The 57,671-nt window shown below is 69.6% G+C and carries 49 protein-coding genes and 1 pseudogene (2 of these 50 only partly in view); 30 read left to right on the top strand and 20 right to left on the bottom strand.

Going from position 1 to position 57,671, the window contains the following annotated elements:
• From ald to N787_RS04205, 3 genes are all read left to right on the top strand, one after another.
• Positions 1-1,057 carry the 3' portion of an alanine dehydrogenase gene (ald, locus tag N787_RS04215; RefSeq protein WP_034210986.1) on the top strand. Its footprint begins 59 nt before the window's first position, so the window shows 1,057 of its 1,116 coding nt (coding positions 60-1,116); its start codon lies off the left edge, out of view; its stop codon occupies positions 1,055-1,057.
• Between the two features lie 99 nt (positions 1,058-1,156).
• Positions 1,157-2,653: a CoA-acylating methylmalonate-semialdehyde dehydrogenase gene (locus N787_RS04210; RefSeq protein WP_034210985.1), complete on the top strand. Its 1,497-nt coding sequence runs from the start codon at positions 1,157-1,159 to the stop codon at positions 2,651-2,653.
• 120 nt (positions 2,654-2,773) lie between these two features.
• Entirely contained in the window at positions 2,774-3,160 is a 387-nt protein-coding gene (locus N787_RS04205) for a hypothetical protein (RefSeq protein WP_034210984.1), read from the top strand.
• A gap of 1 nt (position 3,161) precedes the next feature.
• Here the strand turns inward: N787_RS04205 and msrA are convergent, their stop codons facing one another.
• From msrA to N787_RS04145, 12 genes are all read right to left on the bottom strand, one after another.
• A complete protein-coding gene (gene msrA / locus N787_RS04200; protein ID WP_034210983.1) occupies positions 3,162-3,788 on the bottom strand; it encodes a peptide-methionine (S)-S-oxide reductase MsrA in 627 nt (208 codons plus the stop codon).
• Between the two features lie 78 nt (positions 3,789-3,866).
• Positions 3,867-5,321 carry a WS/DGAT/MGAT family O-acyltransferase gene (locus N787_RS04195; protein ID WP_034210982.1) on the bottom strand — a complete coding sequence of 485 codons (1,455 nt, stop codon included), beginning with the start codon at positions 5,319-5,321 and terminating at the stop codon, positions 3,867-3,869.
• 66 nt (positions 5,322-5,387) lie between these two features.
• Positions 5,388-6,818, bottom strand: a complete 1,431-nt coding sequence (locus N787_RS04190) for a cryptochrome/photolyase family protein (protein WP_034210981.1) — start codon at positions 6,816-6,818, stop codon at positions 5,388-5,390.
• 9 nt (positions 6,819-6,827) lie between these two features.
• Positions 6,828-7,568 carry an SDR family NAD(P)-dependent oxidoreductase gene (locus N787_RS04185; protein ID WP_034210980.1) on the bottom strand — a complete coding sequence of 247 codons (741 nt, stop codon included), beginning with the start codon at positions 7,566-7,568 and terminating at the stop codon, positions 6,828-6,830.
• Between the two features lie 32 nt (positions 7,569-7,600).
• Entirely contained in the window at positions 7,601-9,172 is a 1,572-nt protein-coding gene (locus N787_RS04180; RefSeq protein WP_052575115.1) for a cryptochrome/photolyase family protein, read from the bottom strand.
• 104 nt (positions 9,173-9,276) lie between these two features.
• Positions 9,277-11,112: a S8 family serine peptidase gene (locus tag N787_RS04175; RefSeq protein WP_052575114.1), complete on the bottom strand. Its 1,836-nt coding sequence runs from the start codon at positions 11,110-11,112 to the stop codon at positions 9,277-9,279.
• A gap of 130 nt (positions 11,113-11,242) precedes the next feature.
• On the bottom strand, positions 11,243-12,379 hold the full coding sequence (alr, locus tag N787_RS04170; RefSeq protein WP_034210979.1) for an alanine racemase: 1,137 nt from the start codon (positions 12,377-12,379) through the stop codon (positions 11,243-11,245).
• Between the two features lie 97 nt (positions 12,380-12,476).
• Positions 12,477-15,350: a replicative DNA helicase gene (gene dnaB, locus N787_RS04165; protein WP_052575164.1), complete on the bottom strand. Its 2,874-nt coding sequence runs from the start codon at positions 15,348-15,350 to the stop codon at positions 12,477-12,479.
• 479 nt (positions 15,351-15,829) lie between these two features.
• On the bottom strand, positions 15,830-16,279 hold the full coding sequence (gene rplI / locus N787_RS04160; protein ID WP_034210978.1) for a 50S ribosomal protein L9: 450 nt from the start codon (positions 16,277-16,279) through the stop codon (positions 15,830-15,832).
• 94 nt (positions 16,280-16,373) lie between these two features.
• Entirely contained in the window at positions 16,374-16,604 is a 231-nt protein-coding gene (rpsR, locus tag N787_RS04155) for a 30S ribosomal protein S18 (protein WP_034210977.1), read from the bottom strand.
• 20 nt (positions 16,605-16,624) lie between these two features.
• Positions 16,625-17,020 (bottom strand): 30S ribosomal protein S6, encoded by a 396-nt coding sequence (gene rpsF, locus N787_RS04150; RefSeq protein ID WP_034210976.1) that lies wholly within the window; start codon positions 17,018-17,020, stop codon positions 16,625-16,627.
• 284 nt (positions 17,021-17,304) lie between these two features.
• On the bottom strand, positions 17,305-17,631 hold the full coding sequence (locus N787_RS04145; protein ID WP_034210975.1) for a HesB/IscA family protein: 327 nt from the start codon (positions 17,629-17,631) through the stop codon (positions 17,305-17,307).
• A gap of 123 nt (positions 17,632-17,754) precedes the next feature.
• On the opposite strand from N787_RS04145, the gene asnS reads away from it, so the two are divergent.
• The 18 genes from asnS (at position 17,755) to N787_RS04055 (ending at position 34,167) form a co-directional block, all read left to right on the top strand.
• Entirely contained in the window at positions 17,755-19,155 is a 1,401-nt protein-coding gene (asnS, locus tag N787_RS04140; protein ID WP_034210974.1) for an asparagine--tRNA ligase, read from the top strand.
• Between the two features lie 3 nt (positions 19,156-19,158).
• Positions 19,159-19,455, top strand: a complete 297-nt coding sequence (locus N787_RS04135; protein ID WP_034210973.1) for a hypothetical protein — start codon at positions 19,159-19,161, stop codon at positions 19,453-19,455.
• Positions 19,456-19,471: 16 nt separating this feature from the next.
• The gene (locus tag N787_RS04130) at positions 19,472-19,819 is read left to right on the top strand and encodes a hypothetical protein (protein WP_034210972.1); all 348 of its coding nucleotides are present in this window, start codon (positions 19,472-19,474) and stop codon (positions 19,817-19,819) included.
• The gene (locus N787_RS04125; protein WP_034210971.1) at positions 19,816-20,601 is read left to right on the top strand and encodes an SDR family oxidoreductase; all 786 of its coding nucleotides are present in this window, start codon (positions 19,816-19,818) and stop codon (positions 20,599-20,601) included. The genes N787_RS04130 and N787_RS04125 overlap by 4 nt, the downstream gene beginning before the upstream one ends.
• An 11-nt stretch (positions 20,602-20,612) precedes the next feature.
• Positions 20,613-20,903, top strand: coding sequence for a PilZ domain-containing protein (locus tag N787_RS14230; RefSeq protein ID WP_052575113.1), 291 nt, complete (start codon positions 20,613-20,615; stop codon positions 20,901-20,903).
• A 42-nt stretch (positions 20,904-20,945) separates the two neighbouring features.
• Positions 20,946-21,758, top strand: coding sequence for an endonuclease VIII (gene nei / locus N787_RS04115; protein ID WP_034210969.1), 813 nt, complete (start codon positions 20,946-20,948; stop codon positions 21,756-21,758).
• Positions 21,759-21,818: 60 nt separating this feature from the next.
• On the top strand, positions 21,819-23,264 hold the full coding sequence (locus tag N787_RS04110; RefSeq protein WP_034210968.1) for an aldehyde dehydrogenase: 1,446 nt from the start codon (positions 21,819-21,821) through the stop codon (positions 23,262-23,264).
• A 4-nt stretch (positions 23,265-23,268) separates the two neighbouring features.
• The gene (gene can, locus N787_RS04105; protein ID WP_034210967.1) at positions 23,269-23,931 is read left to right on the top strand and encodes a carbonate dehydratase; all 663 of its coding nucleotides are present in this window, start codon (positions 23,269-23,271) and stop codon (positions 23,929-23,931) included.
• On the top strand, positions 23,928-24,359 hold the full coding sequence (locus tag N787_RS04100) for a RidA family protein (protein WP_034210966.1): 432 nt from the start codon (positions 23,928-23,930) through the stop codon (positions 24,357-24,359). Before can ends, N787_RS04100 begins: the two co-directional genes overlap by 4 nt.
• A 1-nt stretch (position 24,360) precedes the next feature.
• Positions 24,361-24,888, top strand: a complete 528-nt coding sequence (locus N787_RS04095; RefSeq protein ID WP_034210965.1) for a 3-hydroxyanthranilate 3,4-dioxygenase — start codon at positions 24,361-24,363, stop codon at positions 24,886-24,888.
• A 3-nt stretch (positions 24,889-24,891) separates the two neighbouring features.
• Positions 24,892-25,851: a sodium-dependent bicarbonate transport family permease gene (locus N787_RS04090; protein ID WP_034210964.1), complete on the top strand. Its 960-nt coding sequence runs from the start codon at positions 24,892-24,894 to the stop codon at positions 25,849-25,851.
• Between the two features lie 24 nt (positions 25,852-25,875).
• On the top strand, positions 25,876-26,883 hold the full coding sequence (locus N787_RS04085) for an amidohydrolase family protein (protein WP_034210963.1): 1,008 nt from the start codon (positions 25,876-25,878) through the stop codon (positions 26,881-26,883).
• Positions 26,880-28,148, top strand: a complete 1,269-nt coding sequence (gene kynU / locus N787_RS04080; protein ID WP_034210962.1) for a kynureninase — start codon at positions 26,880-26,882, stop codon at positions 28,146-28,148. Before N787_RS04085 ends, kynU begins: the two co-directional genes overlap by 4 nt.
• A 2-nt stretch (positions 28,149-28,150) precedes the next feature.
• Positions 28,151-29,158, top strand: a complete 1,008-nt coding sequence (locus tag N787_RS14225) for a GGDEF domain-containing protein (protein ID WP_052575112.1) — start codon at positions 28,151-28,153, stop codon at positions 29,156-29,158.
• A 20-nt stretch (positions 29,159-29,178) separates the two neighbouring features.
• Positions 29,179-30,534, top strand: coding sequence for an FAD-dependent oxidoreductase (locus N787_RS04070; protein ID WP_034210961.1), 1,356 nt, complete (start codon positions 29,179-29,181; stop codon positions 30,532-30,534).
• A complete protein-coding gene (gene sbcB / locus N787_RS04065; RefSeq protein WP_034210960.1) occupies positions 30,534-31,970 on the top strand; it encodes an exodeoxyribonuclease I in 1,437 nt (478 codons plus the stop codon). The genes N787_RS04070 and sbcB overlap by 1 nt, the downstream gene beginning before the upstream one ends.
• The gene (locus N787_RS04060) at positions 31,967-32,650 is read left to right on the top strand and encodes a DUF2461 domain-containing protein (protein WP_034210959.1); all 684 of its coding nucleotides are present in this window, start codon (positions 31,967-31,969) and stop codon (positions 32,648-32,650) included. Before sbcB ends, N787_RS04060 begins: the two co-directional genes overlap by 4 nt.
• 155 nt (positions 32,651-32,805) lie before the next feature.
• Positions 32,806-34,167 (top strand): IS1182 family transposase, encoded by a 1,362-nt coding sequence (locus tag N787_RS04055; protein WP_034210958.1) that lies wholly within the window; start codon positions 32,806-32,808, stop codon positions 34,165-34,167.
• A gap of 196 nt (positions 34,168-34,363) precedes the next feature.
• Here the strand turns inward: N787_RS04055 and N787_RS14620 are convergent, their stop codons facing one another.
• On the bottom strand, positions 34,364-34,996 hold the full coding sequence (locus N787_RS14620; protein ID WP_084590613.1) for a DUF998 domain-containing protein: 633 nt from the start codon (positions 34,994-34,996) through the stop codon (positions 34,364-34,366).
• Between the two features lie 727 nt (positions 34,997-35,723).
• On the opposite strand from N787_RS14620, the gene N787_RS04045 reads away from it, so the two are divergent.
• From N787_RS04045 to N787_RS04035, 3 genes are all read left to right on the top strand, one after another.
• Positions 35,724-36,578: a hypothetical protein gene (locus tag N787_RS04045; protein WP_156968892.1), complete on the top strand. Its 855-nt coding sequence runs from the start codon at positions 35,724-35,726 to the stop codon at positions 36,576-36,578.
• Between the two features lie 3 nt (positions 36,579-36,581).
• Positions 36,582-37,841, top strand: coding sequence for a DUF4785 domain-containing protein (locus N787_RS04040; protein ID WP_052575111.1), 1,260 nt, complete (start codon positions 36,582-36,584; stop codon positions 37,839-37,841).
• Positions 37,842-37,920: 79 nt separating this feature from the next.
• Complete coding sequence (locus N787_RS04035) at positions 37,921-39,072, top strand: MFS transporter (protein ID WP_034210956.1); 1,152 nt, start codon at positions 37,921-37,923, stop codon at positions 39,070-39,072.
• Here the strand turns inward: N787_RS04035 and fosX are convergent.
• From fosX to N787_RS04010, 5 genes are all read right to left on the bottom strand, one after another.
• The gene (fosX, locus tag N787_RS04030; protein WP_034211390.1) at positions 39,045-39,458 is read right to left on the bottom strand and encodes a FosX/FosE/FosI family fosfomycin resistance hydrolase; all 414 of its coding nucleotides are present in this window, start codon (positions 39,456-39,458) and stop codon (positions 39,045-39,047) included. The two genes, N787_RS04035 and fosX, sit on opposite strands and share 28 nt — an antisense overlap.
• Positions 39,455-39,802 carry a hypothetical protein gene (locus N787_RS04025; RefSeq protein WP_169742280.1) on the bottom strand — a complete coding sequence of 116 codons (348 nt, stop codon included), beginning with the start codon at positions 39,800-39,802 and terminating at the stop codon, positions 39,455-39,457. Before N787_RS04025 ends, fosX begins: the two co-directional genes overlap by 4 nt.
• Positions 39,803-39,819: 17 nt before the next feature.
• The gene (locus N787_RS04020) at positions 39,820-40,746 is read right to left on the bottom strand and encodes a 5'-nucleotidase (RefSeq protein WP_052575110.1); all 927 of its coding nucleotides are present in this window, start codon (positions 40,744-40,746) and stop codon (positions 39,820-39,822) included.
• Positions 40,747-40,749: 3 nt separating this feature from the next.
• Positions 40,750-41,520, bottom strand: a complete 771-nt coding sequence (locus tag N787_RS04015; RefSeq protein ID WP_034211387.1) for an NAD kinase — start codon at positions 41,518-41,520, stop codon at positions 40,750-40,752.
• A gap of 129 nt (positions 41,521-41,649) precedes the next feature.
• On the bottom strand, positions 41,650-46,560 hold the full coding sequence (locus N787_RS04010; RefSeq protein ID WP_084590612.1) for an NAD-glutamate dehydrogenase: 4,911 nt from the start codon (positions 46,558-46,560) through the stop codon (positions 41,650-41,652).
• Between the two features lie 322 nt (positions 46,561-46,882).
• On the opposite strand from N787_RS04010, the gene N787_RS15115 reads away from it, so the two are divergent.
• From N787_RS15115 to N787_RS03995, 3 genes are all read left to right on the top strand, one after another.
• Positions 46,883-47,998 (top strand): hypothetical protein, encoded by a 1,116-nt coding sequence (locus tag N787_RS15115; RefSeq protein WP_169742279.1) that lies wholly within the window; start codon positions 46,883-46,885, stop codon positions 47,996-47,998.
• A gap of 5 nt (positions 47,999-48,003) precedes the next feature.
• A complete protein-coding gene (locus N787_RS04000; RefSeq protein ID WP_034210953.1) occupies positions 48,004-48,450 on the top strand; it encodes an SMI1/KNR4 family protein in 447 nt (148 codons plus the stop codon).
• Between the two features lie 103 nt (positions 48,451-48,553).
• Positions 48,554-49,258: a hypothetical protein gene (locus N787_RS03995; protein ID WP_034210952.1), complete on the top strand. Its 705-nt coding sequence runs from the start codon at positions 48,554-48,556 to the stop codon at positions 49,256-49,258.
• Between the two features lie 126 nt (positions 49,259-49,384).
• Here N787_RS03995 and N787_RS03990 read toward each other — a convergent pair whose 3' ends face one another.
• Positions 49,385-50,707 carry an acyl-CoA dehydrogenase family protein gene (locus N787_RS03990; protein WP_342668005.1) on the bottom strand — a complete coding sequence of 441 codons (1,323 nt, stop codon included), beginning with the start codon at positions 50,705-50,707 and terminating at the stop codon, positions 49,385-49,387.
• Between N787_RS03990 and N787_RS03985 the strand changes: the two are divergent.
• The 3 genes and pseudogenes from N787_RS03985 to N787_RS03975 form a co-directional block, all read left to right on the top strand.
• A pseudogene (locus N787_RS03985) lies at positions 50,706-51,632 on the top strand (ArsR/SmtB family transcription factor); the annotation flags it as partial. The gene N787_RS03990 and the pseudogene N787_RS03985 sit on opposite strands and share 2 nt — an antisense overlap.
• Positions 51,632-55,390, top strand: coding sequence for a methionine synthase (gene metH / locus N787_RS03980; RefSeq protein WP_211252123.1), 3,759 nt, complete (start codon positions 51,632-51,634; stop codon positions 55,388-55,390). The pseudogene N787_RS03985 and the gene metH, both read left to right, overlap by 1 nt.
• Positions 55,391-55,450: 60 nt before the next feature.
• Complete coding sequence (locus N787_RS03975; protein ID WP_034210950.1) at positions 55,451-57,100, top strand: c-type cytochrome; 1,650 nt, start codon at positions 55,451-55,453, stop codon at positions 57,098-57,100.
• On the opposite strand, the gene N787_RS03970 is transcribed toward N787_RS03975, so the two are convergent.
• Positions 57,087-57,671, bottom strand: partial view of a nitroreductase family protein gene (locus N787_RS03970; RefSeq protein WP_034210949.1) — the 3' portion only. It continues 435 nt past the right edge of the window; 585 of the gene's 1,020 nt are visible here — the last part of the coding sequence; its start codon lies off the right edge, out of view; it ends in the stop codon at positions 57,087-57,089. The genes N787_RS03975 and N787_RS03970 overlap by 14 nt on opposite strands.

Raw genomic sequence — 57,671 nt, 5'->3', positions numbered from 1 at the left:
GGCCGGCGCGCGCGAACTGACCAGCCAGGGCCACCAGGTCATCGTGCAGCGCGACGGCGGCAAGGCCATCGGCCTCACCAACGAGATGTACGAGAAGGCCGGCGCCCAGATCGTCGACAGCGCCGAGGAGATCTTCAAGCGCGCCGACATGATCATCAAGGTGAAGGAGCCGCAGCCGGTGGAGTGCGCGATGCTGCGCCCCGGCCAGCTGCTCTACACCTACCTGCACCTGGCGCCGGACCCGGAGCAGACCAAGGCCCTGGTGAAGTCGGGCGCCACCTGCATCGCCTATGAAACCGTCACCGACCGCAAGGGCGGCCTGCCGCTGCTGGCGCCGATGTCGGAAGTGGCCGGCCGCATGTCGATCCAGGCCGGCGCGCACGCGCTCGAGAAGGCCCAGGGCGGCTCCGGCGTGCTGCTGGGCGGCGTGCCGGGCGTCAAGCCGGCCGAAGTGCTGGTGATCGGCGGCGGCGTGGTCGGCATCAACGCCGCGCGCATGGCCATGGGCCTCAACGCCCGCGTCACCATCCTCGACCGCTCGCTCGACCGCCTGAAGTACCTCGACGAGCTCTACGGCGACAAGATCACCACGCTGTACTCCACCCTCGACGCGATCGAGGAGCTGCTGCCGCAGTCCGACCTCGTGATCGGCGCCGTGCTGATCCCGGGCGCCGCCGCGCCCAAGCTCGTCTCGCGCAAGCAGCTGGGCCTGATGAAGCCGGGCTCGGTGCTGGTGGACGTCGCCATCGACCAGGGCGGCTGCTTCGAGACCTCGAAGGCCACCACCCACCAGAACCCGACCTACGAAGTGGACGGCATCATCCACTACTGCGTCGCCAACATGCCGGGCGGCGTCGCCCGCACCTCCACCTTCGCGCTCACCAACGCCACCCTGCCCTACGCGGTGAAGCTGGCGAACAAGGGCCCGGCGGCGATGCTGGACGACGAGCACCTGCTCAACGGCCTGAACGTGCACGCCGGCAAGGTGACGTACGAGGCGGTGGCGAAGGACCTGGGCTACGACTTCGTGCCCGCCGCCAAGGCCCTGAAGGCCTGATTCACCGGTAGGAGGGACTTCAGTCCCGAAGCTTTTCGGCGAAAGGCTTCGGGACTGAAGTCCCTCCTACATTTCATTGTGAAGCTCCGGGGGGGGAACATGAAGCGCATCCATCACTTCATAAATGGCCAGCCCACCCCCGGCACCGGCGATCGCCTCGGCGACGTCTTCAACCCCGCCACCGGCCAGGTGCAGGCGCAGGTCGCGCTGGCGTCTGCCGCCGACGTGGAGGCCGCGGTATCCGCCGCCCAAGCCGCCTTCCCCGCCTGGGCCGCCACCACGCCGCTCAACCGCGCGCGGGTGCTGTTCAAGTTCAAGGAACTGCTCGAGGCCCACGCCGACGAGATCGCCGCCTGCATCACCTCCGAGCACGGCAAGGTGCTGGCCGATGCGCGCGGCGAGCTGACGCGCGGGCTGGAAGTGGTCGAGTTCGCCTGCGGTGCGCCGCACCTGCTCAAGGGCGAGCACTCGATGAACGTGGGCCGCGACGTGGATTCATACACGGAGTACGCGCCGCTGGGCGTGGTGGCCGGCATCACGCCGTTCAACTTCCCGTGCATGGTGCCGATGTGGATGTTCCCGGTGGCGCTGGCCTGCGGCAACACCTTCGTGCTCAAGCCCTCCGAGCGCGACCCCGGCACGCCGATGATCCTGGCGCGGCTGCTGAAGGAAGCCGGGCTGCCGGACGGCGTCTTCAACGTGGTGCACGGCGACAAGGTCGCGGTGGACGCGCTGCTCGACGACCCGCGCGTGCAGGCGGTGAGCTTCGTCGGCTCGACGCCCATCGCCGAATACCTCTATGCCCGCGGCTGCGCCAATGGAAAGCGCGTGCAGGCGCTGGGCGGCGCCAAGAACCACATGGTGGTGCTGCCCGACGCCGACCTCGACGGCGCGGCGAACGCGCTGCTGGGCGCCGGCTACGGCTCGGCCGGCGAACGCTGCATGGCGATCTCGGTGGCGGTCTGCGTCGGCGACGCCACCGCCGACGCGCTGGTGGCGAAGCTCAAGCCGATGGTCGGGGCGCTGCGCATCGGCCCGGGCGACCAGGGCGATCCCGACATGGGGCCGCTGGTCACCGGCGCGCACCGCGACAAGGTGCGCGGCTACGTCGACGACGGCGTGGCCGAGGGCGCGACGCTGGTGGTGGACGGCCGCGGCCTGCGCGTCGCGGGGGCCGACGCCGGGTTCTTCCTCGGCGGCTGCCTGTTCGACCACATCACACCGGCGATGCGCATCTACCGCGAGGAGATCTTCGGGCCGGTGCTGTGCGTGGTCCGCGTGCCGGACTTCGAGGCGGCGCTGGCCTTGGTCAACGCGCACGAGTACGGCAACGGCACCGCGGTGTTCACCCGCGACGGCGACGCGGCGCGGCAGTTCGCGCACCGCGTGCAGGCGGGCATGGTCGGCATCAACGTGCCGATCCCGGTGCCGATGGCCTTCCACAGTTTCGGCGGGTGGAAGCGTTCGCTGTTCGGGCCGCTGCATGTGCATGGGCCCGACGGCATCCGCTTCTACACGCGGCTCAAGACCGTGACCGCGCGCTGGCCCACCGGCGTGCGCGCGCAGGCCGAATTCACCATGCCGACGATGAAGTAAGCGCAGGCGGAACTCCTACCCGCCGCCGCGGCGATGCGCTGACTACAGCGCGGACCCGCCCGCCTAGCCTGAGTCCAGCCCGTGCAGCCTGCGCGGGCACCCACGGACCAGGAGACTGCCATGAAGTTCGGACTCGGACTGCTGCTCACCGGCCTGGTCGTGGCCGCCGCCGCGCTCGCCCCCGCCCCGGTGCGCGCCGACGACAGCCACGACTGCACCGAAGGCTGCTACATCATCACCTGCAACAAGGAGGTCTGCGCCACCTGGCGCTGCGACGACCAGGGCTGCCGGCTGCTCAACACCTTCTATCGCAACTTCGACGACATCACGCCCAACCGCGCCGGCAAGCGCAGCGCGCCGCTGGCCCCGGACGTGGCCCACGCCCGCGTCTGCCCGGCCGGCAAGCCCTGCGAGGTTTACGAACTGAGCGTCGAAGGCGCGCTGCACCTGGGCAGCTTCGACAACGTCGGCGATGTTGTGAAGGACCGCCGCGCGCAGCGCCGCTGACTCAGCGCAGCTTGTCGGGGAAGGCCTGCACCAGCTTGGCCACCTTGGGCAGCGACACGAACCGGATGTAGGGCTGCCCCGGGTTCTTCGCCGCGTAATCGTGGTGGTAGGCCTCGGCCACGAAGAAAGCCTCAAGCGGCTCGATCCGGGTGGCCAGGCGCGCGGCGAAGGCGCCGGAGGCGTCGAGCTGGGCCAGGTAGGCGCGCGCCACCTGCTCCTGCCCGGCGTCCAGCGGGAACAGCGCCGAGCGGTACTGCGGGCCGACGTCGTTGCCCTGGCGGTCCTTCTGGGTCGGGTCGTGCGCGACCGCGAAGAAAACCTTGAGCAGCTGGCCGTAGCTGAGCTGCATCGGGTCGTACAGGATTCGGATGGCCTCGGCGTGCGCGGTTTCGCCGCTGCACACGGCCTTGTAGTTGGCGGTGTCGGCGTCGCCGCCGGCGTAGCCAGGCACCACGTCGGTGACGCCGGCCAGCTGGCGGTACACCGCCTCGGTGCACCAGAAGCAGCCGCCGGCGAGGATGGCCTCGCCGCGGTCGGCGGCGGTGGGCACGTCGACGGCGGGATCGGGGACTTTCGCGGGCGGCACGCGCAGGCCGGTGCCAGGGAGGTCGCAGCTCGGATCGGCCATGTCGGGACTCCGTCGGGGCCTTCAGCTTGCCCCCGTGCGTGCGAACCGGACGCGAAGGCGGCCGGCGCGCGGGATCGGTCAGTCCAGCTCCACCATCAGCGCGTCGGCGGCCTCGGCGCAGAACTCGCCTTCCCACTTCGCCATCAGCGCCAGGTACAGCAGCTTCTCGAATTCGGGGCGGAACCGGCGGATCACCGAATCCGGATCCGGCATCAGCTTGGCGTCGGCGATCAGGCCGAAGTGCACCGCGCCGTTGTAGCTGAGGATGGAAATGCCCAAGCCGATCGAGCCGGTCTGCGGCACCCAGAACATCAGGTCGGTGATCTTGCTGCCGCCGAAGTACAGCGGCATCTGGGGCCCCGGCACGTTGGTGGCCACGGCCGAGGCCTTGCGGCTGAACATCTCCAGCGCGAAGGCCTGCACCGCCGGCGGCGCCATGCCCACCGCCGCCAGCGCGCCGAAGGTGGCCACGGCCTGGCGCGACTTGCGCAGCACGCGCATGCAGGCGGCGATGCGCTCGAGCCGGCGCATCGGGTTGGCCTCGCCCACCGGCAGTTCCAGGAACACGAGGCCGAAGTGGTTGCCCAGCTGCTTGGCGTGCTCCAGCGGCCGCAGGTTCACCGGCACGGTGGCGCGGATGGTGACGCCGTCGAGCTGCTCGCCGCGCTCGAGCATGTAGCTGCGCAGCGCGCCGGTGGCCGAGGCCAGCAGGATGTCGTTGACCGTGCAGCGCAGCGCCCGGCTCACCGACTTCACTTCGTCCAGCGGCAGCGGCTCGGCCCAGGCCACGCGCTTGCTGACGCCGAGCCGGCCCTTGAGCACGGTTTCCGGGTCATCCGACAGCGACAGCGCCAGCCCGACTTCCTTGGCGATGTCCACGCCCTCGGTGGCCAGCACGGCCGCCAGGGTCGGGTCGCGGTAGATGTCCATGCCCTTCTCGAGCATCTTGCCGCCCAGCTGCATGTAGCGGTCGATGGCGCCGACGCGCTGCGCCACCGGCGCGTGCTCTTCCTTCTTCAGCCAGCGCTTGGCCAGCGCGGCCTTGCGCTTGGAGTCGATGCCCATTTCGGTCAGCGACAGCAGCACCTGCACCAGGGCGATGCCGTCGGCATAGCAGTGGTGGATGCGCGAGATCAGCGCAGAGCCACCGCCGAACTTCTCGACCAAGTGGAATTGCCAGAGCGGCTTGGTCTTGTCGAGCGGCGTGGAGGCCATCTGGCTGGTGAGCCGCTCCAGCTCGCGCTTGCCGCCGCGGCCCGGCAGCGCGGTCAGGCGCACGTGCCAGTCGAGGTCGAAGTCGGCGTCATCCTGCCAGAAGGCGCCGGTGGGCGTGTCCACGGCCTTCTGGCGGAAGCGCGGGTAGGCCAGGAACTTGGTTTCGATGACCTTGCGCAGGGTGCGGATGTCGAGCGGCGTCTCGAACATCATCACGCCGGTGATCATCATCAGGTTGGTGGGCCGCTCCATGCGCAGCCAGGCGGTGTCCACCCGCGACATCGGCGACTTGCGGATCCTGGTGCGCGCCTCGGCCATGTCCCCTCCCCGGTGAAGGGTCAGGATGCCGCCTGCGGCGCGCGGGCGTCAACGCTCGGCGCTTGGTCAGGCCTTCGCGCCGGAGTAGGCCGCCAGCGCGGCCTCGCGGCTGGCCTTGAGGTCCACGATCGGCCGGCCCGGATACGCCGGGGCCAGCTGGCGCAGCAGCGCGGGCTGTTCCCAAGGCGCGGCCAGCGCCGAGTCGGGCAGCTTGGCCAGCTCCGGCACCCAGCGCCGGATGTACTTGCCGGCCGGGTCGAACTTCTCGGCCTGGGAAATCATGCTGAAGATGCGGAAGTAAGGCGCGGCGTCGGCGCCGGTGCCGGCGGTCCACTGCCAGCCCTGGGTGTTGTTGGCCAGGTCGGCGTCCACCAGCGTGTCCCAGAACCAGTCGGCGCCGTGCTTCCAGTGGTAGCGCAGGTTCTTGGTCAGGAAGCTGGCGACCACCATCCGCACGCGGTTGTGCATCCAGCCCGTGTGCCAGAGCTCGCGCATGCCGGCGTCGACGATCGGCACGCCGGTGCGGCCGCGCTGCCAGGCGCGCAGGTGGTCCGCGTCGGGTTTCGCCCAGCGGAACCGGTCGAACTTCGGGTTGAGGTTCTCGCTGGCGGTGTGCGGGAAGTGGAACAGCAGGTGGTGGCTGAATTCACGCCAGCCGAGCTCGCTGAGGAAGTGGTCGATGTCGGGCTGCACGGCCGCCGGCCAGCGCCGCGCCAGCACCGCGGCAACGATGCGCCGCGGCGAGATTTCGCCGAAATGCAGGTGCGGCGAGAGCTTCGAGGTGGCGATGCGATCCGGGTAGTTGCGCTGCTCCTTGTAGCCGCTGGCCGCGCCGTCGAGGAACACCTCGAGCATCTCGGCCGCGCCCGCCTCGCCCGGCTGCCAGTCGTCCCAGAAGCCGGTGTCCCAGCGCGGCTCGGGCTTGCGCGGCTCCAGCTGCAGATCAGCGACGTCGAGGCCCGCGAGCCGCGGCGGCGGCTCGGGCAGGCGCGCGGGTGCCGCGGGCGGCGCCTGCGGGTCCAGGCGCTGGCGCGCGTTCTTCCAGAACGGCGTGAACACGCGGTAGGGATCGCCGCTGCCGGTCTGCACGGTCCAGGGCTCGACCAGCAGGGCGGCGTTGTGGCTCTCCACCGTGAGGCCACGGGACTTCAGGCCCTGTTTGATGCGGGTGTCGCGGGCGATCGACGCCGGTTCGTAAAGCCGGTTCCAGTGGAGGGCCTCGGCCTGGGTTTCGGCGATCAGCTTTTCGAGTTCGGCCAGGCTGTCGCCGCGGCGGATCACCAGCCGCGAGCCGCGCGCGCGCAGGTCGGCGTCCAGCGCCAGCAGCGAGCGATGCAGCCAGGCCTGCGTGGCGGCGCCCGGCGCCCAGGGCGCCTCTTCCTCGGGCGCGTGGATGTACACGCACAACGGCGACTGCCCGGCGCGCAGCGCGGCCTGCAGGGCCGGGTTGTCGTCCAGCCGCAGGTCGCGGCGGAACCAGATCAGGGCATTCGCCACGGTGGGGTCTCAGGGGGACTTCACGTAGGGTCGCACCGCCTGGAACCCGCCGTCGAGGCCGATCACCTGCCCGCTGATCCAGCCGGCGTCGTCCGACAGCAGGAAGGCGCCGAGCGCGGCCGCCTCGTCGGCCTCGCCGTGGCGGCCGAGCGGGTACTGGCCGGCGATGGCCTTGGCCGCCGCTTCGTTGGTGAGCATGCGTTCGGTGGCGGGCGTGCGCATCAGGCCGGGCGCGATCGCGTTCGCGCGCAGGCCGGCGCCGGAGAAATCGGCGGCCAGCGAGCGCACCAGCGCTTCCACGCCCCCCTTGGCCATCGCGATCGCCGCGTGGTTGGCGACGCCGATGCCAGCCGCGACCGAACTGAAGAACAGCAGCGCGCCCGGCGCCGGCGATTTCTGCACGCGCGGCGCGTAGGCCTTGGCGACGAAGAAGGCGCTATCGAGGTTGGCGGCCAGGCAGGCGCGGTACTGCGCTTCGGTGGTGCGGCCGATCGGCGCGATCAGGATGGCGCCGGCGCAGTGCGCCACCGCGTCGGGCACCTGGCCGAAGGCCTCGGTGGCGCGGGCGACGGCGGTCTCGGCGCCGTCCTCGGTGGCGACGTCGGCGGCGATGGCGACCTCACCGTCGGCGAGGACAAGCTCGTCGGCGCGGCGCGAGGCCAGCGCGAGGCGCCAGCCCGCGTCGCGCAGCCGCGCGGCCAGGGCCGTGGCGACGCCGCCGGAGGCGCCGGTGATCAGGCAGGTCTTCATGGGTGTCCCGTCAGGAGGAAAGCCCGCGCACCCTACCCGTCCACCCCGTGTTTCGACCGTGAATCCGGCGCCAGCGCCCGCCTCAGCGCATCGGCCTGCCGGCGGATCGCCGCCAGCTCGGCGGCCGGCTTGCGGGCGAGGTTCTTCCACTGCAGCGCCGTGCGCGGATGGCGGGCGAACTTCGCCTCGTGCCGGGCCAGGAAATCCCAGTACAGCGTGGTGAACGGACAGGCCTGCGCGCCGGTGGCCTCGCCGGGCTTGAAGCGGCAGCCGGCGCAGTGGTTCGACATTTTCTGGATATACGCACCGGAGGCCGCGTAGGGCTTGCTGGTCATGCGGCCGTCGTCGGCGTACTGGCTCATGCCCAGCACGTTCGGCAGCTCGACCCACTCGACCGCGTCCACGTAGACCGCCAGGTACCATCCGTGGACTTCGCGCGGGCGCACGCCGAGCAGCAGCGCAAACAGGCCGGTCACCATCAGGCGCTGGATGTGGTGGGCGTAGCCGAGGTCCAGCGTCTGCCGCAGCGCATCGCGCAGGCAGGCCATGTCGGTGTGGCCGGTCCAGTAGAAGTCCGGCAGCGGCGCTTCGGCGCCCAGTGCGTTCTCTTCCAGGAAGCCGGGCATGCGCTGCCAGTAGACGCCGCGCACGAATTCGCGCCAGCCGATCACCTGGCGGATGAAGCCCTCCACCGCCTCGATCGGCGCGTGGCCGTCGCGATACGCCTGCTCGGCCGCCGCCACCACGGCGCGCGGCGGCAGCAGCTTGAGGTTCATCGCCGCCGAAAGCCGCGAGTGGTAGAGCCAGGGTTCGCCCTCCCACATCGCGTCCTGGTAGCGCCCGAACAGCGGCAGCCGGTGCGCGATGAAGTCGTCGAGCGCCGCCTGCGCCTGCGCCGTCGTCAGCGGCCAGTCGAAGCCCTCGAGCCGGCCCGGATGCGCGGCGAAGCGCTCGTTCACCATCGCCAGCACGCCCCGCGTGGTGGCGTCGGGCGCGAAGGCGCGCGGCGCCGGCAGCAGCCCGGGCCCACGTTTGTCGAAACGGCCGCGGTTGTCGTGGTCGAAGTTCCACTGCCCGCCGACCGGCTCGCCGTCCTGCATCAGCACGCCCTCGCGCTTGCGCAGCCAGCGGTAGAAGAACTCGAGGCGGTACTCCTTGCGCTTGCCGGCCCAGTCGGCGAAATCATCGTCGTCGCAGTAGAAGTGCCGGTCCGGGCGCTCGATCCAGCGCACCCCGGCGGCTTCACAGGCCTTCGGCAGCGACTGCGCCAGCCGCCACTCGCCCGGGCGCACGGCCAGCAGCTTGGCGGGCTTGAGCGCGGCGAGGTCGTCGGCCAGCGCGGATTCGAGGTCCGGGTGCGCGTGCTCGTCGAGCGCGCGGTAGTGCACGGTGAACCCGCGCGCACGCAGCGCGTCGCGGAACTGGCGCATGGCGGCGAGGAAGATCGCGATGCGGGGTTTCGTGCTCCAGACCTGGGTCGCCTCGTGCGCGACCTCGGCCATCCAGACGGCGTCCCGCGCCGGGTCGAAGTCATCGAACACCGCCGAGCCGGCATCGAGCTGGTCGCCGAGGACCAGGACCAGGTTGCGCAGGGAGTCAGCCATCGCCAAAGTCTGCGCCGCCTCCCGTGCAGGAAATGGCAGCGTCCGCGCCGGAAAGAGGAACGCCCCGGCGAGCCGGGGCGTCCCTGGGGTGGATCCACCGGCCGTCAGTTGCTGCGGCAGGCGTTGGTGGCGTCGAAGCTGTCGTTCGGCCCGGTCACGTTGGTCACGCAGAAGGTCACCGTGCTGGCCGTCCGGTAGCTGGCCGATTTGAAGCTGGCCTGGCCGCTGGCGTTGGTGGTGGCGGTGCCGCAGGTCGACACCGGGCCACTGAAGCAGCCGGACACCGTGGCGCCCGACAGCGGTGCGCCGCCGCCGTCGACGATGGTGGCAAGGGCGGTCGCGGTGGTGTTCTTGCCCTTCCTGGCCGTGGTGATGGAGACAGTGCCGACCTTGGCCACGACCGGATCCGGATCGGTGCCGCCACCGCCGCCGTTGAGGTAATCGAGCGCGGCCTTGGCCTGCACGATGCCCCAGCCGTAGGACGTGTCGCGACCCGCGGTGCCGCGGTCCTCGGCCGTGACCGCCAGCGCTTCGCGGATGTCGGCGTTGGTCCAGGACGGATTGGCGCTCCAGACCAGGGCGGCGACGCCGGCCACGTGCGGCGTGGCCATCGAGGTGCCGTCGTAGTAGGCGTAGCCATTGCCGGCATTGCTGGCCAGGGTGTTGACCGTGGCGGTCGTGGCCCCGAGGCCGAGCATGGCCTGGCCGTCCTCCTGGCTGACGCTCACCGCCGGCATGGCCGGGCCGGTGCCGCCGAGCGTGCCGCTGAAGCCACCGGACACGTTGTTGTAGATGATCGCCGCGGCGCCGCCGGAGGCCGCCACGAAGTTCACCTTCTCGCCGAAGCTGATGTCGCCGCGCTCGCAGAGCACGACCCGACCGGCCCAGGCCGTGTTGCTGGCCGTGCAGCGGCCACCGTTGGCCAGCGTGCCCGAGGCCTGGCCCTGGAAGGTGCCCTCGAGCGCCTCGGCCAGGAACGACTGGCCGCCGGCCGACACGCCGGCGGTCACGAACGGCACGGTGCTGAGCACGCCCACGCCCGGGGCCGCCAGTTCGACCTGGCTGGTGCGCTGCGAGAAGTCGGCGTGGGCCTTGGCACTGTCCACCGCCGCCACCGAGACCACGCTGTCGTAGGACGCGGGGTAGCTGTGCTGGGTGGTGCCGCTGTTGCCGGCGGCCGCGATGCTCAGCACGCCCTGCGCGTAGAGGCTGTCGAAGCCATTGCGCTCGGTGGTGCTGGCGGTGGAGCCGCCCAGGCTCATGTTGATCACCTTGGCGCCGGCCGCGGCGCAGCGGTTGGCCGCGTCCACCAGGCTCGAGCTGTAGCTCCAGCCGCAGCTGCTGCCGTTGAACACCTGCAGGATGTGCAGGCGGACGCCGCCCGGGCTCACGCCCACCACGCCCGCCAGGTTGTTGGCGGCGGCGATGGTGCCGGCGACGTGCGAGCCGTGGCCGCAGGTGTCGCTGTCCCAGCCGGACGGATAGCCGCCGGAATAGTTCAGGCCGGAGAGGTCTTCATGGTCGCGGTGGACGCCGGAGTCGATGACGCAGACGGTGACGCCCGAACCATCCGGCGCGCCGGCGTCGACGCTGCCGTCGCGGTTGGCGTCCCAGACATCCCGGGCCTGCACCATGTCGATGCCGTACGTGACGGCCTGGCCCGACGGGTAGCGCGGCGCGTCGGTCTCGACGAGCTCGACGTTCGGATTGCGCCGGATGCCCTCGAGCGCCTGCGGCGGCAAGGTCACCGCGAAGGCCCCGAGCTGGTCGAAGCTGAAGTGAATGCGGCCGCCGGACTGACGGAGCGCGGCTTCGACGTTGGCGCGGGCACCGGGCTTGAACTTGACCCAGACGCGGTTCGGGTCGGGACCGGCCTGCGCCGAGACGGCGGAGACGGCGACGGACAGGCCCAAGGCCAGCGCTAGCTTGTTGAATTTCATGGTGTTGGTTCCCCAAAGGACGGAAAGGCCGGGTCCGACGTCATCCCTGCGACCCGCACGGCTCCCTCATGCCGCAACCGACCGTACCATGACTTTCGTCACACTTTTTGTGCGCCGCAAAAACCCGCTCTCAGGCCGAAGCCGGGGCGCCGCCAAGATATTCCCGGGGGATGCGGGTGTTGAGGCCGACGAGGATTTCATAGGGAATCGTGGCCGCGGCCCGCGCCACGTCCTCGCAGCGGATGGCCTGGCCGTCCTGGTGGCCGATGAGCACCACCTCGTCCTCGTTGTAGCCGGTGCCGCCCGGGCCCAGGTCGGCCATGAACTGGTCCATGCAGATGCGGCCGGCGATCGGCAGGCGCACGCCGCGCACCAGCACTTCGCCCCGCGACGACAGCGCGCGCGGGAAGCCGTCGCCGTAGCCGATCGGGATCGTCACCATGCGGGTGTCCACCTTCGGCGCCCAGGTGGCGCCGTAGCTCACCGGCTGGCCCGCGGGCACGACCTTGAAGTAGACGACCTGGGAAACCAACGACATCACTGGCCGCAGGTCCAGCGCCGTACGCGAGTCCGGGTCGGGAAGCACGCCGTAGAGCGCGATGCCCGGGCGCACGAGGTCCAGGCAGGTGTCGGGGAAGTTCAGCACGCCGCCAGAGTTGGCCAGGTGCCGGATCGGCATCGGCACGCCGAGGCGGTCGAAGTGGGCGCAGGCTTCGAGGAAGCGCCCAAGCTGCCGCGCCGTCATCGGCGAGTCCGGCTCGTCCGAACAGGCCAGGTGCGAGTACACGCCCTTGACCGTGCACCAGCGCGAGGCCACCGCCGCCTCGATGAAGGGCCCGGCGCGGTAGCTGTGCACGCCGATGCGCTCCATCCCGGTGTCGATCTTGAGGTGGATGGTGGCCTTGCGGCCCAGCGCCTCGGCCGCGGCTTCGACCTGGCGCAGCTTGTCGATCGAGGAGACGGTGATCTCAAGGTCTTCGCGGATCAGCTCCGCGGCCTGCGGGCCGAAGATGCCGCCCATCACCAGGATCGGCAGGGTGATGCCGGCGCGGCGCAGGGCCACGCCCTCCTCCAGGAAGGCCACGCCCAGCTGCTCGATGCCCTGCGCCTGCAGGTGCCGCGCCACCGGCACCAGGCCGTGGCCGTAGGCATTGGCCTTGACCACGCCCATCACCGGGACGCTGGCCGCGGCCCGCAGCACCCTCAGGTTGTGCGTCAGCGCGTCCAGGTCGACGCGGATGCGGGTCGGGCGGGCAGTGTCGGTCATGCGCCGGATTGTAGCCCCGAGCCCCCTGTGGGAGGGACTTCAGTCCCGATGCTGTTTGGCGGAAAGCATCGGGACTGAAGTCCCTCCCACAGGGGATTTACTCGAAGCTGCCGACGGAATCCCGGGCCAGGTTGTCGAAGCGGGTGTACTCGCCGAAGAACTTCAGCTTCACCGCGCCGGTCGGGCCGTTACGCTGCTTGGCGATGATGACCTCGGCCAGGCCTTTGTCGTTGGAATCCTTGTTGTAGTAGTCGTCGCGGTAGATGAACATGATGATGTCCGCGTCCTGCTCGATGGCGCCGGATTCGCGCAGGTCGGACATCACCGGGCGCTTGTCGGTGCGCGATTCCAGGCCGCGGTTGAGCTGCGACAGCGCGATCACCGGCACCTTGAGCTCCATCGCCAGCGCCTTGAGCGAGCGCGAGATCTCGGAGATCTCGTTGGTGCGGTTCTCGGCCGAGCCCGGCACCTGCATCAGCTGCAGGTAGTCGACCACGATCAGGCCCAGGTCGTGCTCGCGCTTGATGCGGCGGGCCTTCGAGCGCAGCACGTCGGGCGACAGCGCCGGCGTGTCGTCGATCATGACCTTCACTTCCGACAGCATCTTGATCGCCATGTTCACGCGCGACCAGTCCTCGTCCTCGAGCTGGCCGGTGCGCAGGCGGGTGGCGTTGACGCGGCCGATCGAGGAAATCAGACGGAAGGCCAGCTGCGAAGCCGACATTTCCATCGAGAACACCGCGACCGCCTTCTTGGTCTTGAGCGCGCCGTACTCGGCGATGTTCAAGGCCAGCGTGGTGTTGTGCACGCAGATGTCGTTGGCGATGAAGTTGTGGGTGCCCGGCACGGTGAGGTCGTAGACCTGCTGCGAGCCGGTGGACACGATGGATTCGATGCGGTCCCAAACCACGTCGCTGCTGGCCAGCGCAGCCAGGCCCGGGTCCTGCAGCACCATCGCGATGCGCGCCAGCCGCTCGCGCGACAGGCCGCGTTTGCCGACGTGGGCGTTGCTGTCGGAATGGCCCGTGCGACGTGCGAGTTCGGCCCAGGACATCCCGCCCTTGGCCTGCCCGATGCGCGTCCAGACCTCGGGCGGCACGCTGTCCACGTTGCCGTGCGGCGCACGCGCGGCCAGCGCGGCGGCGACCGCGTCGAGCGCCGGCTGCTTGCCGTGGATGCCGATCTCGGCAATGAAGGTGCGGATGGACGCCGCATCCGTGATATCGAGCTGCCAGGACACCCGGCGCGACTCGCCGTACTTCACCCAGCGCTGGCGCAGCTTGGCGATCACGCCGAAGCGCAGCAACAGGTGCTGGACCTGCCGCGCCAGCCGCTCCGACACCGTGGCGTAGCCCAGCTGCGACTGGCCCGAGGCCAGTACCGTGGCCCAGCCGTCGGTGGCGAACAGGCGGTTGAGGAACTGCGCGAGCTGGGCGCGCGGCAGCCGGAACACCGGCGCCGGCACCTGCTTGGCGTGCGCATTGCGACCCATCAGACCCATGTCGCGCAGCCAGAGCGTCAGTGGGTTGGCGATGTTGCGGCGGGCGGATGCGCCGTCCGGCAGGCCCAGCGCCGCGGGCTCCACTTCGAGCACCCGGCAGAGACTCCCGATCAGTTCGGGCGACGGCACGGTCTTGCCGCGCTGCCAGTTGGAGACGGAGGCCGCGCTGACGCCAAGCTCGGCAGCCAGCGCGCGCGCCGGCCGGCCGACCCGGGCCACCTGTGCGGACAGCGCCTGCGCGAACTGGCCACGGCGCACCGTGACCTCCCCGGCATCGGCCGACATGCGCCAACTCGGCGCGAAGCCGCGGAGGGTCTCCACCTGCCGGGCCACGGTGCCGCCGAAGGCCTCGACGGCGGCGAGGAAGTCCGACGTGATTTCGGGGTTCGAGCTGGTGAACCGGGGATTCGCGCCGGTCAGGCCGCCGTCGCCGATCAGGTAGGCCAGCAGGCTCACCTCGCACTCGCGCATCGGCTGGTCGCCGAACACCGGCAGGCGCCGCGGCACGGCCACGTAATCGCCGGGTTTGAGGTCGAGCAGCGGCTTCCAGCCGTCCAGCGTCAGGAAGGGGTGCGGCGCGGTCGATTCCACCCGGCGACCGAGGCGGGTGGTGACCTCGAAGGTCGGCTTGATGCCGTCGTCGACGAAATCGGAGGGCGTGGCCTGGGCCAGGCGCAGGTCGTCGGTCAGCGTGCCGATGACGCCGCCGCGGGCGCGGCAGATGTCCTCGATGGTGGCCACGCTGCCGTCCGCCAGCACGATCTCGGCGTCGGCGCTGAGGCATTTGCCCATGGCCGGACGCGCCGCCAGGATGATCAGGTCGGAGGGCTGCAGGCCCGCGGTCATCTCGTCGAGGTCGTGGAAGCCGGTGGGCAGGCCGGTGACGTCGCCCTGGTTCTCGTAGCGCTCCTGCAGGATCTGGAACGCGTCCTTCATCGCCTCGCGCAGGGTGACGAAGTCGGCGCGGCCGCGGCGGCCCTGCTCGGCGATCTTGAAGACCTTCATCTCGGCCGCCGACAGCACTTCCTGGCTGTCGCGACCCTCGGGCTGGAAGCCGTCGTTGACGATCTCGGTGCCGGCCTCGATCAGCTGCCGCAGCACGGCCTTCTCGCGCACGATCTCGGCGTAGGCGCGGATGTTGGCCGCCGACGGGGTGCTCGACGCCAGCTCGATCAGGTAGCCGGTGCCGCCGATCTGCTCGGACAGGCTGTTGGATTCGAACCACTCGCCCAGGGTCACGGCGTCGAAGGGCCGGTTCTTTTCGCTCAGCTCGCGGATGGCGCGGTAGATGAGCCGGTGGTCGCGGCGGTAAAAATCGTGCTCGGTCAGGAAGTCGCCGACGCGGTCGAGCGACTCCGGCGCCAGCATCAGGCCGCCGATGACGGCCTGCTCGGCCTCGACGGACTGCGGCGGGACGCGCAAGGCGTCGATCTTGGCTTCGGTGCGGACGGATTCGGAGCGTGCGGGCATATCGGCCTTCGGGAAGGCGCCCACCGGCATCAGCGGGAGGCGGAACATCGGGTCGGACATCCTAGCGAGCCTCCCTGCGACGTGACACGGATAAGTCTGTGCATAACCCGTGCACATCCTCCCCGCCCGCAGTCTCACGGCCTGCGACATCCCTCTGTGGGAGGGACTTCAGTCCCGACCCGTGCGCCTTGCGCACGAACGTCGACACACCGCGGCACCATCGCAGCGCCGCCGCCCAGGGATGGGCAAGTGTCGCGGAGGGCATGGATGCCCGTGAGCGACCCGACATCGGTGGTCAGGATGACGCTCCCGAGTCGGGCGGGAGACCCCTGTGTGTGGGCGGCGGCGCTGCCGGGAGGTGACGATATGCGGCCGCTCGTGCGCAAGGCGCACGGGTCGGGACTGAAGTCCCTCCCACAGGGGCGGAAAAGACGAAGGGCGCCCTGAGGCGCCCTTCGGGGGGTTGCGGAAGGCGAAGATCAGGCTTCGGCTTCGATGACGACCTTGACCGTGGTGTGGACGTCGGCGTGCAGGCGCACTTCGATGTCGAACTCGCCGGTGCGGCGCAGGGCGCCTTCCGACATGACCACTTCGCTCTTGTCGAGCTTGTGGCCGGCGGCCGTGAAGGCCTCGGCGACGTCGCGCGGGCCGACCGAGCCGAAGAGCTTGCCTTCGGTGGACGCGTTCGCGGCGATCGTGACGCTGGTGCCCTCGAGCTTGGCCTTGCGGGCTTCGGCGTCGGCGAGGACCTGGTTGGCCTTGGCTTCGTACTCGGCGCGCTTGGCTTCGAACGAGGCGATGTTGGCCTGGGTGGCCGGCACGGCCTTGCCCTGCGGCACCAGGTAGTTGCGGCCGTAACCCGGCTTGACGTCGACCAGGTCGCCCAGGCCGCCGAGGTTCACGACTTTCTGCAGGAGGATCAGTTTCATGGGTAATGCTCCGTCACGTTAGCGGGGCGCGCGGCCCCGCAACTGTTGGCTGTCCGTTGGGACGGGTGGAGCGAAGGCCCGGCGGGCCCCCGGCTCAGTTCTGGTGGTTGTCGGTGTACGGGATCAGGGCGAGCTCGCGGGCGCGCTTGATCGCGGTCTGCAGCTGGCGCTGGTACTTGGCCTTGGTGCCCGTGATGCGGCTCGGGACGATCTTGCCGTTCTCGGTCAGGTACTGGCGCAGGGTATTGAGATCCTTGTAGTCGATCTCCTTGACGCCATCAGCCGTGAACTTGCAGAACTTGCGGCGGCGGAAAAACTTGCTCATGTTCGGTCTCCGGTCTCGGCTCAGGCGGCGTCGTCGTTGGCGGTGCCAACGCTGTTTTCGTCATCGTCACGGCGCGGGCGGCGCTCGCCCTTCTCGTCCTTGGTCTTCATGATCAGGGACTGCTCGGTGACGGCCTCTTCGCGGGCGATGACCATATGGCGCAGCACGGCGTCATTGAAGCGGAAGCCGTCGACGAGCTCGGTGAGGACCTTCTGGCCGCACTCGACGTTCAGGAGCACGTAGTGCGCCTTGACCAGGTTGTCGATGGCGTAGGCGAGCTGGCGGCGGCCCCAGTCTTCCAGGCGGTGGATCTTGCCGTTGTCGGCTTCGATGAGCGACTTGTAGCGCTCGATCATGGCCGGCACCTGCTCGCTCTGGTCCGGATGGACCATGAACACGATTTCATAGTGACGCATGGGTTGTTTCCTTGTGGATGCGGCCGGTGATTCGGCCTGGCAGCCCCCGGCCCGAGATGGCGAACCATCTGCCGTGGAGCAAGGGTCTCCCCGGGATGGGGAGCCGCGCATTATGCCCGCGCCCCCTTTCCCGCGCAACTCAAGGACTTACAACCCCTCCGCCCCCCGGGAAGGGAAAGCCCCCTTGGTAAGGGGGCGCGCCGACAGGCGCGGGGATCGGGAGGCAAGGAGCCGGGGCCCGCGATCCGCGAAGCGGATCGTGGGGACGTCCTGAGAGCTCCTCCTCAGGACGTCGCGAACGACTCGCCGCAGCCGCATTCGGCCGAAACCCGGGGGTTCCGGAACACGAACTGCTGGTTCAGGCCCTGGCTGACGAAGTCGATCTCGGTGCCGTCGACCTGGGGCAGGCTGGCGGCGTCGACCCGGACGGCCACGCCGTCGGTCTCGAACACGCTGTCGTCCGGGCCCTCGGCCTTGGCGATGTCCACCACGTAGGCGAAGCCGGTGCAGCCCGACTTGCGGACGCCAAAGCGCAGGCCGATGCCGCCGGGCGTTTCGGCCAGGTAGCTGCGGACGCGGTCGGCGGCGGCGGGGGTCAGGGTGACGGCCATGGCAAGGTCTCGAGGCAAACGGGGGTGGGACGGAGCAAGTATACCGGCGCTGCGTGAACCCACGCCTGCGGGTATCCTTGCGGTCTTCCGCAAATTGGCCCGTCCGGGCAGGGATTCAAGAGCATGGCAGTGGTCAGCGTCCAGCAGGCGCTCTCCGGGCAGCACGCCCCGGGCAGCGAAGTCACGGTCCGCGGCTGGGTGCGCACCCGGCGCGACTCCAAGGCCGGCCTGAGCTTCGTCAACGTCAGCGATGGCTCCTGCTTCGACCCGATCCAGGTCGTGGCGCCGGCCGCGCTGGGCAACTACGAATCCGAGGTCAAGCGCCTCTCGGCCGGCTGCGCGGTGATCGCGCACGGCGTGCTCAAGCCCTCGCAGGGCCAGGGCCAGGCCTTCGAGCTCGAGGCCACCGGCATCGAGGTCGTCGGCTGGGTCGAGGACCCGGAGACCTACCCCATCCAGCCCAAGCCGCACTCGTTGGAGTTCCTGCGCGAAGTGGCGCACCTGCGCCCGCGCACCAACCTGTTCGGCGCGGTCACCCGCATCCGCCACTGCCTGGCCCAGGCCGTGCACCGCTTCTTCCACGAGCAGGGCTTCTACTGGATCAGCACGCCGATCATCACCACGTCCGACGCCGAGGGCGCGGGCCAGATGTTCCGCGTCTCCACGCTGGACATGGCCAACCTGCCGCGCACCGCCAAGGGCGAGGTGGATTTCTCGAAGGACTTCTTCGGCAAGGAAACCTTCCTCACCGTGTCCGGCCAGCTCAACGTCGAGGCCTACTGCCTGGCGCTGAGCAAGGTCTACACCTTCGGCCCGACCTTCCGCGCCGAGAACTCGCACACCACGCGCCACCTGGCCGAGTTCTGGATGATCGAGCCCGAGATCGCCTTCGCCGACCTCAAGGCCAACGCCGACCTCGCCGAGGCCTTCCTGAAATACCTGTTCAAGGCGGTGCTGGCCGAACGCGCCGACGACCTCGCCTTCATCGCCGAGCGCGTCGAGAAGACCGCGGTCTCGCGCCTGGAGGCGATGGTGGATTCGCCCTTCGAGCGCATCGACTACACCGAGGCGGTGTCGCTGCTGCAGAAGTCCGGCCACAAGTTCGATTTCCCGGTGGAATGGGGCCTGGACCTGCAGACCGAGCACGAGCGCTGGCTGACCGAGGTGCACGTCGGTCGCCCGGTGGTGGTGATGAACTACCCCGAGCAGATCAAGGCTTTCTACATGCGCCTGAACGACGACGGCAAGACCGTCGCCGCGATGGACGTGCTGGCCCCGGGCATCGGCGAGATCATCGGCGGCAGCCAGCGCGAGGAGCGCCTGGACGTGCTGGACAAGCGCATGGCGCAGTTCGGCCTCGACGGCGATCACTACGGCTGGTACCGCGACTTCCGCCGCTACGGCACGGTGCCGCACGCCGGCTTCGGCCTCGGCTTCGAGCGCCTGGTGGTCTACACCTGCGGCCTGGCCAACATCCGCGACGCCATCCCCTACCCGCGCGCGCCGGGCCTGGCGACGTTCTGAACCATGGGCACGGGCGCGGGTTCGCTGCTGCTGTTCCTGTTCCTCGGCCTGGCCGGTTCGGCGGCGCCGGCGCACTTCGGCTTCCGGGTGCTGGCGTTCCGCCACCAGCTCGACAAGCAGATCGCGTTCGCGCCGGGCACCGAAGACGGCGGCTGGGGCTACAGCTGGTGGCTGATGCGCTGGAAGCACCGCGCCGCGAACGACACGAACCTCAACTTCTTCGCCGGCATCACCGCCGGCAGCGGCTGGCTCAGCCTGGTCGGCGCCGTGGGCGTCGTCGCGCTGATCGCCCTGCAGTAACCAAGGAATCCCCCGCATGTCCCAGGAAAACGAAACCGAGTCCGGCCCGCGCGATTCCGACCAGTGGTGGCTGGCGGCGCTGCCGCGCATGCTGGTGTGGTCGCGGATGCGGGTGCTCGACAGCGGCGTGGCCGAAGTCTTCGACTGCGATGGCCGCATCAACATCTACGAGAGCGAGGACGTGGCGCGCTCGGCCCTGATGGACGCGGACTTCCGCGCCCTCGACGGCATGGATGCCGAGGACGCCGAGGCCTGGGGCCTGGACCTTGAGGAGATCGAACCGCCGCGGGCCGAGGACGACGACAGCCTGCGCGACCTGATGATCCAGCCGATGAAGAACCCGCTGACCGGGGAAGACCGGTGAGCGAGTCCCTGCGCGGCCGCCACGCCCTCGTTTGCGGCGGCTCGGAAGGCATCGGCCTGGCCGCGGCGCAGGCCCTGGCCGCGCTCGGCGCCGACGTCACCGTGCTGGCGCGCCGGCCCGGCCGCCTGGCCGAAGTCGTGGCCACCCTGCCCCGCGCCGAGGGCCAGCAGCATCGACACGTCGCCGCGGATTCCTCCGACAGCCAGGGTCTGTCCGCCTCGGTGGCGGCGCTGTGCGCCAAGTACCCGGTGCACATCCTGGTCAACAACACCGCCGGCCCGCCGGGCGGGCCCGCGCACGCGGCCGCGCCCGAGGACTACCTCGCGGTCTTCCGCCAGCACCTCGTGGCCAACCAGGTGCTGGTGCAGGCCGTTCTGCCGGGCATGCGCGCCGCCGGCTGGGGCCGCATCGTCAACGTCATCTCCACTTCGGTGAAGGAACCGATCGCCAACCTCGGCGTCTCCAACACCATCCGCGGCGCGGTCGCGTCCTGGTCCAAGACCCTGGCCAGCGAACTCGGCCCGCACGGCATCACCGTCAACAACGTGCTGCCCGGCTACACCCGCACCCAGCGCCTGGACCAGATCCTGGCCGAGCGCGCCGCCGCCACCGGCAAGCCGGCCGACGAGATCGCGCGCGGCATGCTGGCCACGGTACCGGCGGGCCGCTTCGCCGAGCCGGCCGAAGTCGCCGCGGCCATCGCCTTCCTGGCCGGAAACGCGGCCGGCTACGTTAATGGCATCAACCTGCCGGTCGACGGCGGGCGCACCCGTTCCCTCTGAGGCACCGACGCATGGACGCCAACAACCGCTGGTCCGACCGGGTTCCCTTCGCGGCACGGGTGATGGTGCTGCACGAGGACAAGGCCTGGGTGGGCGAGGTCAAGGACCTGTCCGAAGGTGGCTGCGGGCTGTTCCGCCCCGCCACCTGCCAGCTTGAAGTCGCGGCCATCGTGCGCCTGGTGTTCTTCGATGTCTCCGGCCCGGCGGTGGTGGTGGATGCCCGCGTGGCCCGGGTCGAGAACGGCTCGCTGGGCTTCGAGTACCACGAGGTGCAGGCCGTGCCCCCGGTGCTCAGGCACTGAGCCCACACGCGGCCTGCACGGACGCGTCGGCAGCCTTGCGCCATGCCCGAAGGTCCTGAAATCCGCCGCGCCGCCGACCAGCTCGCCAAGGCCGTGGTCGGCCAGCCGCTCACCGACGCGTTCTTCGCGTTCCCCGAACTCAAGCGCTACCAGCGCTCGCTGGTGGACCAACGCATCACCGCGATCGTGCCGCACGGCAAGGCCCTGCTCACGCACTTCGACCACGGGCTGACGCTGTACTCGCACAACCAGCTCTACGGCGTCTGGAAAGTCGCGAAGGCCGGCGAGCGGCCCGACACCACCCGATCGCTGCGGGTCGCGCTGGAGACGGCGAAGAAGGCGATCCTGCTTTACTCCGCCTCCGAGGTGGAGATGTGGAAGACCGCCGAGCTGCCGCGGCACCCCTTCCTGGCCAAGCTCGGCCCCGACGTGCTGGACCTGTCGCTGGACGAGGCCACCGTGGCCGCCCGCCTGCGCGACCCGCGCTTCGCCGGCCGCGCGCTGGTGGCGCTGCTGCTCGACCAGGCCTTCCTGGCCGGCATGGGCAACTACCTGCGCTCGGAAGTGCTGTTCATGGCCGGCATCGCCCCGAACCGGCGCCCGCGCGACCTCGACGACCACGAAACCGAGGCCCTGGCCCGCGCCCTGCTCGCGGTGCCCCGCGCCAGCTACGCCACCCGCGGCATCCGGCGCGCCAAGGGCATGGCCGAGGATTACCTCACCGATACCCCGCGCGGCTTCCGCTTCGAGGTCTTCGACCGCGAGGGCGAACCCTGCCGCCAGTGCGGCGACGTCATCGTCCGCCACGAGCTCGGCGGCCGCCGCCTGTACTGGTGCAAGGTCTGCCAATCCTGACCCTCCCACAGGGGAACCTGACCTGTCCGTACGGCGGGCGTGGCGGGTAAGCTTGCGGGCATGGAAATGCGGCTGACCCACCTGATCGACGGCGAGGCCCGCGGTACTGCGGGGAACGCCGCCCTTGACGTGTTCGAACCCGCCACCGGGCGGGTGTACGCGCAATGCCTCGACGGCACCGCCGCCGACGTGGATGCCGCCGTGGCCGCGGCCCGGCGCGCCTTCCCGGCCTGGTCCACCCTGCCCGCCGCCGACCGTGCCGCCTGGATCAACAAACTCGCGGATGCGCTGGAAGCCCGGCTCGACGAGTTCGCCGCCGCCGAATCACGCGATGTCGGCAAGCCGCTGTCGCTCGCGCGCACCCTCGACATCCCGCGAGCGGTCAGCAACCTGCGCTTCTTCGCGGCCGCCGCCACCCAGTTCGCCAGCGAATCGCACTCCACGCCGGGCGTCGTGAACTACACCCTGCGCCAGCCGCTGGGCGTGGTCGGCGTCATCAGCCCCTGGAACCTGCCGCTGTACCTGTTCACGTGGAAGTTCGCGCCGGCGCTGGCGGCAGGCAACTGCGTGGTCGGCAAGCCCTCCGAAGTGACGCCGGTGACGGCCTGGATGCTGGGCGAACTGGCGCGCGACATCGGCTTCCCGGCCGGCGTGTTCAACATCGTGCAGGGCCGTGGTGCGATCGCGGGCCAGGCGCTGGTCGATCACCCCGATGTCAAGGCCATCAGCTTCACCGGCAGCACCGCGGTTGGCGTTCGCATCGCCGAAAGCTGCGCGCGCTCGCTGAAGAAGACCTCGCTGGAGCTGGGCGGCAAGAACGCCACCCTAGTGTTCGCCGACGCGCCCAAGCAGAAGCTGCTCGACACCGTGGTGCGCTCGGCGTTCCTCAACTCCGGCCAGATCTGCCTGTGCGGCTCGCGCCTGCTGGTCGAGCGGAGCTACTACGCGGAATTCCGCGACGCCCTGGTCGCACGCGCGAAGGCGCTGGCGATCGGCGACCCGGACCTGGCCGAAACCAACCTCGGCCCCGTGGTCTCGCGCGCGCACTACGACAAGGTGCTGGCCTGCCTGGCCCTGGCCCGCGAGGAAGGCGGCGCGATCCTGTGCGGCGGCGACGCCGTGCGCCCCGCGGGCCGCTGCGCCGACGGCTGGTTCATCGCGCCCACGGTCATCGAGGGCCTGGGCCCGCACTGCCGCACCAACACCGAGGAGATCTTCGGCCCGGTGGTGACGCTGCAGCCCTTCGACACCGACGAAGAGGCCCTCGCGCTCGCCAACGCCACGCCCTACGGCCTCTCGGCCAGCGTCTGGACCCAGGACCTGGGCCGCGCCCACCGCCTCGCCGCCGCGCTAGAGGCCGGCGTGGTCTGGGTCAACACTTGGATGAACCGCGACCTGCGCACGCCCTTCGGCGGCGTGAAGCAGTCCGGCATCGGCCGCGAGGGCGGCTGGGAAGCGCTGCGCTTCTTCACCGAAGCCAAGAACGTCACGATCGATCTGGGATGACACGATGCCTTTGAAGGAACTGCTCGACAAGAACCGGGAATGGGCCGCGAAGGTGCGCGCCGAGGACCCGCAGTTCTTCAAGCGCCTCTCGCAGCTGCAGGCGCCGAAGTACCTGTGGATCGGCTGCTCGGATTCGCGCGTGCCCGCCAACCAGATCACCGGCCTGCAGCCCGGCGAGGTGTTCGTCCACCGCAACGTCGCCAACCTGGTGGTGCACACCGACCTCAACTGCCTGAGCACGATCCAGTTCGCCGTGGACGTGCTCAAGGTCGAGCACATCCTGGTGGTTGGCCACTACGGCTGCGGCGGCGTGCACGCCGCGCTGACCGGCACCCGGGTCGGCCTGGCCGACAACTGGCTGCGCCATGTCGGCGATGTCGCCACAAAGCACGCGGCGATGCTGGCCGAGGTCGACCTCGAGTCCCTGCGCCACGCCCGCCTGTGCGAGCTGAACGTGGTCGAGCAGGTGGTCAACGTCTGCCAGACCACCATCGTCCAGGACGCCTGGAACCGCGGCCAGAAACTCAGCGTGCACGGCTGGGTGTACTCCCTGCTCGACGGCCGCGTGCGCGAACTCGGCATGGGCGTCGACAGCCCCGGCGAACTGCCCGAAGCCTATGCGCTGGCCATGGATCACATCCGCGGCCGCCTGAAGGACACCCCATGAGCGAGATCATCCACGCCACCTCCGCGCCGCACCCGGTCGGCCGCTACCCGCACGCCCGCCGCGTCGGCAACCTGCTCTTCCTCTCGGGCATCGGCCCGCGCACCCCGGGCACCAATGCGGTGCCGGGCAATGTCTACGGCGCCAACGGCGCGCTGGTGGACTACGACATCGTCACCCAGTGCCACTCGGTGTTCGCCAACGTGCGTGCCGTCCTCGAGGCCAGTAACTGCCGCTGGGACTGGCTGGTGGACATCACCGTGTACCTCACCAACATGCAGCGCGACTTCAACGCCTACAACGGCGTCTGGGCCGAATACTTCCCGAACGTGGACAAGGCGCCCTGCCGCACCACGCTGGGCATCACCTCGCTGCCGACGCCGATCGCGATCGAACTCAAGTGCGTGGCGGCCTTCCCGGAGTCCCGCTGACATGCTCGCGCCGGCCTTCAACCTGCAGCAGTGGATCGACGAACACCGGCACCTGCTCAAGCCGCCGGTGGCGAACAAGTGCATCGTCGACGGCGACTTCATCATCATGATCGTCGGCGGCCCGAACGCGCGCACCGACTACCACTGGGACGAAGGCCCGGAGTTCTTCTACCAGCTCGAGGGCGAGATGGTGCTGAAGGTGCAGGAGGACGGCCACGCCCGCGACATCCCGATAAAGGCCGGCGAAGTGTTCTACCTGCCGCCGCGGGTGCCGCACTCGCCGCAGCGCAGCGCCGGCGGCATCGGCCTGGTGATCGAGCGCAAGCGGCTGCCGCACGAGCAGGACGGCCTGCTGTGGTTCTGTGAAAAGTGCAACCACAAGCTGTACGAGGAGTTCTTCGCGCTGGAGAACATCGAGACCCAGTTCGGCGCCGTGTTCGACCGCTTCTACGGCTCGCGCACACACCGCACCTGCACGGCCTGCGGCCACCTCAACCCGGCGCCCGCGCGCTACGACGCGGAAGCCTGAGCCATGGCTCCCTCGCTCGACCTGCTGACCGCCAACCTGCTCTCGCCGGTGGTGCTGGCCTTCGCGCTGGGCATGATCGCGCGCGGACTGCGCAGCGACCTCGAGATCCCCTCGGCGATCCAGTCCTACCTCTCGATCTTCCTGCTGCTGGCCATCGGCCTGAAGGGCGGCGTGGCCCTGCACCAGGGCGCGCCCGACAACCTGTGGCTGCTGCTGGGCGTGACCATCCTCGCCGGCATCGCCACCGCGGCCACCGCCTACCTGCTGGCGCGCACCTGGCTGCGCGACGACGCGCTGCAGGCCGGCGCCATCGCCGCGCACTACGGCTCGGTGTCGGCGGTGACCTTCATCGCCGCCCAGCAGTTCGTCGAGCGCACGGGCGACACCTCGCCGGCAGTGCTGGTGGCGCTGGTGGTGGCGCTGGAGATCCCGGCCATCCTGCTCGGCATCGGCCTGGCCCGCGGCGGCGGCCGGCCCAGCTGGCACCAGGTGCGCGAGGTGCTGACCGGCCGCACCGCGGTGTTGCTGATCGGCGGCCTGGCCATCGGCGCCATCGCCGGGCGCGACGGCGTGCAGGCCGTGGACGCGATGTACTTCCAGCTGTTCCAGGGCATGTTGATGCTGTTCATGCTCGACATGGGCCTGGTCGCCGCCAGCCAGCTGCGCCAGCTCACCCGCGGCGTCGGGCGGCTCGTGGTGTTCGCCACCATGCTGCCGCTGCTGCACGGCCTGGCCGGCACGGCCATCGGCCACGCGATCGGGCTGGGCGTGGCGGGCGCCACGGTGTTCGGCGCGATGCTGGCCAGCGCCTCCTACATCGCCGCGCCGGCCTCGGTGCGGGCCTCCCTGCCGGAGGCGGACGCCGGCCGCTGCATCACGGCCTCGCTGGGCCTGACCTTCCCTTTCAACCTGGCCCTGGGCATCCCCAGCTACGCCGCGTTCGCGCGCTGGCTCGGCGGCTGAGCCCGGCGGGATAGAATCGCCGCCATGCTCAAGATCGACACCCACGCCCACTACCTGCCCCGCACCTGGCCGAACCTGGCCGAGAAGTACGGCGACCCGCGCTTCCCGGTGATCCACCACGAGGACGGGCGCGCGCGCATCTACAAGGACGGCAAGTTCTTCCGCGAGATCTGGTCCAAGACCTGGGACCCGGCCGAGCGCATCGCCGACTACGCGAAGTTCGGCGTGCAGGTGCAGGTGCTGAGCACGGTGCCGGTGATGTTCAGCTACTGGGCCAAGCCGCAGCACGCGCTGGAGCTGCACCAGGCGCTCAACGACCACATGGCCGAGGCCTGCCGCGACCATCGCCGCCACTGCGCCGGCATCGGCACGGTGCCGCTGCAGTCGCCACGCCTGGCGGTGCAGGAGCTCGAGCGCTGCGTCGACCAGCTCGGCCTGCAGGGCGTGCAGATCGGTTCGCACATCGGCGACTGGAACCTGGACGCGCCCGAGTTGCTGCCCTTCTTCGAGGCGGCGCAGGACCTCGGCGCGGCCATCCTCGTGCATCCGTGGGACATGATGGGCAGCGAGTCCATGCCCAAGTACTGGATGCCCTGGCTGGTGGGCATGCCGGCCGAACAGAGCCGCGCGGCCTGCGCGCTGATCTTCGGCGGCGTGCTCGAGCGCTTCCCGCGCCTGAAGGTCTGCCTGGCCCACGGCGGCGGCAGCTTCCCCTACACCATCGGCCGCATCGAGCACGGCTTCAACATGCGCCCGGACCTGGTGGCCACCGACAACCCGCACAACCCGCGCAGCTACCTGCCCAAGCTCTATTTCGATTCGTGGGTGGCCGACAACCGCGCGCTGCGCTACCTGCTCGACACCGTGGGCGTGCCGCGGGTGATGCTGGGTACCGACTATCCGTTCCCGCTGGGCGAGCAGGTGCCGGGCGCCGGCATCGCCGCGCTGGGCCTGGGCGAGGCCGACGAGGCGCGGCTCTACCACGGCACCGCGCTGGAATGGCTGGGCCTGCCGCTGTCGAGGTTCGAATGAGCATGGACATGGCCGCCGCGCAGGCGCTGGACGCCGCCGATCCGCTGCGCGAATTCCGTTCGCGCTTCCATATCCCGCAGCACGAGGGCGTGGACCAGGCGTATTTCTGCGGCAACTCGCTGGGCCTGCAGCCGCGCGCGGTGCGCGCGGCGCTGGTGCAGGAACTCGACGACTGGGCGGCGCTCGGCGTCGAGGCGCATTTCCGCGGCAAGCATCCGTGGATGCCCTACCACGCCGAAGTCCGCGAAGGGCTCGCGGCGCTGGTCGGCGCCCTGCCCTCGGAAGTGGTGGCGATGAATTCGCTGACCGCCAACCTGCATTTCCTGATGGTGAGTTTCTACCGGCCGACGCGCGAGCGGCCGGCGATCCTGATCGAGGCCGGCGCGTTTCCGTCCGACCGCTACGGCGTCGAATCGCAAATCCGCTTCCACGGCTTCGACCCGGCCACCGACCTGATCGAGCTGGCCGCCGACGAACCGGGCGGCACGATCTCGATGGAGGCGATCGAGCGCACGCTGGCCGAACACGGCCATCGCATCGCGCTGGTGCTGTGGCCGGGCGTGCAGTACCGCACCGGCCAGGCCTTCGACCTCAAGCGCATCACCGAGCTGGCGCACGCGCGCGGCTGCGTGGTGGGCTTCGACCTGGCGCACGGCGCCGGCAACCTGAAGCTGGCCCTGCACGACAGCGGCGTCGATTTCGCCGCGTGGTGCCACTACAAGTACTGCAACTCCGGGCCGGGCGCGGTGGCGGGTGCGTTCGTGCATGAACGCCACGCGGTGACCGACCGGCCGCGCTTCGCCGGCTGGTGGGGCCACGACCAGGCCACGCGCTTCAAGATGGGCCCCGAGTTCCGGCCCACGCCGGGCGCCGAGGGCTGGCAGCTGAGCAACCCGCCGATCCTTGCGCTGGCGCCGCTGCGCGTGTCGCTCGATCTGTTCGCCGAGGCCGGCATGGACCGCCTGCGCGCGAAGTCCGAGAAGCTGACCGGCCACCTCGAGGCGCTGATCCAATCGCGCGTGGCCAACGTGCTGGACGTAGTGACGCCCGCCGACCCGGCGCGCCGCGGCTGCCAGCTCTCGCTGCGGGTGCAGGGCGGGCGCGAGCGCGGCCGCGCGCTGTTCGAATTCCTGGAAGCCCGCGGCATCGTCGGCGACTGGCGCGAGCCCGACGTGATCCGCATCTCGCCGGTACCGCTGTACAACCGGTTCACCGACCTGCACCGCTTCGTGGACGCGGTGGAAAGCTGGCGCGACGGCGGCTGACCGTGCCCCACCTGCGCCGCGACTCGTTCACCCTGCTGCGCGAGCTGATGCGCTGGCGGGTGGCGATGGTGCTGTCGGTGCTGATCTTCGCGCTGATGATCGTGCTGGGCGTGATCAACACGCGTCTTGGGCTGGCCGATACCGCGCAGCTGGCGTGGATCTCGCTGGCGGTCGCTGGCGGCTGCATCGCGGCGCTGCTGGCGCTTCCCAAGCACCACGGCGGCACGGTGTTCTTCGTCAGCATCGCGGCGCTGCTGGTGGGCGTGATGGTGTTCGGCCTCCACCACGACCGGCCGATGCAGCACTGGGCCTACATCTTCCCGCCGGTGCTGGTGTTCCTGGTCTCGTCGCGGGTGGCGCTGGCCGGCATGATCGCCTTCGGCGCCTACGCCTCGGCGATGCTGGCGCCGCTGGTGCCGGCCATCGACGTGGTGCGTTTCTCGAGCGGCTACGGGCTGCTGGTGTGCTTCATGTTCACCTACGCGCTGCTGCAGGAGCGCGCGGCGGTGATGCTGCGCTACCACTCCGACCACGACGCGCTGAGCAATTGCCTGAACCGGCGCACCTTCAACGAAGCCGTGGAGCAGCTGGCCAGCGGCCGCACCCCGGCCGCCGGCTGCGTGTTCCTGCTGATCGACATCGACCATTTCAAGGCCATCAACGACCGCCACGGCCACCTCGCCGGCGACCGCATCATCACCTTGGTCGCGGCCGAGCTGGGCCGGGTGCTGGACGCCGACATGCCGCTGTTCCGCTACGGCGGCGAGGAGTTCTCGGTGCTGCTGGCCGACCAGGACCCCGAGGCCGCGCGGGCCATCGCCGAGCGCCTGCGCGCCGCGGTGGCCGCCGCCGATTTCCAGGGCGTGCCGGTGACCATCAGCATCGGCCTGGCCGCCTGGCGCCGCGGCGAAGGCAGCATCACCGCCGCGCTCGACCGCGCCGACCGCGCCCTTTACGAAGCCAAGCGCGGCGGCCGCAACCGCGTCGTCGCCGACGCCCCGACCGCCTGAACTTTCCGGACGAATTGCCCGTGCAACCCAAGCCGCAACACCCGATCACGATCGCCGGCGCCGGACTGGCCGGCGCCCTGCTCGCCACCCTGCTCGCCCGCCGCGGCTGGGCCGTCGAAGTGTTCGAGAAACGCCCCGACCCGCGCCGCAAGGGCTACGAGGGCGGGCGCTCGATCAACCTCGCGCTGGCCGAGCGCGGCCTCGATGCGCTGCGCCAGGCCGGGCTGCAGGACGTGGTGATGGCGCAGGCGGTGATGATGCGCGGCCGCATGGTGCACCCGCTGGGCGGCGGCGAGCAGCTGCAGCGCTACGGCCGCGACGACAGCGAGGTGATCTGGTCGGTGCACCGCGGCCGGCTCAACATCGCGCTGCTGGATGCCGCCGAAGCGGCGGGCGCGAAGATCCACTTCAGCCACCGGCTCGACGGCGTGGACTTCGACGCGCGGCGCGCGCGCTTCGTCAACGACCACGACCGCACCGCGCGCGAGCTCGACTTCGAGGCGCTGCTGGGCTGCGACGGCGCCGGCTCGGGCGTGCGCGAGGCGCTGCGGCCGCGGCTGGCGCTGGGCGAGCGCTTCGAGCCGCTCGGCCACGGCTACAAGGAGCTGGAGATCCCGCCGGCGGCCGACGGTGGCTTCCGCATCGAGCCGAACGCGCTGCACATCTGGCCGCGCGGCGGCTACATGTGCATCGCGCTGCCCAATACCGAGAAGACCTTCACGGTGACGCTGTTCCTGCCGATGCAGGGCGAGCCGAGCTTCGCCACCCTGCCCGACCTGGCGGCCGCGCGAGACTTCTTCGCCCGCGACTTCGCCGATGCGCTGCCGCTTCTGCCCGAGTTCGACGCCGACTGGACCGACAACCCGGTCAGCGGCCTGGGCACGCTTAGCTTGCAGCGCTGGCACCTGGACGGCCGCGCCGTGCTGCTGGGTGATGCGGCGCACGCGATGGTGCCCTTCCACGGCCAGGGCATGAACTGCGCGTTCGAGGACTGCATCGCGCTGGACCGGCATATCGCCTCGTCGGCCGACTTCGAGACGGCGTTCGCTGGCTTCGAGGCCGAGCGCCGGCCCAACGCCGATGCGATCCAGGCGATGGCGCTGGAGAACTACGTCGAGATGCGCGACCGCGTCGATGACGCCGACTACCTGCTGCAGCGGCAGCTGGAAGTGAAGCTGGCCGAACGGCATCCGGGCCGGTTCATGCCGCGCTATTCGATGGTGAGCTTCACGACGATTCCCTACGCCACCGCGTTCGAGCGCGGCAAGGTGCAGCGACAGATCCTGATCGAGGCCACGCGGGGCCGGGCCTCGCTGGACGAAGTGGATTTCGACGCCACCGATGCGCTGGTGCGCGAGAGGCTGGCGCCGCTCTGATGGCCGCCAGCTTCCTCTGGTACGACCTCGAGACCTTCGGCCGCGACCCGCGGCGGACGCGCATCGCCCAGTTCGCGGCGATCCGCACCGACCACGAGCTCAATCCGATTGGCGAGCCGATCAGCCTGTTCTGCCAGCCGGCCGACGACCTGCTGCCCTCGCCGGGCGCGACGATGATCACCGGCATCACGCCCCAGCAGGCCAAGGCCGACGGGCTGCCCGAGGCCGCGTTCATGGCGCGCCTGGCCGACGAATTCATGCAGCCGCAGACCTGCGCGGTGGGCTACAACTCGATCCGCTTCGACGACGAGTTCGTGCGCTTCGGGCTGTACCGCAACTTCCACGACGCCTACGAGCGCGAGTGGCGCAACGGCAATTCGCGCTGGGACCTGCTGGACGTGCTGCGCCTGGCCGAGGCGCTCCGCCCGGAGGGCCTGGAATGGCCCCTGCGCGAAGACGGCGCGCCCAGCTTCAAGCTCGAGCACCTCGCCGCCGCCAACGGCGTGCGCGAGGGCGATGCCCACGAGGCGCTGAGCGACGTGCGCGCGCTGATCGGCCTGGCCCGCAAGTTCAAGGCGGCCCAGCCCAAGCTCTGGGACTACGCCTTTGCCCTGCGCGACAAGCGCAAGGTGGCCGCGCTGATGGACGTGGCGAACCTGACGCCGCTGCTGCACATTTCCTCGCGCTACCCGGCCAGCCGGCATTGCGCCGCGCTGGTGGCGCCGATCGCGCGGCACCCGAAGATCGAGTCGCGCCTCCTGGTGTGCGGACTGGACGAGGAGCCCGACGCGCTGCTGGCGCTGGAACCGGACGAGATCGCCGACCGCCTGTACACGCCGGCCGCCGACCTGCCCGAGGGCGAGCGCCGCATTCCCCTGAAGGAAGTGCACACCAACAAGTGCCCGATCCTGCTGCCGCTGGAGCACCTGCGCGCGGCGGATTTCGAGCGGCTCGGCATCGACCGCGACGCGTGCCTGGCCCGCGCCGAACGCCTGCGCGCCGCGCCCGGCCTGGCCGAGAAAGTGCGCCGCGTGTTCGCCATCGAAACCGCGCGCGAGCCCGCGGATGCGGATGCCGCGCTCTACGACGGCTTCCCCAGCGACGCCGACAAGCGCCTGTTCCCACGCGTGCGCAGCGCCTCGCCTTCCGAGCTGCCCGACCTGGGCCCGCGCTTCGACGACCCGCGCTACGCCGAACTGCTGTTCCGCTACCAGGCCCGCAACTGGCCCGATACCCTCGACGCCGCCGGCCGCGACCGCTGGAACGCCTACCGCCGTACCCGCCTGGGCGGCCCGAGCGGGCTGTCGGAATACGATTTCACGAGTTATTACGCCGAAATCGAGACACTGCGCGCCACCACGGAGCCCGGCCCCAAGCAGGCCTGGCTCGACGCCCTGCAGGCCTGGGGGCAAGCCCTGGAACGCGAGCTGGCATGAGCACCTACTTCAGCGACAAGACCTTCAAGTTCCTGCGCGCGCTGGCGCGCAACAACAGCCGCGAGTGGTTCAACGACCACCGCACCGACTACGAGACGCACCTGAAGCAGCCCTTCCAGGCGCTGATCACCGACCTCGCGCCGGACCTGCTCACGATCAGCCCCCACTACCGCGCCGACCCGCGCGGCAACGGCGGCTCGCTGTTCCGCATCCACCGTGACACCCGGTTCTCGAACGACAAGACGCCCTACAAGACCTGGGGCGGCGCGCGTTTCTTCCACGCCCGCAGCAAGCAGGTGGCGGCGCCTTCGTTCTACCTGCACATCCAGCCCGGCGGCTGCTTCCTCGGCGGCGGCATCTGGCACCCCGAGCCCGACGTGCAGCGAAAGATCCGCAACTTCCTGGTCGACAACCCCGCCGGCTGGCAGGCCGTGGTGCAGAAACCCGCCTTCAAGCGCCGCTTCACGATGTGGGGCGACGCCCTGACCCGCCCGCCGCGCGGGTTTCCCGCCGACCATCCGCTGATCGAGGACATCAAGCGCAAGGACTTCACCGCGGGCGAGGCACTCGAAGACGAAACCGTGCTGGGCCCGCGCCTGCGCCAGGCCATCGTCTCCGGCTTCACCGGCGTGGCCCCGCTTGTCGACTACCTCTGCGCCTCCCTCGACCTCGAGTTCTAAGCCACGACAGCTGGCCCCAAGGGGCCCGCCCAGCAACGCGACATCAATGAAAATCTCGAAGTCCGCTTCCGGCCTATTCCGTTGAAAAACTCGGTTGAATCGACCGGCTGAAGCTGGTCCACTAACTTCCCATCGATCCAGCGGAAATCGCAGCGATGATGGGACGTCAGGAAGCCGGGCAAGCGCCCCTGTTCTACGCCTTCAACCTCGAAGACCACGTCCCGGCCAGCCACATGCTCCGCGGCATCGACCGCTTCCTGGACCTGGGTGAGCTGCACCAGCATCTGGCCCCGCACTACAGCCACACCGGCCGCCCGTCGATTGATCCGGCCCTGCTGATCCGAATGCTGATCGTCGGCTACTGCTTTGGCATCCGCTCGGAGCGGCGGCTGTGCGAAGAGGTCCACTTGAACCTGGCGTACCGCTGGTTCTGCCGGCTCGGCCTGGAAGATGCCGTGCCGGATCACTCGACGTTCTCCAAGAACCGCCACGGCCGCTTCCGGGACAACGACACCCTGCGCTTCGTGTTCGAGAAGGTGCTTGAGCGCTGCCTGGCTGAAGGCCTGGTCGGCGGCGAGGGCTTCGCGATCGACGCCAGCGTCATCAAGGCAGATGCCAACCGACAGAAGGGCGTGCCGGGTGTTGACGCCGCCTGGGACCGGGAGATGCCGCTCACGCGCCCGATCCGCGAGTATCTGCAGGCGCTGGACGACGCCGAGGCGCCGCGTACCCCACCCAAGAATGTGTCGCTGACCGACCCGGCGGCGCAGTGGACCGCCGCGCCCGGCGGCCCGGCCTTCTACGCCTATTCGACCAACTACCTGATCGATGTAAAGGCGGGTGTCATCGTCGATGTGGAGGCCACGCCTGCGTATAAGACCGACGAGGTCGAAGCAACACGGACCATGGTCGATCGGGTCGAGCAGCGCTTCGATCTCAAGCCGACCCGGCTCATCGGCGACACCGCCTACGGCACTTCGGAAATGCTGGGCTGGATGGTGGATGAGAAGGGCATCGAGCCCCACGTGCCGGTCTGGGACAAAGCCGAGCGAAAGGATGGGTCGCTCGGGCGGTCCGACTTCCGCTGGGACGCGGACGCGAACGAGTACCGCTGCCCCCAGGGCAAGCCACTGCTATCGAGCGGCAAGCCAACCGCCGACAACACGCTGATCTATCGCAGCAACCTTCACGACTGCGCAGGCTGCGAGCTGAAACCGCGGTGCTGCCCCAACACGACGCATCGAAGGATCGCCCGCCAGGTGAACGAGGCCGCACGGGACGTGGCGCGCCAGTTGTCGACGACGAAGAGATATGCCCAGTCACGGCGACATCGGAAGAAGGTCGAGATGCTGTTCGCGCACCTCAAACGCATTTTGCGATTAGACAGGTTGCGGCTACGCGGCCTGAAAAGTGCCCGAGATGAGTTCCTATTGGCGGCAACCGCACAGAATTTACGAAGAATGGCAGCGTGGTTGATGCCGAAAAGCCCCGAAGCGGCAATGGCAACGACCCTTTGAGGACAAAGGGCGCTTGCGCGCCCATTTTCCCGTCGCCCTTGGTCAAATAATCATCGATCCGGCCGAACCGCCGGACCCAGCCGCCCGCCAGAAAGCGAGTTTTTCAACGGAATAGGCCAGAAGCGGACACCCTCCTCACACCAGATGACCCCTGCGCAGTGCGGTGCCACTGAGTGGCATCGGCTTGGACGAAAGGCTAGGCCGCCGCCTTGCGCGCGTGATGGTCGGACGGGACGAGTGTCCAGGTCATCAGGATCAGGGAGACCGCCAAAGCAACATCCAGCGAGCGCTGTAGCAGGCCTCGCCATGGCGCGAGATCCGGCTGGAACATCATCAAAAACACGACTGGAAAGGCGATACCGACCAAAAGCATAAAGACCCGTCGGAACGCGAACGCGCTGAATTTCGGGGCTAGGGAGACAAAAGCAATGCCGATACCCATGCCGAAATAAGTCACGATAGCGTACAAGTTATGCATGCTTTGGCTGGTTGAACCCTCTATCGGACAACCAGCATCGCAAGGAGCAAATAGAGCAAGAAAGAATGACGCAGGAAGTGACCACAACAGCCAGAAGCCCAAACGGCTGATGCCAGACACTTGAACGATGGCCGAGGCGGAGACCAGGTAAGCCGACAAGAGAGCGGAAGTGGCAACGAAGCCTGCGTAAGTGAGTGTTCTTGCCCAGGCAGTCCCCGTTGCGTTGTATTCGCTCACGAAGTTGGATATCTGTGAATATCCCGGCTTTATCGCGCTACCGATAAAATAGAAGCCGATGACGTACAGAATGGATGCGACCAGAAGCCGTCGAGTGAGTTGTGCTCTGTCCATGGATCCCCAAAAACGTATCGCGCGGCCTGACAACCCTATGTACGGACGCTAAGGTCCGGTTATTCATCCAGTGGCACTGCGTGCTCGTAGCCAATGACCCGACAGTTGTTTTGGAGTTTAGGCAGAGTTTGCCCGGCAAACAAACCGGGCAAGCCCGGACACCACTCCTGCTCTCCTTCCGCGCTCAGCGCGTCTCTGGCTGCGCTTGATGGGCACCCAGTTTTCCGCTTCGGGTCGAAGGCGGTCACCGCACAACAGCTGCCAACTCGACCACGCGGCCATAAAAGCACTTTCCTTAAACGGTCGTCACGAGACTTTTTCCCGATACCCGCCGGCGCGAAGCGATGATGTATTCGGATCGACATCCCGGCCCGGCTAGTCCGCAGTCCGCCGCACGCGAGGCCCCTTTCCCGGGGTATCGAAAACATGGACGTTTTCGATAAGCCCCCATGGACGGGTTCACGGCGTCCCCGGGAAAGGGGCCTCGTGTGCGGCGGACTTTCGCGATGATCGATCCCGGCTCGATCAGAAGCTTCGGGACTGAAGTCCCTCCCACAGGATGCGGGGCGTACTGACGCGTTGCAGCATCGAAATGTGTTGACCTTCACGTTTTGCGGCGGGCATGGTCGGTGTCCATACGCCGGCGCAGGGGAGCGCCGGTTCAACCGGACGTGGCCACCCAGGGAAGGGGGAATCGCGTTTCGCATCGAGTTCCTGGGGAGGGATCGTGCGCTATCTACTCTTGGCTGCTTTGGCGGCCGCTTCAAGCCTGTGCGAGGCCAATACCGGCGTCGCCTTCGTCCACGGCACCGGCAAGCAGACCAACGCCGCCGCTGACTACTGGCAGTCGCCCTTCATCAACAACGTGCGCGGCGGGCTGGTCGATCCGAACAACTACGTCGTCATCAACTGCGACTTCGAGAAGTACATGTGGGACAGCGCGGCCGCGGGTTGCCTGGCCGGCCAGCTGACCACCTTCATCAACAACCGCGGCATCACCCGCCTGATCGTGATCACGCACAGCAACGGCGGCAACGTGATGCGCTGGATCCTGTCGAACCCGACCTGGGACAGCCGCTACCCGAACATCATCGCCAAGACCGTGCGCGTGAACGCGCTGGCGCCCTCTTCCGCCGGCACGCCGCTGGCCGATGCGGTGATCGCCGGCAATGTGTTCGAGAGCGCGCTGGGCTGGCTGCTGGGCTACAAGAACGACGCCGTGCGCATGCAGCAGACCAGCTGGATGGCGAGCTACAACGCCAACTGGCTGCTGGGCACCGCCGGCCGCCCCGCCCTGCCCAAGACCTTCCGCAGCGTGGTGGGCACGGACGTGGACTCGGCGATCTGGGATGGCGACAGCTACTGCGGCGGCTACGCCGAGAACGTGGGCCTGGAGACCACGCAGAACTGGCTGAACTCCTGCTCCGACGGTTTCCTCAATTGCTCCAGCCAGTCGGCAGCGGGCTACGTGTGGTTCCAGGACAAGAGCCGCATGGCCGGGTCCGAGCCGCTGTCGCACAACCAGAGCCGCCGCGCGTGCTTTGGCCTCGACACCATCCTGCGCAGCGACATGAGGTCCTGAGCCATGAAGAAGACCCTGTTGTTTTGCCTGATGTCCCTTTCCCTGTCGGCCCAGGCCGCGAACCTGCTGCCGCCGGGCAGCCGCGACCAGGCGCCGTCGCGCCTCGTGTCGGCGCCCGCGCCGGCCGGTGAGTTCGAGCGCAAGCCGGTGGCCTTCGCCTGGGCGCTGGACCCGTGGGCCGAGCTCGAGGCGCCCGCGCCCTTCGTGGCCGAGAGCCGCGAGTACTGGGCCCTCGCGGAAGCCAGCGAAATGCAGGCCGGCCTGAGCATCGACACGACCGCCCCGGGCGCGCTCATCCGCGTCAGCCCCGCCGCCGGTAGCGACGCGGTGGAGCCGGGCCAGCTGCGCATGCTGCGCAACGGCAAGGCCATCGCCGAGCCGGAGACGTTCGCGCGCCGCGCCAATGCCGCCCAGCTCAAGGCCGCGGGCATGGAGGTGCCGGACGGCTCCGCCATCGTCCAGCTCGCCCCCGAGCAGGGCAAGGGCCGCTTCCAGGTGCAGCTGGCCGAGGCCAAGGGCCGCTACCTCGTGCACGTGTTCGAGCCCAACAGCGAGTACGTGCTCAAGGCCCAGGCTGGTCGTCGCAGTGTGCTGGCGGGCGACACCCTCGAGGTATCGGCCGACCTGGCGAACGGCACGTCGAAAATGGCCGGTGGCGAAGTAGGCGGCTCGCTCATCTCGCCGTCGGGACGCAGCTACGACCTCGCCTTCCGCAACGGCAAGGCGCAGATCCAGGTGCCCGACGAGGCCGGCACCACGCCCGGCCTGTGGGAGGTACACCTCTCGTCCGCCAGCTTCGACCAGGGCGCCAGCATCCAGCGCGATGCCCGCACCGCGGTGGAAGTGACGCGGCCGACGGCACGCCTGGGCGGCGGCTATCGCTTCGACGCGGCGGCGGTGCGCTTCGAGCTGCCGGTACAGGTAGCCGCGGCGGGTCGCTACGAGCTGCGCGGCACGCTGTTCGCGACCGGCGCCGACGGCGTCGCGCGGCCGGTGGCGCAGGCCCACGCGGCGAACTGGTTCGAGCCGGGCGCACGCCAGCTGTCGCTGGCCTTCGGCCGCGGCAACGTGCCCAGCGGGTTCGGGGCGCCCTACGAGCTGCGCTTCGTCGAGCTCAAGGACCAGGCCCGGATGGGCACGCTGGAAACCCGCGAACTGGCCGTGCGCGGCGCGGGCGCCACGCCCACCCCGCGCGCCGTCCGCCCGCGGGACGCGGCGGCACCGGGTCGCGGCACGGCGGGCCGGGAAACCAGCATCCGCTAGTTCCGCGCCTGCGCGAAAGCGGCGATGATGACGGCCGGGCCCGAGGGTCCGGCCGTTTTCTTTCCTGGCGCCGCCCTGCATGGACGCGAGTCTTCGTCGGTTCTCGATCTTCTATTTCTGCTACTACGCCGCGCTGGGGGCCTACACGCCCTACGTGGGGCGATGGGTGGACGCGCTGGGACATGGCGGCTACGTGGTCGGCGGCATGCTCGGGCTGTGGTACGGCACGCGTATCGTGGCGCCGCCGGCGTGGGCCGCGCTGACTTCACGCAGCGACAAACCGGGGAACTGGTTCGTGGCCGGCTGCGGGCTCACCCTGCTCTGCTTCAGCGCCTTCCTGTTCACCGGCAGCGCTTGGGCGCTGCTGGCGGTGATGGCCGTCTTCGGCCTGTTCTACAACGCGGTGATGCCGCAGTTCGAAGCCATGACGCTCACCGCACTCGGCCCGCGCGCCGACCTTTACGGCCGGCTGCGCGTGTGGGGCTCGATCGGCTTCCTGATCGTGGCCGGCACTTACGGTGCGCTGCTTGATCGCGTCGGCGCCGAGCATTTCGCGTGGGTGACGCTGCCGCTGTTCGTGCTGCTGCTGGCCGCGGCCTGGCCCCATCGCCACGACCGCCAGGTCGAGCACGCGCCCACCGCCGCCGACGCCGGCCATTTGTGGAAGCGCCCCGGCGTGCGCCGCTTCCTGCTGGTGGCGCTGCTGATGCAGGCCAGCTTCGGGCCCTTCTATGTGTTCTACACCCTGCACCTGCAGGCGGCCGGACACAGCGGCGCGACGGTGGGTGGGCTGTGGGCGCTTGGCGTGCTGATCGAAATCGCCATGTTCTGGAAAGCGCCGAAGCTGATCGCCCGCTTCGGCGCCAGCCGTTTGCTGATGGTGTGCCTGGCCGTGACCGTGCTGCGCTGGATCGTGACCGCGCTGTACGCCGAATCCCTGCCCATCATGGCGCTGGCCCAGGCCACTCACGCGCTCAGCTTCGCCACCTTCTACGCCTGCTGCATGCGCCTGATGGCCGACTTCTTCCCCGGCCGCCGCGCCGGCGCCGGCCAGAGCCTGTTCTTCGGCTTCAGCCAGGGCGTCGGCGGCGTGCTGGGCGCCGGGCTGGCGGCGGTGGCGTGGGAGCGCAGCGGCGGCGAGCTGGCGTTCCTGGCCGGTGCGGCGGTGGCAGCCCTAGCCTGGCTGCTTTATGCGCTAAGGCGTCAGTCGGTCGCCGCGGCGGCGCCGTAGCGCGCAAGCCGCTGCGCCAGCGTTCCGGTGTGCAGCTCGAAAAGATGGTTGTCGAAATCGTGGACATAGAGCGACTGGCCCTCGCCCTCCACGCGCGGCCGCGGCGGGCGGATGTCGATGCCCAGCGCCTCCAGCCGGGCCTGGTACACCGGAAGATCGGCCTCATCCACTTCGAAGGCGACGTGCTGGTAGGAACGGTCTGCCGGCGGCTCGCCTTCCATCGCCGCCAGCCAGGTACCGCCAAGCAGGAAAAACTTTTCCCGCGACAGCGAGAACTCACGGCCGGCGCTGTCATAGACCTCGCGCGCGCCAAGTCCCTCGCAGAGAAATGTCGCCATCCGCTCCAAGTCGCGGACGATGAACGTGATGTGGCTGATTCCCTTCATGGCGACCGGCTCCACCTGGCAAGCGCCGCGGCGAATGTCGGACGCAGAACCCAGGTGATTTCGCCCGTGGATTCATCCACCCCGAAGGTGCAAAAACAGGTAATTCCCTGCGCATTGGGTGCGACGTCAAGGTACTCACGAATCAGCGACCCGACACGACCGTAAACATTGGAGGCGCGATCGCGCCAACCCATCACCAAAGACATTTCCCTCGCCGTCATGGACATCCCGGGAGCGTTCATGTGGGTTCGCAGCATTTCGCGCTGGACTTCAGTGAGTCGCTCGCCCACCTTCGTCAGGATGCGATCAAAGTCATGGAGCGTGGCCTGATCAGGGGTCCTCATGTTGGCGCTGGCCAAGGCTAAGGCTCGTTGGTGACGCCGAACGGCACATGCCCGGTGGCCACGTGCTGGCTGGCGTTCTCGATGTTGTGGCGCGAATCGTCGAAGAAGATGTCGGCGCCGAAAGCCTGCAGGAACGGGCCCTTGTTGCGGCCGCCGAGGAACATCGCTTCGTCCAGGCGCACGCCCCACTCGCGCAAGGTCAGGATCACGCGCTCGTGGGCCGGAGCCGAGCGGGCGGTGACCAGCGCGGTGCGGATCGGCGAGTCCTCGCCCGGCGGGAAGGCCAGCTGCAGTTCGTGCAGGGCGGCGAGGAAGCCGCGGAAGGGGCCGCCGGAAAGTGGCTCGTTCACGCGAGTGGATTCGTTGTCGTGGAAGGCCGCGAGGCCCTCGGTCTGCGACACGCGCTCGGACTCGTCGCCGAAGATCACCGCGTCGCCGTCGAAGGCGATGCGCAGCTGCGGGTGGGCGGGCTCGTAGGCCTTGGCCGGCAGGATGGTGGCGGCGGCGAAGCCGTGCTCGAGCGCGCTGCGCACCGAGGCAGGGTTGGCCGACAGGAACAGCTGGGCGCCGAAGGGCTTGATGTAGGGCCAGGTCTCGGCGCCGCTGGTGAACACGGCGCGGACGATGCCGAGGCCGTAGTGCCGGATCGAATTGAAGATGCGCAGGCCGGTGTCGGAGGAATTGCGCGAGAGCAGCACCACTTCGACCCGCGGCGCTTCGGGCGGCGCGCCGGCGTTGAGCGCGAGCAGCTTCTGCACCAGCGGGAAGGCGATGCCCGGCGCCAGCACGTCTTTCTCGCGACTGCGCTGGAACTCGGCGTAGGCCTCGAGCCCGCTGGCCTGGAACAGCGCGTGGCTGTCCTCGAGGTCGAACAGCGCCCGCGCGGTGATGGCCACGACCAGGCGGTCGGCGGGGCGGGCGGGCGGCGCGGACAGGGGGCTCATCGCTCAGGTCAGGAACTGTTCGTTGAGGATGCGCTCTTCCAGGTTGTGCTCGCGGTCGAACAGCAGCGTGACCTGGTGCTGGCGCGATTCGCGGATGCTGACCTCGGCCACGTCGCGCACTTCGTGCGAATCGGCGGTGGCGCTGACGGGACGCTTGTAGCCGTCCAGCACCTCCAGCCGCACCTCGGTGTCGGCCCGCAGCAGCGCGCCGCGCCAGCGCCGCGGACGGAACGCGGCGATCGGCGTCAGCGCGATCACCTGCGAGCCCAGCGGCAGGATCGGGCCGTGCGCCGAGAAGTTGTAGGCGGTGCTGCCCGCGGGGGTGGCGACCAGCGCGCCGTCGCAGACCAGCTCCTCCAGCCGCACCTGGCCGTTGAGGTGCACGCGCAGGTGCGCGGCCTGGCGCGTCTGGCGCAGCAGCGACACCTCGTTGTAAGCCAGCGAATTCACGGTGGCGCCGGATTCGGTGGTGGCGCGCATCTCCAGCGGGTGCAGCACGGTGGCCTCGGCCGCGTGCAGGCGCTCGACCAGGCTCTCGGGCCGGTGCTGGTTCATCAGGAAGCCGACGGTGCCGAGCTTCATGCCGTAAACGGGGAGGCCCAGCGGGCCGTGCCGGTGCAGGGTCTGCAGCATGAAGCCGTCGCCGCCTAGGGCGCAGATGACGTCGGCCTCGCCGGGCGCGGACTGGCCGTGCGCGGCGGTGAGCTTGGCCAGGGCGGCCTGGGCTTCCGGCGAAGGGCTGGCCAGGAAGGCGATGCGCGGATGGGCGGGCAAGGGCATGTCCGAAGCTTACGGCATGTCCCGTGACGGTTGGAGGGGCGAAATGTAGGAGGGCCTTCAGGCCCGAAGCTTTTCGGCGAAAAGCTTCGGGCCTGAAGGCCCTCCTACAAAGGGGCGCCGGCGTCAGCGGGCGCCGGCGGCGACGACCTGGGCCAGGCGGCGCACGGCCACCGACAGCGTCGGGTAGTCGAGGCCGCGCAAGTTCCGCATGTCGGCGAACATGGCCATGGTGTACTTCAGCGTGGCATCGTCGCGGGCCAGCCAGGCCTCGACCAGGGCCTGCGGCGAACCGCCGGCGCCGGCCGCGCCGAGCACCTGCGCCACCAGCGAACGCTGCTGCGACTGCAGCTCGTCGCGCAGCACGCCGCGGGCCTGCGCGTGCCAGCGGCCCTCGACCGGCAGCGCTTCCACGCTGTCCATCAGCCACTTGGTGTGCAGCGCGTCGGAGAGGTTGAAGTAGGCCGCGGCCACGTCCACCACCGGCAGGCCGCGCTCGATCGCCACTTCGACGATGTCCAGCGCGTAGGCCAGGAACGGCAGGCTGGCGAAGGCCTGGGCCAGGTCTTCCGGGAAGCCCAGCTGCTGCCAATGGGCAACGTCGGCCAGCAGCTCGGCGCGGGCCTCGGCCGGCAGCAGGCCGGCCAGCGAGCCGCGCAGCGCCGCCACGCCGCCGGCGTAGCGCTCGACCTTCTCGGCGATATTGAGGTTCTCGCCCGGGCGGTTTAGCAGCCAGCGGGTCATGTTGCGCTGCAGGTGCCAGATGCTGGTGAGGGCGTCGAGCTGCGCGGCCTCGGGCACCTTCAGGTCGAGCGCGTCGATGCGCGCCCACAGCTCGCGCGCCTCCAGCACTTCGCGGCTGATGGTGAAGGCCTTGGCGATCTGCGCCGGGCTCTCGCCGGTGTCCTCCTGCATGCGCAGGATGAAGGTCGAGCCCATGCGGTTGACGGTGGAGTTGGTGACCGCGGTGGCGATGATCTCGCGGCGCAGGCGGTGGTTCTCCATGTCCTGCGCGTACTTTTCCTGCAGGGCGTTGGGGAAGTAGCGCACCAGCTCCTTCGAGAGGTAGGGGTCTTCCGGCACGTCCGACTCGAGCATCTGGTTGAACACGACGATCTTGTCGTAGCTCAGCAGCACCGACAGCTCGGGGCGGGTGAGGCCCTGGCCGCGGGCCTTGCGGTCATTGAGCTCGGCGTCGCTGGGCAGGAACTCGATGGCGCGGTCCAGCAGGCCCTCGCCCTCGAGCGTGCGGATGAAGTGGCCGAACGAGCCCAGGCGCGCCGCGCTCATCCGCTCCATCAGGCTGATGGCCTGGTTCTGGCGGTAGTTGTCGTTGAGCACCAGCTCGCCGACCTCGTCGGTCATGCTGGCCAGCAGGGCGTTGCGCTGCTCCTGGCTCAGCTCGCCGCGAAGCACCGGGGCCGAGAGCAGGATCTTGATGTTGACCTCGTGGTCGGAGGTGTCCACGCCGGCCGAGTTGTCGATGAAGTCGGTGTTGACCAGCACGCCGGCCCAGGCCGCCTCGATGCGGCCCTTCTGGGTCATGCCCAGGTTGCCGCCCTCGCCCACCGCCTTGCACCGAAGCTCGCCGCCGTTGACGCGCAGGCCGTTGTTGGCGCGGTCGCCCGCGTCGGCGTGGCTTTCGCTGCTGGCCTTGACGTAGGTGCCGATGCCGCCGTTCCACAGCAGGTCCACCGGCGCCTTGAGGATGGCGTTCATCAGCTCGTTCGGGCTGAGCTGCTCGGTGCCGGCCGGCAGGTCCAGCGCCTCGCGCACCTGCGGCGTGATCGCGATCGACTTGGCCGAGCGCGGGTGCACGCCGCCGCCCTCGGAGATCAGCGAACGGTCGTAGTCGTCCCAGCTCGAGCGCGGCAGCTTGAACATGCGCTCGCGCTCGACGTAGCTGCGCGCCGAATCCGGGTTCGGGTCCAGGAAGATGTGGCGGTGGTCGAAGGCCGCCACCAGGCGGATGTGCTTGGAGAGCAGCATGCCGTTGCCGAACACGTCGCCCGACATGTCGCCGATGCCGACGCAGGTGAAGTCCTGCGACTGGCTGTCGATGCCCAGCGCGCGGAAGTGGCGCTTGACCGACTCCCAGGCGCCCTTGGCGGTGATGCCCATGCCCTTGTGGTCGTAGCCGACCGAGCCGCCGGAGGCGAACGCGTCGCCCAGCCAGAACCCGTGCTCGGCCGAGATGCCGTTGGCGATGTCGGAGAAGGTGGCGGTGCCCTTGTCGGCCGCGACCACCAGGTAGGGGTCGTCGCCGTCGTGGCGCACCACGTCGACCGGGTGCACCACTTCACCGTCCACCAGGTTGTCGGTGATGTCGAGCAGGCCGTTGATGAAGCGCTTGTAGCAGGCGATGCCTTCGGCCAGCTGCGCGTCGCGGTCGCCGCCCACCGGCGGGCGCTTGACCACGAAGCCGCCCTTCGAGCCCACCGGCACGATGACGGTGTTCTTGACCATCTGCGCCTTCACCAGGCCCAGCACTTCCGTGCGGAAATCCTCGCGGCGGTCGGACCAGCGCAGGCCGCCGCGGGCCACCGGGCCAAAGCGCAGGTGGACGCCCTCCACGAACGGCGAGTAGACGAAGATTTCCCGGTACGGGCGCGGCTTCGGCAGGTCAGGCACCAGCGCGGGATCGAACTTGAAGCTGATGTAGTCGCGGTGCGCGCCGCCCTTCTTCTGGTAGAAGTTGGTGCGCAGCGTGGCGTGGATCAGGCTCATGTAGCCGCGCAGGATGCGGTCGTCGTCGATGCTCGAGACCACGGTGTCGAGCAGGATCTCGAGCGCGTCGGCGCAGGCGTCGATCTGCGCGGCGCGGTCCAGCGCGCGCGCCGAGGCGATTTCCTGCGGGATCGTGTCGAGCGCCTGGCGGCGCTCCTTCGGCAGCAGCCAGGCGATCTGGTCGTGCAGGGCCTGCTGGCCGGCGGCGTCCAGCGGCTGTTCGCGGCCCGGCTCGAAGCGGGCGGCGAACAGTTCGTACAGCAGTCGCGCGATCACCGGGTAGCGCTGCAGCGTCTCTTCCATGTACGGCTGCGAGAACGGCACGCCGGTCTGCAGCGCGTACTTGGTGTAGCCGCGCAGCATGGCGATGTCGCGCCACTCGAGGCGGGCGCTGGGCAGCAGGCGGTTGAAGCCGTCGTTCTCGGCCGCGCCGCGCCAGACCTCGGCGAAGGCTTCCTCGAAGGGCTTGCGGGCGGCGTCGACGTCGATCTCGCCGTTGAGCGGCTGCACTTCGAAATCCTGGATGGACAGGCGCTCGCCGTCCACGTCGATGACGTACGGGTGCTCGGTGAGGATGCGCAGGCCGAGGTTCTCCATCACCGGCAGCACGTCGGACAGCGCGATGTCGCTGCTGCGGCGGATCAGCTTGAAGCCGAGCTTCTCGCCCACGCGGTAGAAGGACACGCGCTGGTCGTCGGGACCAGCCAGCTCGGCCGCCTGCACCACGTCGGCGGCGGCGATCTGCGGGCTGACCTTCTCGACGTAGCCGGCGGGCAAGCTGCGGCCGTAGCGCTGGAACAGGCGCAAGCCCTGCTCTTCGCCCAGGTCGCGGACCAGGGTCTCGCGCAGCTCGTCGTGCCAGTCGCGGACGATGCGGGCCAGTTCGGCCTCGAGCTTGTCCTGCTCGAAGGCGACCTTGCAGCCGGCCTTCGGGCGGATCACCAGGTGCAGCTGCGCCAGCGGCGACTCGCCGATCTGCACGCTGTGGTCGAGGCGCTCGCCCTGCAGCTCGGCCATCAGCAGCGCTTCGATGCGCTGGCGGATGCCGGTGTTGAAGCGGTCGCGCGGGATGTAGACCAGGGCCGAGAAAAAGCGGCCGTAGCGGTCGCGGCGCAGGAACAGGCGGGTGCGCGCGCGCTCCTGCAGGCCCAGGATGCCCATCGCGGTGCGCTGCAGCTCGTCGGCGCTGGACTGGAACAGCTCGTCGCGCGGCAGGGTCTCGAGGATGTGGCGCAGGGCCTTGCCGCTGTGGCTGTTCGGCGCGAGGTCGGACGATGCCATCACGAACTCGTGGCGCTGGCGCACCAGCGGGATTTCCCACGGGCGGCGGTTGTAGGCGCTGGAGGTGTAGAGGCCGAGGAAGCGGTGTTCGCGCACGGCGCGGCCGCTTTCATCGAACACCAGCACGCCGATGTAGTCCATGTAGCCCGGGCGGTGCACGGTGGCGCGGGCGTTGGTCTTGGTGAGGATCAGCGCGTCGAGGGTCTGGCCCGGGGCCAGGTCGGCGGCGGCGAGGCCCTCCACCGGGCGCGGCTGCACCAGGTGGTCCTTGCCGCGCAGCAGGCCCAGGCCGCTGCCCTGCACCGCCGCCAGCTTGCGGTCGGTGACTTCGTATTCGCGGTAGCCGAGGAAGGTGAAGTGGTTGTCGGCGGCCCAGCGCAGGAAGGCCTGCGCCTCGGCGCGACCAGCGGCGTCCACCGGCATCGGGCTGGCCTCGAGGCCGTCGGCGATGCGCACCATCGTGTCGCGCATCACCTGCCAGTCGGTCACCGCCTCGCGCACGTCGGACAGCGCGGCCAGCAGGGCCTTTTCGATCGCCTGCAGGGTGTCGGCGTCGGCCTGGCGGTCGATCTCGAGGTACATCAGCGACTCGGGCAGGCCCTGGCCCACGTCCTGCAGCTGGCCGGCGGCGTCGCGGGCGAGGTTGAACACCGGGTGCGCGATCTGGTGAAGCGAGGCGCCGAACTGCGCCAGCGCCATCCGCACCGAATCCACCAGGAAGGGCATGTCGTCGTTGACGATGCGCACCACGGTGTGGGTGCTGTCGAAACCGTCGGCGGCGAGGCTGGGGTTGAAGACCTGCAGCTTGGGCGCGCCAGCCGTGCGCTGGCGGCAGAAGCCGAGGAAGGACTGCGCCACCTGGGCCCAGTCGCGCGCCGGGCGGCCCGCCAGTTCGTCTTCCGGCAGGCGGGCGAAGAAGCCGCGGGTGAAGCGCTCCAGCAGGGCCTTTTCGGCGGCCGGCAGGCCCGCCGGAAGGGCCGCGATGACGGCGTCGAGGGTGTCGGCGGAAGCCAGGGCGTGGGCGTTCATTGACTGCGTTCTCGCAGGGCGTGATTAAAGTGCGAAATTGTAGCCCTGTGGCCCAATTACGGCCAGACAATCCCCTCCTGAACCCCCGACCCCTCCGATACGCCCCAGTACGGGCCTGGGCCCAGCGATTGGCCAGGGGCGGCTGCGTTTCCTGACGCGCACGTGACCTCCTCTTGAGGACGCGTGCGATACCCGGCGGTAGGATTGCGCCGGGCCATTTGGCATGGAGGCGAGCGTGCGAATAGATCTGTCGTGGGGCCCTGATCGCGCGCGGACCCCTCAGCCCGCCGCGCGGATTGCCGAGATACTGCTCGGGGAACATGTGTCCGCCCGTTCCTTCGGCCCGGCGCTGAACTGGCTCGATGTGCTGTTCGTGCCGCTGAAGGGCCGCAACAAACCGCTGAAGGGAACCTGGAGATGGCGGGGAACGCAAGCCGAACACCTGATCATGGAAGCTGCGGCACCTGCCCTCGAGCACATGACGCTTGAGCAAGGTGTTCGCGCGTTGATCGAAGCGGTACCCGACGCGCTCGCACGCGCGGGATCTTGCCTTGATCTGCAGCTGGGTTTCGATCTGGAAGGCGCACAGGCCGCCGTCCTGAGCTGCCTCTCCGGGCAGATCGATTCGAGTGCCATCAGAAGGATTTCAGTCAACCTCGAGGTCGCGGGCGCAAACCGCATGGCGGCCACGCGCGTTGGCCACGATGCGCTTCGGCGCGAATGGAGGCGCCCGCTTACCAGATCCCTTCGTTGGGTGCGCGTCCACGCTGTCGGCAAAGCCATCTCGCGCAGCCGGCCACTGGCCGACGCCTGCCGAATGGTCGGGGGCCTGATCGGCAGCGCGCTGGCGCAGCAAGTCGAGACACCAGGCTACGACGAGATCTACGTCAACCTTGGCACCGACGACACGACGGTCCGTTACGAACGCACCGCACTCGAGGATTGGTGCGAGAACGCCTGGGCCGTGGTCGGCGAGCCGCAGCTTGCCGAACGCGATCCGGCACGCCTCCGCCGAACCGTATTCGATGCCGCTCGGGAGGCCCTGCTTGTGTTGGCCGAGGTCGACCATCTCGATGGCGTCAAGATCGCCCGCTTGCTTGGAGAAATCGACGTCGACGGACTAGCGAACGTGTTCGTCCATCGCCGGATGGAGCATGCAAGCGTGACCGCACAAATCACCTATTCACTCGGCGAGCGCAATGATCACGGCTGCATCCTTCGGCCGATCTTCCATCTGGAGGCGATGGACCTTGAAACCGGGAGCCGCATGCGATGGCCGCTCGGTCCGATCGACCTGATGGAAGCAGGCCGGGCATTGACGAGGCTCCAGATTTCCTCGCGCGAAATCCGCCTGCACTTACATGGAAAACCACTGCGCTTCCCGCTGGGCCATGTCATGGACAGCGGCCCGCGCACCGGCCCGGTAGCGAGGCGCTGACCCCGATGGCAGTGCACGGGCACGGCTTTGTTTCCGACGCGCTGATCGATCAGGCGGAGGCCGAGCTTGGACTTGGCTTGCCAGAACAGTTCAAGGCCATCTGGCGCACCCACAACTGCAACGAGCTCGCTGGCGGCTGGCGGTTCTACCCGATCTTTGACCCACTCGATCCGCGCAAGACAGCATGCTCAATCACTCATGAGAACCTGCGCGGCGCCTGGGGCGGACAGGTGCGTAGCCTGGGCTTGCTGGCGCTGGCGTCGAACGGTACTGGGAACCATCTGGTGGCGCGCATCGTCGATGGCTGTGTGGAGCCCGTGATACTGCACTGGCATCACGAGACCGGGAAATGTACGCATTGGAAGCCCGGTGTCGATGCCGTGCAGCGGGCAGCGCAGAAGTCCGCGGAGGCCCTGTCCAGGCTTAGGGCCAGGTTCGCAGGGAAGGCCTAAACGCCGTCTTGCACCGCGTGGGTTGGCCGCCCGGTTACACTCGGCGGGACCCTAGTGCTCGAAAAGGTGCCCGTGCTTGCGTAGGTTCAATCTGTCAACGCGGATGCAGCTGGACGTTCCGGTCGTGCGCAGCGGTCGGGTGATTGACAGGCTGCGGCGCCTGGGTTCATCGGACTGCCCGCTATTTATCTGCGCGCTCGAAAGTGGCCTCGTGGCAGCTGTTCCCAAGCTGAGCGTAGTACACATCGATTTCCTGGCCTCCGACCGTGAGGAGCAGGCGGCCAGCCCGGCCGTGGAGGGCAAGTCGGCATTCGCCACGGTCAGATTTGATGCCCGAAGCGTGCTGGAGGCGGACGAAGCCGATATCCGGTGGCGCATCCACCGGGCAGGGCTGCTGGCCCTGCTTTCGATTGCCGACCTGACGGCGCCCGGGCATCCGGCGTGCGGTCATCTCCGCTCGCTGCATGCCTCCTGCCCGACCGGGAGCTTTCCGGTGTTCCCGGCGCCCACCGAGGAACAGTGGGAGCTTTTCCACGACTACGCGCTGTACTCGAAGGCACGCAAAGCCGGCCTGCTCACCGTCGAGCTGTCGGGCCCTCCCGGGACCGGGCCCGAGCAGGATTTCCAGCCGGTGTTCGACCGGATGACGGCGGCGCTGGCTGCCGCGAAGCTTGGCCGCTGGCAGGGAGACAGTGGCAACGACATCGAGTTCAGATCGAAGGATCTTGCCGCTGCGCAGGCCTGCATCGAGGCCGTACTTGGGAAAGGGTTCCACGGCTCTTTCCGGTTCAGCGTGCTGCCGGACTGATCGCTCGCTGTCCGGGGCCGGATGGTCTCCGCCGCGGCCTTCCAAGCAAAGAGAGCCGCCCGGAAGGCGGCTCTCTTGCCAATGTTTCACTTTCCCACGCCGGCTCGGCCGGGGATGGATCGGGCTTCAGCGCAGGCCGGTCTCGTTGCGGGCGATGACCAGGCGCTGGATCTCGCTGGTGCCCTCGTAGATCTCGGTGATCTTGGCGTCGCGGAAGTAGCGCTCGAGCGGCATTTCCTTCGAGTAGCCCATGCCGCCGTGGATCTGCAGGGCCTGGTGGGTGATGTACATCGCGGCTTCCGACGCGGTGAGCTTGGCCACCGAGGCCTCGGTGCTGAAGCGGCCGCCGGTCTTGTCGGCCTCGGCCTTGGCCCAGGCGGCGCGCAGGGTCAGGATCTCGGCCGCGTCGAGGCGGCACTTCATGTCGGCGATCTTGGCCTGGATCATCTGGAACGAGCCGATCGGCTGGCCGAAGCTCTTGCGCTCCTTCACGTAGGCGACGGCGGCCTTGTAGGCGGCCTTGGCCAGGCCCACGGCCTGCGAGGCGATGCCGATGCGGCCGGCGTCGAGCACGCCCATCGCGATCTTGAAGCCCTCGCCGTCCTGGCCCACCACTTCATCGGCGGTGGCGACGTAGTCCTGGAACTCGATCTCGCAGGTGGCCGAGGCGCGGATGCCGAGCTTGGGCTCGGTCTTGCCGCGGTGGAAGCCCGGCTTGGCGGTGTCGACCATGAAGGCGGTGATGCCCTTGGCGCCCTTGGACGGGTCGGTGATGGCGAACAGGATGATGTACTTGGCGACCGGGCCGGAGGTGATCCAGCTCTTCTTGCCGTTGATGACGTAGCTGCCGTCGGCCTGCTTGACGGCCTTGCAGCGCATCGCGGTGGCGTCGGAGCCCGACTGCGGCTCGGTCAGCGCGAAGGCGCCGATTTCGCGCCCTTCGGCGATCGCGCGCACGTACTTCTGCTTCTGCGCCTCGGTGCCGAACTTCAGGATGCCGTTGCAGAACAGCGAATTGTTCACCGAGACGATGGTGGAGTGGGCGCAGTCGGCTTCAGCAATTTCGATCATGGCCAGCACGTAGCTGATCGGGTCCATGCCGGCGCCGCCGTACTCGGCCGGCACTTCGATGCCCATCAGGCCGTTCTCGCCCAGGGTGCGGATGTTGTCCAGCGGGAACTCGCCGGTGCGGTCGTGGTGCTCCGCGCTCGGGGCGATCTTCTCCTGCGAGATGCGCCGGGCCACGTCCTGGATCATCAGCTGCTCTTCGGTGAATCGGAAGTCCACGGCGGTTCCTCGGAGGTTGTGCGGAAAGACGCCAATTGTAGCGGCTGGCGCCGGCCCACGCAGGTACACGGCGCGTGAAGCGCGACGCGCGTCGCCTTGACGGCCCCGGGCGGCCGGCCTACCCTTCCATATCTTTGAATCCGGATGAAAGGATAAAGCCATGGACCTCGACGCCTGGTCGGCCTGCCTGAAGGTCCTGGCCGATCCGACCCGGGTCCGGCTGCTGGCCCTGCTCGAACGCGAAGAGCTCACCGTGGCCGAGCTCTCGGGCATCACCCGGCTGGCCCAGCCGCGGGTCTCGACCCACCTGGCCCGCCTGAAGGAAGCCGACCTCGTGCGCGACCGCCGCGCCGGCGTCTCGGCCTATTACCGGTTCAACGCCGAGTCGCTGGACCCGGCCGAGGGCCGCCTCTGGGAAGCGCTGCGCGACAGCACCGACGACCCGCTGCTGCGCCAGGACGCCGACCGCCTGCCCGCCATCCTCGCCGCCCGCGCCGCCGACCAGAACTGGGCCGACTCGGTGGCCGGCGACATGGAGCGCCACTACTCGCCCGGCCGCACCTGGGAAGCCCTGGCCCGCTCCACCCTGCCCCTGCTCGAGCCCGGCGACGTGCTCGACGTGGCCTCCGGCGACGGCGTGCTGGGCGAACTGCTGGCGCCGCACGCGCGCCGCTACGTCTGCGTGGATTCCAGCGCCCGCGTGGTGGGCGCCGCCCGCGAGCGGCTGCGCAAGTACCGCCACGTCGAGGTGCTCGAGGGCGACATGCAGGCGCTGGACTTCCCGGCGTCGCAGTTCGACCTGGTGCTGCTGATGCACGCGCTCACCTATGCCACCAAGCCGGCCCAGGCCATTGCCGAGGCCGCGCGCGTGCTCCGGCGCGGCGGGCGGCTGGTCGCGACCTGCCTGGGCAAGCACGAGCACCAGGCGGCCGTGACGCCCTACGGGCACGTCAATCTCGGCTTCACCGTGAAGGACTTGCGCCGCTACGCCGAGAAGGCCGGCCTCGAGGTCACGGTCTGCGAGCCGGTGACCCGCGAGAAACGCCCGCCCCATTTCGAAGTCCTGACCCTGCTGGCCCGCAAACCGTGAAGACCCTTCCCTGGCACGACCCCGCCCGCACCGGGCGCCTGCTGGCCGCGCTGGCCGAACGCATCCTGGTGATCGACGGCGCGATGGGCACGATGATCCAGCGCCATTCGCTGGACGAGGCGGCGTATCGCGGCGAGCGCTTCGCCCAGGGTTGGGACGGGCTGCAGTTCTCGGAAGGCCACCAGCACGGCCCGGACTGCGGTTGCGGCTCGGACCTCAAGGGCAACAACGACCTGCTGACCCTCACCCAGCCGCAGGTGATCGCCGGCGTGCACCGCGCCTACCTCGCGGCCGGCGCCGACATCCTCGAGACCAACACCTTCAACTCGACCGAGGTCTCGCAGGCCGATTACAGGCTCGAGCACCTCGTGGCCGAGCTCAACCGCGAAGGCGCCCGCCTCGCCCGCGCCTGCTGCGACGAGTTCGAGGCCGCCGACCCGTCGCGCCCGCGCTTCGTGGCTGGCGTGCTGGGACCGACCAGCCGCACGGCGTCGATCAGCCCGCGGGTGGAAGACGCCGGCTACCGCAACATCCACTTCGACGAGCTGGTGGCCAACTACCTCACCGCCGCGCGCGGCCTGGTCGAAGGTGGCGCCGACATCCTGCTGGTCGAGACGGTGTTCGACACGCTCAACGCCAAAGCGGCGCTGTATGCGCTCGAGGAGCTTTTCGAAGAGCGCGGCGCACGCCTGCCGGTGATGGTGTCGGGCACCATCACCGACCGCAGCGGCCGCACGCTGTCGGGCCAGACCGCCGAGGCCTTCTGGTACTCGCTGCGGCACGCGCGGCCGCTATCGATCGGCCTGAACTGCGCACTCGGCGCCCGCGACCTGCGCGCGCACATCGACATGCTCTCGCAGGTGGCCGACACCCATATCAGCTGCCACCCGAACGCCGGCCTGCCCAACGCCTTCGGCGGCTACGACGAGGGCCCTGAGGAAACCGCGGGCGTGCTGCGCGAGTTCGCCGAGGCCGGCCTGCTGAACCTGGTCGGCGGCTGCTGCGGCACCACGCCCGAGCACATCGCGGCGATCGCGCAGGCCGTGGCCGGGCTGCCGCCGCGCGCGATCCCGGCGATCGCGCCCTACACCCGCCTGGCCGGGCTCGAGCCCTTCCTCATCACGCCCGATACCAACTTCGTCAACGTCGGAGAGCGCACCAACGTCACCGGCTCGATCCAGTTCAAGAAGCTCATCCTCGAGGGCCGCTACGACGAGGCTCTGGCCGTGGCCCGCCAGCAGGTCGAGAACGGCGCCCAGGTGATCGACGTCAACATGGACGAGGGCATGCTGGACGCCGAGGCCGCGATGGCCCGCTTCCTCAACCTGATCGCCGCCGAGCCGGACATCGCCCGGGTGCCGGTGATGATCGACAGCTCGAAGTGGAGCGTGATCGAGGCCGGCCTGAAGTGCGTGCAGGGCAAGGCCATCGTCAACTCGATCTCGATGAAGGAAGGCGAGGCCGCCTTCCTCGAGCACGCCGCCAAGGTGCGCCGCCACGGCGCCGCGGTGGTGGTGATGGCCTTCGACGAGCAGGGCCAGGCCGACACCTTCGAGCGCAAGGTCGAGATCTGTTCGCGCGCCTACCGGCTGCTGGTCGAGGACGCGGGCTTCCCGCCCGAGGACATCATCTTCGACCCCAACATCTTCGCCATCGCCACCGGCATCGAGGAGCACGACGGCTATGCGGTCGCCTTCATCGAGGCGGCGGCCGAGCTCAAGGCGCGTTTCCCGCTGAGCCATGTCTCGGGCGGCGTTTCGAACGTGTCGTTCTCGTTCCGCGGCAACAACGCGGTGCGCGAGGCGATCCACGCCGTGTTCCTGTACCACGCCATCCGTTCCGGCATGGACATGGGCATCGTCAACGCCGGCGCGCTGGCGCTGTACGACGACATCGAGCCGGCGCTGCGCGAGTGCGTCGAGGACGTGGTGCTGAACCGGCGCAGCGACGCCACCGAGCGCCTGCTGGCCGAGGCAGAGAAGCACAAGTCGAAGAAGGGCGAGGTCCGCACACAGGACCTGGCCTGGCGCGAGGCCCCGGTGGCCGAGCGCATCAAGCACGCCCTGGTGCACGGCATCGACAAGTTCGTCGAGGCCGACACCGAGGAGGCCCGACAGGCCGCCGCGCGCCCGCTGGACGTGATCGAAGGCCCGCTGATGGCCGGCATGAACGTGGTCGGCGATTTGTTCGGCGCCGGCAAGATGTTCCTGCCGCAGGTGGTGAAGTCGGCCCGGGTGATGAAGAAGGCCGTGGCCATCCTGATCCCCTACATCGAGGCCGAGAAGGCGCTCAACGGCGACGCCGGCAAGCCCAAGGGCAAGGTGCTGATGGCCACCGTGAAGGGCGACGTGCACGACATCGGCAAGAACATCGTCGGCGTGGTGCTGGCCTGCAACAACTTCGACGTGGTGGACCTGGGCGTGATGGTGCCCGCGCAGACGATCCTTGATCGTGCCCGCGAAGAACGGGCCGACATCATCGGCCTCTCCGGCCTGATCACGCCCTCGCTCGAGGAGATGAGCCACGTCGCCAAAGAGATGAAGCGGCAGGGCTTCGACATCCCGCTGCTGATCGGCGGCGCGACCACGTCGCGCGCGCACACGGCCTTGAAGATCGACCCGCACTACGGCTCGCCGGTGGTGTGGGTGAAGGACGCCTCGCGTGCGGTCGGCGTGATGCAGTCGCTGCTCAGCGAAGACCTGCGCGCGCCGTTCGTGGCCGCCAACGAAGCCGACTACGCCGAGGTCCGCACCCGCCACGCCAACAAGGGCGACGCCAAACCGCTGATGCCGCTGGAGCGCGCGCGCCGCAAGAAGTTCGACGGCGGCTGGGCGGACTACGTGCCCCCGGCCCCGCTCAAGCCGGGCCTCACCGTGTTCGACGACTACCCGCTGGCCGACCTGGTCGAGGTGATCGACTGGACGCCCTTCTTCCAGACCTGGGAGCTGGCGGGCCGCTACCCGGCCATCCTCGACGACGCCGTGGTCGGCGCGCAGGCGCGCGAGCTCTACCGCGACGCCCGCGCGATGCTGGACCAGATCGTTCGCGAGAAGTGGCTGACGGCGAAGGCCGTGGTCGGCCTGTGGCCGGCGCACGCCGTGGGCGACGACATCCACCTGCACGCCGAGGGCGGCGACGCCGTGCTGCACTGCCTGCGCCAGCAGGCGGAGAAGCCGGACGACCGCGCCAACTTCTGCCTCGCCGATTTCGTGGCGCCGCGCGACAGCGGCCGCCAGGACTGGGTGGGCGCGTTCGCGGTCACCGCGGGGCTGGGCATCGAGCCGCACGTGGCGCGCTTCGAGGCCGGTCACGACGACTACAACTCGATCATGGTGAAGGCCCTGGCCGACCGCCTGGCCGAGGCCTTCGCCGAGCGCCTGCACCAGAAGGTGCGCACCGAGCTCTGGGGCTATGCGCCGGACGAGGCGCTGGACAACGAGGCGCTGGTCCGCGAGCAGTACCGCGGCATCCGACCGGCGCCAGGCTACCCGGCCTGCCCCGAGCACAGCGAGAAGGCGACGATCTTCCGGCTGCTCGACGCGGAGAAGCACACCGGGCTCAAGCTGACCGAGAGCTTCGCGATGTACCCGGCGGCGGCGGTGAGCGGGCTTTACTTCGCGCACCCCGGCAGCCAGTACTTCGTGGTCGGCCGCCTCTCGCGCGAACAGGTCGCCGACTACGCCCGCCGCAAGGGCGTGCCGGTGGCCCAGGCCGAACGCTGGCTGGCCTCGAACCTCGACTACGATCCCGAGTGAGGCCGGCGAGGCCGTAGAATCGGGGCGGCCGCAGCCCGCGGCCCCGCCCGGACGCCTGCCATGCCCCTGAGTCGCGCGCTGTGCCTGGTCCTGTTGGCGGCCCTGGTCGCGGGCTGCCAGTTCGATGCGCGCGGACGCTCCACCGAGATGGCCGCGTTCGAGCAGGCCCAGCGCGAGGGTCGCGACGCCGGCGCGGACGAAGTGGGCGCGACCCGCTTCCTGTTCGACGACTTCAACGGTCTGAGCACCGACACGCTCGAGTCCAGCGCGGTGCCGTGGAAGATCGCGGCCACCGCGCTGGTGCTGCACCAGCATCCCGGCGAACCGCCGACCCAGGCGAAGCTGCTGGCCCAGCTGCAGCGGCACGGGCTGTTCGTGCCCACCGCGGTGGCCAACTGGCCCGCCGGCGATTCGCCCGCCTTCGCCCGGCCGATGGGCCTGGTGTCCGGGCCGGTGGGCCGCCGCGTGCCGCCGTTCGAGCTCGAAGTGGCCACCATCGGCTGCGCCAGCTGCCACGCCGGCGCGCTCTACGACGCCGACGGCCAGCCGACGCGCGAGGCCTGGCTGGGGCTGCCCAACACCTCGCTGGACCTCGATGGGTATGCCGACGCCGTGCTCGAGGCGCTGCGCGCCCATCGCGACCGCCGCGACGAGCTCATGCAGGCGATCCCGCAGCTGTTCCCCGGCACCAGCGAGCGCGAGCTCGGCACCCTGCGCCGCTTCGTGTGGCCCAGGCTCACCGACCGGCTGGCCACGCTCGGCGACGGCGATGCGCTGCCGTTCCGCAACGGCGGGCCGGGGCGCAGCAACGGCATCGACGCCCTGCGCTTCCGTCTCGGCGCGTCCGTGCAGGCCGCGGGCGATGCCGCCACCGTAAGCATCCCCGGCCTGGCCGACCGCGCGCTGCGCAGCGCGCTGCTGGCCGATGGGCTGTACGCGCCGGCCGACGCGGTGCGCCTGCGCCCGCTCGAACGCGACGGCGACCACGCCAGCGCCGCCGACCAGTCGCGCATCGTCGGGTTCTTCACCGTCAGCACGATGGGCGTGCCGCATGCCGAAGCGCCCGAGGCGATGCCGCGGGTGGCCGAAGCACTCGCGTTCCTGGATCGCCACGCCGCGTCGCCGCCCTTCCCGGGCCCGATCGATGGCGCGCTGGCGGCGCGCGGCGGCGAGGTCTACGCGCAGCGCTGCGCGCAATGCCACGGCGATTACGCCGAAGCCGAGGGCCGGCCGACGCTGCAGCGCTTCCCCAACCGGCTGTCCCCGCTCGCCGGGATCGGCTCCGACCCGGGCCGCGCCGCGGCGGTGGACGCGGACCTGCTCGCGCGCATCCGTGCCTCCACCCTGGGCGACTACCTCGCGGCCGAAGCCACGCGCGGCTACGTCGCGCCCGTGCTCGGCGGCGTCTGGGCGACGGCGCCCTACCTGCACAACGGGTCGGTGCCGACGCTCTGGCACCTGCTCAACCCGGGCCAGCGCCCGGCGCGTTTCCAGGTCGGCGGGCATGCGCTGGACCTGCAGCGGGTGGGCATCGCCGGCGTCGCCGACGGCGGCGACTGGCGCTATCGCGACGGTTACCGTCCCTGGTCGGACCCGCAGTGGTTCGACACCGCCCTCCCCGGCCGCAGCCGCGCGGGCCACGAGGCGGAAGTCGCCGGCCTCGACGAGGCGTCGCAGGCGGCGCTGATCGAATACCTCAAGCGGCTGTAGCGGCCACTTCGAGCAGCTCGGCGGCCGGCCGTCGCGCGCTGGCCGGCAGCGCGGCGGGCGCGACGCCGACGCGCATCACGTTGACCACGCGCCGCCCCGCGGGCACGGCCTTCAATACCGCCAGCGCGTCGCGCCCGCGTGGCGTGTCGACCAGCGCCGACATCGGCACCGCGGCGAACCCGGCGGCGGCCAGCGCCAGCCAGAACCGGTACCAGCGGCGCCCGGCTTCGAAATCATCCACGTCCCGGGGCACGGCCAGCACCGCGATCGCGGTCGCCGTGCGGGTCTTGCGTGCCTCGTCCACGAGCAGGCCGCCCAGCCCGAGGCGGGCGATCGTCGCGGCGACGGCGGGCCGCATCAGCACGCGCCCGCCGAGGGCTTCGAGCGGCGACAGCCCGAGGCAAGGCGCATCGAGGCCATCGCGCGTCGCCAACGGATGCCGGCGCGAGAGGCGCAGCCAGGCGTGCAATTCGGCGCCGATCGCCCGGTCGCGCAGCAGGTCGATGCTGGCGGCCTGGTGCGCGGTGGCGAAGCCTTCGAGGGCGGAATCATCGGCGCGCATGGCGATGCC

This window comes from Arenimonas metalli CF5-1, from assembly GCF_000747155.1.
Taxonomy (GTDB): Bacteria; Pseudomonadota; Gammaproteobacteria; order Xanthomonadales; family Xanthomonadaceae; genus Arenimonas; species Arenimonas metalli.
Note: the sequence above shows the minus strand (reverse complement) of the source record. Positions and strands in the feature narration are given on the sequence as shown.

Excerpts from the sequence above, each read along its gene's own strand:
- N787_RS04210 (WP_034210985.1), top strand. The coding sequence starts at position 1,157 with ATGAAGCGCATCCATCACTTCATAAATGGCCAGCCCACCCCCGGCACC.
- N787_RS04205 (WP_034210984.1), top strand. The coding sequence starts at position 2,774 with ATGAAGTTCGGACTCGGACTGCTGCTCACCGGCCTGGTCGTGGCCGCC.
- msrA (WP_034210983.1), bottom strand. The coding sequence starts at position 3,788 with ATGGCCGATCCGAGCTGCGACCTCCCTGGCACCGGCCTGCGCGTGCCG.
- N787_RS04195 (WP_034210982.1), bottom strand. The coding sequence starts at position 5,321 with ATGGCCGAGGCGCGCACCAGGATCCGCAAGTCGCCGATGTCGCGGGTG.
- N787_RS04185 (WP_034210980.1), bottom strand. The coding sequence starts at position 7,568 with ATGAAGACCTGCCTGATCACCGGCGCCTCCGGCGGCGTCGCCACGGCC.
- N787_RS04180 (WP_052575115.1), bottom strand. The coding sequence starts at position 9,172 with ATGGCTGACTCCCTGCGCAACCTGGTCCTGGTCCTCGGCGACCAGCTC.
- N787_RS04175 (WP_052575114.1), bottom strand. The coding sequence starts at position 11,112 with ATGAAATTCAACAAGCTAGCGCTGGCCTTGGGCCTGTCCGTCGCCGTC.
- alr (WP_034210979.1), bottom strand. The coding sequence starts at position 12,379 with ATGACCGACACTGCCCGCCCGACCCGCATCCGCGTCGACCTGGACGCG.
- dnaB (WP_052575164.1), bottom strand. The coding sequence starts at position 15,350 with ATGCCCGCACGCTCCGAATCCGTCCGCACCGAAGCCAAGATCGACGCC.
- rplI (WP_034210978.1), bottom strand. The coding sequence starts at position 16,279 with ATGAAACTGATCCTCCTGCAGAAAGTCGTGAACCTCGGCGGCCTGGGC.
- rpsR (WP_034210977.1), bottom strand. The coding sequence starts at position 16,604 with ATGAGCAAGTTTTTCCGCCGCCGCAAGTTCTGCAAGTTCACGGCTGAT.
- rpsF (WP_034210976.1), bottom strand. The coding sequence starts at position 17,020 with ATGCGTCACTATGAAATCGTGTTCATGGTCCATCCGGACCAGAGCGAG.
- N787_RS04145 (WP_034210975.1), bottom strand. The coding sequence starts at position 17,631 with ATGGCCGTCACCCTGACCCCCGCCGCCGCCGACCGCGTCCGCAGCTAC.
- asnS (WP_034210974.1), top strand. The coding sequence starts at position 17,755 with ATGGCAGTGGTCAGCGTCCAGCAGGCGCTCTCCGGGCAGCACGCCCCG.
- N787_RS04135 (WP_034210973.1), top strand. The coding sequence starts at position 19,159 with ATGGGCACGGGCGCGGGTTCGCTGCTGCTGTTCCTGTTCCTCGGCCTG.
- N787_RS04130 (WP_034210972.1), top strand. The coding sequence starts at position 19,472 with ATGTCCCAGGAAAACGAAACCGAGTCCGGCCCGCGCGATTCCGACCAG.
- N787_RS14230 (WP_052575113.1), top strand. The coding sequence starts at position 20,613 with ATGGACGCCAACAACCGCTGGTCCGACCGGGTTCCCTTCGCGGCACGG.
- nei (WP_034210969.1), top strand. The coding sequence starts at position 20,946 with ATGCCCGAAGGTCCTGAAATCCGCCGCGCCGCCGACCAGCTCGCCAAG.
- N787_RS04110 (WP_034210968.1), top strand. The coding sequence starts at position 21,819 with ATGGAAATGCGGCTGACCCACCTGATCGACGGCGAGGCCCGCGGTACT.
- can (WP_034210967.1), top strand. The coding sequence starts at position 23,269 with ATGCCTTTGAAGGAACTGCTCGACAAGAACCGGGAATGGGCCGCGAAG.
- N787_RS04100 (WP_034210966.1), top strand. The coding sequence starts at position 23,928 with ATGAGCGAGATCATCCACGCCACCTCCGCGCCGCACCCGGTCGGCCGC.
- N787_RS04095 (WP_034210965.1), top strand. The coding sequence starts at position 24,361 with ATGCTCGCGCCGGCCTTCAACCTGCAGCAGTGGATCGACGAACACCGG.
- N787_RS04090 (WP_034210964.1), top strand. The coding sequence starts at position 24,892 with ATGGCTCCCTCGCTCGACCTGCTGACCGCCAACCTGCTCTCGCCGGTG.
- N787_RS04085 (WP_034210963.1), top strand. The coding sequence starts at position 25,876 with ATGCTCAAGATCGACACCCACGCCCACTACCTGCCCCGCACCTGGCCG.
- kynU (WP_034210962.1), top strand. The coding sequence starts at position 26,880 with ATGAGCATGGACATGGCCGCCGCGCAGGCGCTGGACGCCGCCGATCCG.
- sbcB (WP_034210960.1), top strand. The coding sequence starts at position 30,534 with ATGGCCGCCAGCTTCCTCTGGTACGACCTCGAGACCTTCGGCCGCGAC.
- N787_RS04060 (WP_034210959.1), top strand. The coding sequence starts at position 31,967 with ATGAGCACCTACTTCAGCGACAAGACCTTCAAGTTCCTGCGCGCGCTG.
- N787_RS04055 (WP_034210958.1), top strand. The coding sequence starts at position 32,806 with ATGATGGGACGTCAGGAAGCCGGGCAAGCGCCCCTGTTCTACGCCTTC.
- N787_RS14620 (WP_084590613.1), bottom strand. The coding sequence starts at position 34,996 with ATGGACAGAGCACAACTCACTCGACGGCTTCTGGTCGCATCCATTCTG.
- N787_RS04040 (WP_052575111.1), top strand. The coding sequence starts at position 36,582 with ATGAAGAAGACCCTGTTGTTTTGCCTGATGTCCCTTTCCCTGTCGGCC.
- N787_RS04035 (WP_034210956.1), top strand. The coding sequence starts at position 37,921 with ATGGACGCGAGTCTTCGTCGGTTCTCGATCTTCTATTTCTGCTACTAC.
- fosX (WP_034211390.1), bottom strand. The coding sequence starts at position 39,458 with ATGAAGGGAATCAGCCACATCACGTTCATCGTCCGCGACTTGGAGCGG.
- N787_RS04025 (WP_169742280.1), bottom strand. The coding sequence starts at position 39,802 with ATGAGGACCCCTGATCAGGCCACGCTCCATGACTTTGATCGCATCCTG.
- N787_RS04020 (WP_052575110.1), bottom strand. The coding sequence starts at position 40,746 with ATGAGCCCCCTGTCCGCGCCGCCCGCCCGCCCCGCCGACCGCCTGGTC.
- N787_RS04010 (WP_084590612.1), bottom strand. The coding sequence starts at position 46,560 with ATGAACGCCCACGCCCTGGCTTCCGCCGACACCCTCGACGCCGTCATC.
- N787_RS04000 (WP_034210953.1), top strand. The coding sequence starts at position 48,004 with ATGGCAGTGCACGGGCACGGCTTTGTTTCCGACGCGCTGATCGATCAG.
- N787_RS03995 (WP_034210952.1), top strand. The coding sequence starts at position 48,554 with ATGCAGCTGGACGTTCCGGTCGTGCGCAGCGGTCGGGTGATTGACAGG.
- N787_RS03990 (WP_342668005.1), bottom strand. The coding sequence starts at position 50,707 with ATGGCTTTATCCTTTCATCCGGATTCAAAGATATGGAAGGGTAGGCCG.
- N787_RS03975 (WP_034210950.1), top strand. The coding sequence starts at position 55,451 with ATGCCCCTGAGTCGCGCGCTGTGCCTGGTCCTGTTGGCGGCCCTGGTC.